Genomic DNA, 52,756 nt, shown 5'->3' with positions numbered 1-52,756 from the left:
CGCCCCCAGAAGCCTTCGTAATCCTGCTCGGCCTCGGCGGCCAGCGCCTGGTAGGCCGGCATGCCGGAAATGGTCGCGCGCTCGCGCGTGTCGGCCGGCGGCTCGAAGATGCGGCGCTCCTGAAGGATCGATACGAGGGCGGTCAAGATGGTCTCCATGGGAATCGTAGGGTGTGGCCTGACTGTCGAAACGCAACTTGCATGCCAATCGTGCGGGTATCGGGCCGGAGCGGTGTGTGTGCACGTTGCCGTGCGGCTCGGCGCATTCGATATGCACTACGGAGCATTGAGCGATCGGCCGCCCGGCGTTCCTGTCAGCCTGCGTGTTGCGTCGAAATGCAGCAGCGGGTGTTGCAGGCGTCAACACGGCGCACGATGCGCGGCATGCGCGCCGCGGCCCGGACGCCGTGCTAGGCGATGAACGACCGGAGCACGTCGAGCGCGTCGGACGCACGCAGGCGCGCGAGTGCCGACGCCTCGATCTGCCGCACGCGTTCCGCGGACAGGTTCAACTGGCGGCCGATGTCGCGCAGCGAGCAGCCTTCGTCCGAGTGCAGCCCGTAGCGCAGCCGCAGGACCATCGCCTCGCGTGGCGGCAGCCGGTCGATCGCGGCGGCGATCGTATTGCGCAACTGGGCGGCGCCGGCGGCCTCTTCGGGCGACGGCGACAGGTCCGGCGCGATGTCGGCGAACGTCATGTCGCCTTCTGGCGAGACCGGCAAGTCCGCCGACACCGGTTCCTTCACGATCGCCATCAGGTCGCGCACCTTGTCGACCGGCTCGCCCATGTGGACGGCCAGTTCGGCCGGCGTCGCGCTCGTGCCCGCGCGTTGCCGATGCTCGCGTGCGAGCCGCGTCAGCTTGTTCAGCGCGTCGACCGTATGCGTCGGCACGCGGATCGTGCGGCCGAGGTCGGCGAGCGCGTGCGTGATCGCCTGCCGGATCCACCAGGTCGCGTAGGTCGAGAACCGGAAGCCGCGCCGGTAGTCGTAGCGCTCGATGGCCTTCAACAGGCCGATGTTGCCTTCCTGGATCAGGTCGGCGAACGGCAGGCCGCGATCGGGATAGCGCTTCGCGATCGACACGACGAGCCGGAGGTTCGCGTCGAACAGTCCCGTCCTCGCCGGCTGCATCGCGCGTTCGATCGCACCGAGCCGTGCATCGAGCGACGCGGTCGCGGCGGGTGGCAGTTCCGACGCAAGAGCGCCGCGCACGATCGCGGCGCGTGCGTCGACGAACTCGGCCGCGCGCCGCGTCAGCGTCGGCCCGCTGGCCGGATGCGCGGCAATGCATGACGCGAGCCAGCCGGTGTGATCGTCGCCGGTCGACTGCGCGAACGACGGCGGGATGCCCACGTCGGCCAGCATCCGCGCCAGCCGGCCGCGCAGCGCGCGATGCCGGCGGGCGCGGCTGCGCAACGGTTCGCTCATCCGCTCGAGGGCGCGGGCGGACAGGCACAGCGTGCCGAGCAGCGCCGCGGCGTCGCGTACTTGCGCGCGATACGCGGCGGAAGCGGTGCCGCCGGACACCAGCGCCGCGCGCATGCCGTCCGCGAGTGCGTCGATGCGCGCGAGCCGCGCCACGACGGCGTCGCGCCAGGCCGAATCCTCCGGTGGCGTCGCGTTGTCGCGCGCGGGGTCGCTGGGGGAGGCGGGCGGGGCGTCCGCGTCGGCGTGATCGGCCGGTGGATCGTCGCGCGGGCCGTCGGCGAGAAAGATCACGTAGGTCGATGCGGCGGTCCGGCGTTCGGCGATCTCGGCGCGGACCGACACCAGCGCGTCGAGCGCATCGGGATCGCCGCACAACACCGCGACCGACGCCGCGCGGCCGCGCTCGATGCGCTGCGCGTACGCGAATTCCTCGTCGCGCGTGAGGAGCGGCGTCGTGCCCATCTCGCGCAGGTACAGCCGGACCGGGTCGGTCGTGCGCGGGGCGAGCAGGTCGGCCGCGGTGAGCGTGCCGGCACCGTCGACCCATGCACGCATGGGCGGCGCGGGCCGGAAGTAGCGGTCGAGCGTCCAGTCGCTCGCGGTGTCGGCGCTGTCGCACACCGCGATGCCGAGTTCGGCGAGCACCGCGGCGGCCGCATCGATGCCGCTGTCGCCCGCATCGTCGTCGGGCAGCGCGTCGATGATGTCGCCGCGCGTGACGAAGCCGCGTGCGAGCCCGGTCGAAATCAGCGCGGGGAGATGGGCGGCTGAGGATTGCGGCGCGTCGTCGTCGTGGCCGGCGACGGACGCCGACGCGTGCCGCGGTGCGGACCGCGCCGGCATCTCGTCGCGCGACGCGTCACGCGCGCCTGGCATACACGTTGCACCAGCCGTCCGCGGCAACCGACTTGCCGGCGAACATCGCACACGTGCCGGCGGCATCCGCCGCTTCGCCCTTGTAGAAGCGGCAGTTCGAGCAACGCTGGCCGGGCTGGTATTTCGGGAACTGCGCGGTATCGACGCTCGACGCGCGGGCGCGATAGCCGAGCGCCTTGGCCGCGGCGTCGTTCTCGTCGACGAGCGGCGGCGCTGCCAGCGCGGGGCGCGCCGCGGCCAGCGCCGCGCACAGTCCGATGGTCCGGACGATGAAGGTTCTGCGAGTCGTGGTGTGCATCACTGTCGTTTCCTGGTAAAGAAGAAATCGTGCAGGCGTGGGGCCCGGCATGCGCGGCCGGGCCGCAAGCCGGGTTACTGGCTGGCTTCCTTGTGCCCCGCGGGGCCGACGATGAGCGGCGCGGCCGATGCGCGCGCCGTATCGGCGGTCAGCTTGTCCTTGCTCGCGGCATAGCCGTTCGATGCGAGCAGGAACGCCATCAGGTCCGCATAGTCGTCGTCCTTCAGCTTGCCGGGCTGGTCCGCGGGCATGTTGGTCGCCATGTAGCCGAACACGCCGCCGATCGTCAGGTGCGAATGCGACAGTGGCGCGAACGACGGACCGCTCAGCGCGGGCGCGGTGTCGCCTTCGAGGTTGGCGCCGTGGCACTTGGCGCACGCATTGCCGTACAGCGTCTTGCCATGTTCGACCTGGGCCGCATCGAATGTCGGCGCGGCATCGCCGGTGTTCCCGGAAACCCGCATGAAGCCGCCGCCGGCCGGTACGCCGCGTGCGCGCAGCAGGCCGGCGCGCGACGGGCCGGCGGCCGCCATCGCCCCGTCGAGGAAGCGCGGTGTGGCGCGCGAATCGTGCGCTTCGAGCGCGCCGCCGGGCAGCGTCCACTTGCGGGTCAGCGCGGCGAGCCGGCCGTTGTTCTTCATCTGCGTGAGGGCCGCGTCGATACGCTGCTGCAGCGCGGCCGAGCGCGGCGCGAACGCAAACGTGAGCTGCCACTCCGCATACGGCGACGAGGTCGCGCCGATGCGGAACGCCTGTTTCGGATGCGCGGCCTGGTACGCGATGACCGCGGGATACCAGACGATCGCGCGATGCGCGCGGCCGCGTGCGACCGCGTCGACCGTTTGTTCGGACGTGTTCTCGAGATCGAAGCGCGCGTTCTTCTGCTGGACCGCGATCAGTTGCGCGGGGCTCGCGTAAGTGGCCGCGACGATTTCCCGGTCGGTCGTCGGCGTGCCGGCGTCGCGGCGCGTGACGCTCACGTAGCCCGAGCGCAGGTAGCCCTGCGAGAACAGCAGCTTCGTATCGGATGCGTCGGCGATGGCCGAACGCGGGAAGCCGGCGAGCACATCGCAATCGCGTTCAAGGATGCCGGCGAGCTCGTGCGCGGACACGCCGTCGTCGTCGCTGCCGCCCGCGTCGTGTGCGGAGAAGGTCGCGGCGATGCCGGCCGTGCGGAACACCTCGCGTGCGACGGCCTTGTCGAGCGCGGCCGTCGGCGTACCGGGCAGCGAGCAGACGCGCACTGGCGTCGCGGCCGTGGAGAGCGCCGGGGTCAGCGCCGTGCCTGCCGCGAGCGCACAGGCCGCGGCGAGGCGGGAAAGTCGGATGTTCATGATCGTTCGCCCGGTTGAAAAGGAGAAGGGGAGCGGCGCCCGCGCCGGCGGCGCGGGCGCAATGCGGGTGACCGGAACGCGATCAGCCGCGGTCGAGTGCGAACACGTACAGCGTGCCGCCGCGCGGCACGTCGTCCGCCGCCTTGGCCATCGGGCCGCCCCAGATCGGGTTCGCGCCGCCGTAGCCGGCGAGTACTGCTACGTACTCCTTGCCGTCGACTTCAAACACCGACGGCTGCGCGATGATCCCGCTCGCGAGCTTCGGGCTCTCCCACAGCACCTTGCCGGTCGACACGTCGAACGCGTACAGGTGACCGTCGAGCGAGCCGCTGAACGCGAGACCGCTCGCGGTCGTCGCGACGCCGCCGTTCCACGGCAGCTTGCTCCAGTGGCTCCACACCTTCTTGCCGGTGTTCACGTCGATCGCCTGCAGTTCGCCGTAGCCTTCGCTGCCGGGTTCGGGCTTGATCTCGAAGCCTTCGCCGAGATACGGCAGCCCTTCCATGTAGTTGACCGACTTGCCGGACAGGCTCATGCACGCATGCAGCGCCGGCACGATCGCGAGATGGCGCTCGGGGTCGTACGACACCGACCACCAGTTCTTGCCGCCGAGGAAGCTCGGGCACGTGTCGATCGTCGTGCCGACCTTCGGATACTTCGCGGGATCCTGGATCGGTGCGCCGTCTTCCGTGTAGCCGGTGACCGACGTCGCCTTCACGAACGGCTCCGCATAGATCAGCTTGCCGCTGTCGCGATCGATTGCGTGGAAGTAGCCGTTGCGGTCCGCGTGGATGATCGCGTCGTGTTCCTTGCCCTTGTACTTGATCGTCGCGAGCACCGGCGTGTTGACGCCGTCATAGTCCCAGGTGTCGTGCTTGGTGTACTGGTAGTGCCACTTGAGGTCGCCGTTCTTCGGATCCAGCGCGAGCAGCGAGTCGGAGTACAGATTGTCGCCCGGACGCAGGTCCGCGAGCCACGGCCCCGGGTTGCCGACGCCCCAGTACAGCGTGCGCGTCGCCGCGTCGTAGGTGCCGGTCAGCCAGGCCGGTGCGCCGCCGTGTGCCTGCATGCCGTCGGGCCAGGTATCGGCGTGCTTCTCGCCCTGGCCGGGGATCGTGAAGCGTTTCCACAGCAGCGAGCCGTCGTTCGGGCTGAGCGCCGCGATGAAGCCGCGCGCGCCGTATTCGCCGCCCGAGCTGCCGACCACGATCGCGCCGTCGAGCGCGAGCGGGGCGAGCGAGAACGCGTAGCCGAGCCCCGGTTCGAACATCTGCTTCTTCCACACGAGTGCGCCGGTCTGCGCATCGAGCGCGGCCACCTCGCCGCTCAGCATCGCGACGTAGACGTTCTTGCCGTACAGCGCGACGCCGCGGTTCACGACGTCGCAGCAGGCCGTCTTGAACGATTCCGCCCCGAGCTTCGGCTCGTATTTCCACAGCTGCGCGCCGGTGGCCGCGTCGAACGCGTACACGTTGTCCTTCGGCGTGGTCACGAACAGGTAGCGGCCGTTGACGATCGGCGTGGCCTCGAAACCCTGCTTCAGCTCGGCCGGAAACTTGTAGCTCCACGCCTGCGTGAGCTGCTTCACGTTCGACGCGTCGATCTGCTTGAGCGGCGAATGCGCCTGGCCGTTGTACGTGCGGTAGTAGGTGAGCCAGCCCGGATCGCGTTGCGCATCCGTGAGCCGCTGGTACGTGACGGCCGGATAGTCCGCGGCAGCGTCCACCAGGCCGGGATTCAAGGCGATCGCGGCCGCCGCCGCGATCCCGATCGTTGCCAGTCGGCTCGTCGAAGCCGAGAGTTTTTTCATGGTTGTCTCCTGAGTCATTGTGGTCGCACCGCGGCCAACACATGGCCGGGCCGGCAGGGTGGGGATCCGGGTCCAGTGCGCAGCCAGTCACGCAAATCGCATGCCATTGCGGCGCGCGCGTTGCCGCGCAAGGCGGAGCGGCGGATTGCGCGTGCCGGGGCGACGCGAGCGGCGCGGCGCGGGTGATCCGCGTGTGTTGCGTTCGGGGACAGCCGCGGCCGGAGTGTTGCGAAACATGACAGTGCCGTGCGCAGTCGGCGTATCGCGCACGCGATACGCGGCGCACGACGCATCGCGGCGGCCATATGCGAGTGCGTGCCTGTATGGATGAACGTGTGGCGGACGGAAGGCGATCGTCGACGACGGAGTGAATCGATCGCGCTGCTGCCCGATACGACAGACGCATGCGACGGACGGCGTGCCTTCGGCGGCGCGATCGATCCGAGCGGCGATCACGCACATGACGGCATGAACACCGTGCTGGTGATCCAAATTGACACAGGTGCAACAGGGGTGGCACGAACTGCAACAGATGTGCGGTCGCGTATCGATGCGTGGCGACTTCGATCGGCGGCCGGCCGGGCGTTGCACGCATCGGCATGCTTCTTGCCGTTCGAAGGGGCAACGTCTCCGCGCAGCGAGAAGCCGCCATGCCTGTCCTGATTTCGTCCGATGCCCGCCGCAGGTCCGACCGCCGCCGCGTGGTCGCGCTCGCGTACGGCATCGCGCCTGTCGGCCCGCATGCGGAGACGATCGAGATGTCGCACGCCGCGCGCACACGCGAACCGCTGCACGCCGTCGCGCTGGCGGTATTCGCCATCCATGCGGCCATCGTGGTCGCGCTGTGGCATGCACGGGTGCCCGATGTGCGTCTGACGCCGCCCCGTCCGCTATCCGTCGAAGTGGACACGAGCGAGTCCGCGCGGGTTGCCGAACACTACGTACAGCGCCGTACGGATGTCGCGACACCGATTCCGGCCGTGCATCGGCCTTCGCATTCGAACCGCGAAACGGCCATGCATCGAGAGATTCGGCCGGGTGTGACCACGCCTCGTCCGGTCGACCATGCAAGTCCTTCGCGCAAGCCCGCAGCCGCAGCCGCCGTGGCGCAACCGGACGGGGAAGGTCAGCGAACCGTGCCGGTACAGGAACCCGCACCGCCGGCCGCTGCACACGCATCGGCCGATACCGCGACGCTGCCCGCGCGTGCGACGCCGGTCACGCCATCGTCAACCGCACCCGAACCCGTCACCGCGCCGCGCCTCGCGGCGGCCTACCTGCGCAACCCCGCGCCCGATTACCCGGACGTCGCGCAGCGGCGCGGCTGGGAGGGCACCACGTTCCTGAACGTGCATGTGCTCGCGAACGGCCGGCCCGACCAAGTCCTGCTGTCGGCAAGCAGCGGACACGACGCGCTCGACGACGCGGCCGTCGCGGCGGTCACGGACTGGCGCTTCGTGCCGGCGAAACGCGGCACGGAATCGATCGACGGCTGGGTCAGGGTGCCGGTCGTGTTCAAACTCGGAAACCAGGGAATCCGTCATGGCTGATTACATTCACTACGCCGTCGTCGGTGCGTTCGCGCTCCTCGCGATGCTGTCGGCGCTCACCTGGACGCTGATCGTCGCCAAGGCGTTGCTGTACGCGCGCGTCGCGCTCGGCAACCGCCGCTTTGCCGCGCGCCGCGGCGATCGCGCGGCACTGTCGATGCCGACGGACGATGAGGCGGCCGCCAGCCTGAACGCGCGGCTGCAGCGCGCCGTATGTGTCGCGTTGCGCGACCTCGAGGCGCCCGAGCCGGGCGCACCGGCCACGCTGGTCGCGTGGGATCGCCGCGAGCTGCTCGAACGCACGCTGGCGCGCGCGATCCGGCGCGAGCAGCGGCCGCTCGAGCGCGGCCTCACCGCGCTCGCTTCGATCGCGAACGTCGCGCCGTTCGTCGGGCTGTTCGGCACCGTGTTCGGCATCGTCCACACGTTGCAGGCGATGACGGCGTCGCCCACGAACGGCATCGATGCGATCGCCGGGCCGATCGGCCAGGCGCTGGTCGCGACCGGCATCGGCATCGGCGTCGCGATTCCGGCGGTGCTGGCGTACAACCTGTTCCTGCGGCGTCTCAAGACCGTGACGGCCGGGCTCGACGAGTTCGGGCAGGACCTGATCGCGCTGGCCGAACAGCGGCGGTTCCGGATCGACGCGCCGGTGCATGCCGCGCTATCGGCGGCAAGCAATGCGGGCGGCGTGCGCCGGGCGGCCGTATGAAGACGGATGACCGTGAAGCCGACGCGGGCGAGCCGCTCGGCGAGATCAACGTGACGCCGCTCGTGGATGTCGTCCTCGTGTTGCTGGTGATTTTCATGGTCGCCGCGCCGCTGATGACGCACGCGATCCGCGTCGACCTGCCGAAGGCCGCCGCGCCGGCGCGCGACACGCGTGCATCGACCGTCATCGTGACCGTCGACGCGCACGGCGCGGTCCATGTCGACGGTGCACCCGCGACGCCGGGCGAGGTCGAAGCCGTGCTGGCACGCCGCGTTGCGCACGACCCGCGGACGAGCGTCAGCCTGCACGCGGACCGCAACGAATCGTTCGGTACCGTGGCCGGCGTCATCGCGTCGATCGGACGCGCGCGTGTCGCGCATGTCGCGATCGCGACGGCGGACGGCGATGCCGGGTCGGCGCCATGAAGCGATCGCCGTCAGCGGTGATGGCAGTCCATGAATCGCCATGTACAACGATATGACAGTGCCGAGACAAAAAAGAGGAGACCTGGGGATGAAGGAAACAGAAGGGGCGAGGCGCCGCTTCGTCGCCCGACGCGCGGGCGCCGCGCTGTGCGTCGGCGGCATGCTCGGCGGCTGGCTGACGCCGGCGTCGGCGCAGGGCGAACCGGCCGCCAACGTCGAGGCGCCGACGCTCGCACCGATCGTCGTCGTCGGCACGACGCCGCTGCTCGGGATCGGCACGCCGCTGTCGCGCGTGCCGGCCAACGTCCAGACGATTCGCGGCGAGGACATGGCGCGACAGCACGATAGCGTGTTGACGGATTACTTCGAGAAGAACGTGTCGAGCATCGACATCAGCGACGCACAGGGCAACCCGTACCAGACGGACGTGAACTACCGCGGCTTCACGGCGTCGCCGGTCGTCGGCACGCCGCAGGGGCTGTCGGTGTTCGTCGACGGCGTGCGCGTCAACGAGCCGTTCGGCGACGTCGTGAACTGGGATCTCATCCCGCAGGCGGCGATCGACACGATGCAGCTGATCCCCGGTTCGAATCCGACCTACGGGCTCAACACGCTGGGCGGCGCGCTCGCGATCACGACGAAGAACGGCAAGACGAGCCCGGGCGGCGCCGCGCAGGTATCGGTCGGCACGTGGGGGCGCAAGACCGCGCAGATCGAGCAGGGCGGACGCATCGGCAGCCACCTCGACTATTACGTGACGGGCAACGTAGCGAACGACAACGGCTGGGCCGATCACAACGGCAGCCGCGTGCGGCAGGGGTTCGGCAAGCTGCGCTACACGGACGCCGATACGACGCTGTCGATCTCGGCCGGCGGCGCGGACAATGCGCTGCAAGGCTCGCAGACGATTCCGCGCTCGTTTCTCGACAATCGTGCACAGGCCTATACCTATCCGGACCTGAATCGCAACAGCGCCGCATACGTCACCGTGTCGGGCGACCATTCGTTCAACGATCACGTGCAGCTCAGCGGCAGCGTCTATTACCGGCACTACCGCAACACCAACATCAGCAGCAACGTGAACGACGATTTCGGCAGCGTCGACGCCAGCGGCGCCCCCGACACCGTGCAGGCGACCAACGACCGCTCGGTGATCACGACCGACAGCTATGGCGCGAACCTGCAGCTGACGCTGCTCGGCAAGCTGGCCGGCATGGAGAATCAGTTCGTCGTGGGCGCGTCCGCCGACCTCGCGAACTCGACTTTCGATCAGTCGTCACAGGATGCGATGTTCACGGATACGCGCGCGACGATCGGTATCGGCGACTTCACGCAGAAGACGCGCGCGAAGACGCGCAACGCGAACTACGGCGTCTATTTCGACGACACGCTGGCGCTCACGCGGCAATGGTCGCTGACGCTGGCCGGGCGCTACAACGCGTCGCGGGCGGCGATCGAGGACGTGAGCGGCCAGCAGCCGTTGCTCACCGCGCGTCATAGGTTCTCGCGGTTCAACCCGGCCGTCGGCGTCACGTGGAATCCGGTACCGGGCTTCACCGCCTATGCGACGTACAACGAGGGGATGCGCTCGCCGACCGCGATCGAGCTCGCGTGCGCCGATCCGGCCGCACCGTGCTCGTTGCCGAACGACTTTCTCGCCGATCCGGCGCTGAAGCCGGTGATCGCGAAGACGATCGAGCTGGGCGCGCGCGGCCGGGTGGGCCACGCGACGACGTGGAGTGCGGCCGTCTACGACACGACGCTCGACGACGACATCCAGTTCATCAGCAGCAACGGCGGCGCGAGCACGCTCGGCTATTTCCAGAACGTCGGCAAGACGCGCCGGCAAGGCTTCGAACTCGCGGGCCATACACGGCTGGGGCTGGTCGGGATCGGCATCAGCTACAGCTATGTCGACGCCACTTATCGCTCGACATGGACCGAAAGCAGCGCGAGCAATTCGAGCGCCGATGCGCACGGCAACATCGTCGTCCACGCCGGCGACCGCATTCCCGGGATTCCGTCGAGCACCGTGAAACTGCGGCTCGACTATGCGGCGACGCCGAAATGGAACGTCGGCACCAACATCACGTATCGCAGCGGTGTGTTCGCGCGCGGCGACGAGAACAACCAGGACGTGAACGGCAAGGTGCCCGGCTATTTCCTGATCGACCTCGACACGACCTGGCAGGTCACGAAGCACCTGCAACTGTTCGCGTCGGTCACCAACCTGCTCGACAAGCGCGACGCGAGCTTCGGGATGATCGGCCGGAACTTCTTCAACGGTCCGAATCATTCGTTCGACGGTCTCAACCCCGTCAACGAGCAGTTCGTCGGGCCGGGCGCACCGCGCGGCGCGTGGATCGGTGCGCGCTATGCGTGGGACTGAGCGGGCGACCCTGCGGGCGGTGGCGCGTCTGCCGTGACGGTCAGCATCTCGCGCACCGCGCGCGCGACGCCACGTGCGAGCGCATCGTCGCTCGTGAGATGCCCGGCCGGCACGCGCTCGACGATGGCGGCCGGCACCGCGCGCGCGAGTCGATCCACGTTGTCGACCGGGCACACGCGGTCGCGCGTGCCGTGCACGGCATGCAGCGGCACGCCGGCTTGCGCGGCCTGTCGGGCCAGCGCCAGCAACCGGCGCTCGCCGAGCCAGCAATTGCGTTGCAGGTAGTGCGCCTGGATCCGGTATTTGTCGATCAGCCGGTCGACGGCCGGTTGTGTCGGCCGCATGCCGCGCGCCGGCCGACCGGTGAGGATCGCGTCTTCATACGCGGTCCACGCGAGCGCGACCGCGCGCTGCCGTGCCGCGCCGGCGCCCGGCTGGAGGCGCCGCGCGCAGCAGGCGATCAGGCGATCGGCGCGCGCGGTGCCGGCGGCGGCCGTCAGGCGCTGCCAGGCCCGCGGCGCCCGTGCGCGTGCGCCGACGAACAGGCCGCGCACTTCGCGCGACGACGTGAGGAACAAGCCGCGCAGCACGACGCCGGTGACGCGCGACGGATGCTGCCCCGCGTAGGCGAGCGCGAGCGCCGCGCCCCACGACCCGCCGACGACGCCCCAGCGTGCGATGCCGAGCTGTACACGCAGCGCGTCGAGATCGCCGATCAGCCGCATCGTGTTGTTGTGACGCAGGCCGCCGCGCGGCGTCGATGCGCCCGCGCCGCGCTGGTCGACCAGCACGACGCGCGTGCGCGTCAGGTCGAACAGGCGCAGCACCGCCGGCCGGCTGCCGCTGCCGGGTCCGCCGTGCAGCACGACGACGGGCTGGCCGAGCGGATTGCCGGCTTCCGTCCACGCGATCCGGCATGCGTCGCGGGACAGGGTGGACCGGGGGACGGAGGCGGAGCGGAGCAGTCGGTGCGTCATGTCGTCGAAGGTTTCGGGAGCGGGGTAACGGCCGGGAGCCGCGGAAATCACGAACGGACCGGGGCTTGATCCACGTCAAAGCCAGAATCGCGCCAGCGACCACGATCGGGATCGACCGGGGAGCGGCGGCGGGCGGAATCGCGATATCACGTCTGCGGTCGTCGTCGCACCGCAAGCAATCGACGATTTCTTGCATTCAGCTTTCGGTCGGCATCGGCGCAACGACGCCCGGCAATCGGTGCGAGCGTTGCCCGCAGCGTGGCCCGAAGTTTGCTTGATCCAGCACAAAGAGTCCGGCACCGACCGGAAGGATCCCCGGAGGAGACAATGCGCGATGACGTTCATCTGACGGCCAACGCACGGGCCACGCATGCGCCCGGCTGGCCGACGCCGACGATCCAGAAGTCCCATGAGCGGTCCGAGACGTTCGGCCTGCAGGCGTCGGCACGTCCCGACTACGACCTGCTGTCCGGCGCCGCGCTGGCGCTCAAGCGCGAGCAGAACCGCGTGCTGTGCGTGCATGCGATGCCCGTGATGGAGACGCTGCACGAGCAGATCGTCAATACGCAGAGCATGATCGTGCTGACCGATGCGGAAGGGTTGATCCTGCATTCGATCGGCGACGACGACTTCCTGCGGCGCGCGGAACGGGTCGCGCTGCGCCCGGGCGCGAACTGGGCGGAGAGCCGGCAGGGCACCAACGCGATCGGCACCGCGCTCGCGGAGCTGTGCCCGATGGTCGTCCACGGCGACCAGCACTTCCTGGCCGCGAACCATTTCCTGACCTGCTCGAGCGTGCCGATTCTCGATCCGTACGGCGACGCGATCGGCGTGCTCGACGTGACGGGCGACCACCGCAGCTATCACCAGCACACGATGGCGCTCGCGAAGATGTCGGTGCAGATGATCGAGAACCACCTGTTCACGACGACCTTCCAGGAGACGCTGCAGGTGTCGTTCCACGGCCGCCCCGAATTCCTCGGCACGTTGATGGAAGGGATCGTCGCGTTCACCGCGGACGGCCGCTTCCTGTCGGCCAACCGCAGCGCGCAGTTCCAGCTCGGGATGCCGCTCGCCGCGCTGCGTGCGCATACGCTCGCGTCGCTGTTCGACGTGACGAGCGCGCAGTTGATCGACCGGATGCGCGCGAGCACCGAGCCGCACGTGTCGCTGAACCTCGGCAACGGCGCGGTCGTCTGCGCGCGCGTGCAGTTCCGGCGCGCGTTGCGGGAGGAGGGCAGCCGGCCGGCCGACGTGCACGACGGCGCGGTGCCGGCCGCGCGGCCGAGCGCCGCGCAGAACGTGGCGTGCCTGTCGCGCCTCAGCTATCTCGACACCGGCGATCCGCAGGTCGCGGCGGTGATCGCGAAGGTCCGCAAGGTGATCGGCAAGGACATTCCGGTGCTGATCACCGGCGAGACCGGAACCGGCAAGGAACTGCTCGCGCAGGCGATCCACAACGACTCGCCGCGCCGCGACGGGCCGTTCGTCGCGGTCAACTGCGCGTCGATTCCGGAGACGCTGATCGAGTCGGAGCTGTTCGGCTATGAGGAGGGCGCGTTTACCGGTGCACGCCGCAAGGGCGCGACCGGCAAGCTGCTGCAGGCCAACGGCGGCACGCTGTTTCTCGACGAAATCGGCGACATGCCGTATCCGCTGCAGGTGCGGCTGCTGCGCGTGCTGCAGGAGCGCGTCGTCAATCCGCTCGGCTCGACGAAGGCGATCGGCGTCGATATCGCGATCATCTGCGCGACGCACCGCGACCTGCGCGACATGATCGCGCAGAACCGCTTTCGCGAGGACCTGTACTACCGGCTCAACGGCCTCGTCGTGCGCCTGCCGCCGCTGCGCGACCGCACGGACCTCGCGGTGGTCGTCCAGAAGATGCTGCAGCGGGAGACGCTGTCGGGGCCCGGGCGCCGGCCGTTGTGCGTCGCGCCCGACGTGATGGCGCTGTTCGAGCGCTGCGCGTGGCCGGGCAATTTCCGGCAGCTCGCGAACCTGCTGCGCACCGCGGCCGCGATGGTCGACGACGACTGCGAGATCCGCTGCGAGCATTTGCCGGACGATTTCTTCGACGACGTGCGGCGCGACGGCGGACCGGCCGCGCAGGGCGCCTGTGCGCCGCCGCCGCTCCCCTCGGAAGCGCCCGCGTTCGCGAGCGCGGCCGGCGATGCGCGGCTGCAGGACGTGGCCGCATCCGCGATCGCGGCCGCGCTCGCGCGTCACGGCGGCAACGTGTCGGCCGCCGCACGCGCGCTCGGCGTGTCGCGCAACACGATCTACCGCAAGATGCCGGCCGCCGGGCCGGATGCGCTGGAGCCGGACGAACGCTGACGGAAGCCGCGACTGTCACACGGGTGTGTCAGGTTGCAACACCCGGTGTTCAGGGATTCAACACGTGTTCAACCGACCGCGCATGCCGCGAGCCTTCTATGAAAGGCGCATGAAATATTGAAGAATTGAAATCGTAATAATCCCGGTGTCGTGACCAACCGGCGGCTGCCGCATGTCTTCGCACGCCGCCGCACGACGCAAATCCCGCCCCGGCACGCTCCTTGCTGAATGGGTATCGGCCGCTCGATCGACGCGGTTTTTTCGACTCACCTACTCAATCAGGAGACACATCATGCAATGGACCACCCCGGCTTATACCGACCTGCGTTTCGGCTTCGAAATCACGATGTACATCGCCAACCGCTGATCGACGCGCGCAGTGCCGCCCGTGTCGACGGACACGATGCGGGCGGCATCGGGAGCATACGCAGATGAAGATCAAGATACTCGGCTCGGGCGCCGGCGGCGGACTGCCGCAATGGAACTGCAACTGCGGCAACTGCCGTCGCGCGCGGGCCGGCACCGACGGCATCGTGCCACGCACGCAATCGTCGATCGCGGTCAGCGGCGACGGCGTCGACTGGGTGCTGGTGAACGCGTCGCCGGACATCCTCGCGCAGCTGCGCGCCGCCCCCGACCTGCAGCCGGCCCGCGCGATCCGCGACAGCGCGATCGCGGCCGTCGTGCTGTGCGACGCGCAGATCGATCACGTGACGGGCCTGCTGATGCTGCGCGAGCGCACGTCGCCGCTGCCGCTGTACGCGAGCGCGCCGGTGCTCGACGACCTGTCGACCGGGCTGCCGCTCGTACCGCTGCTCGGCCACTACTGCGGCGTCGATGTCCACCCGATCGCGCCGGGCGAGCCGTTCGCGATTCCGGGCGCCGGCGGCATTCGCTTCACCGCCGTGCCGGTCGACAGCAAGCCGCCGCCTTATTCGCCGCGCCGGGAGGCAAGCGTGCCGGGCGACAACATCGCACTCCTGATCGAGGACACGACGAGCGGCCGGCACGCGTTCTACGCGCCGGGGCTCGCCGATGTCGACGACGGCGTGCGCGCCGCGATGCGCGACGCCGATCTCGTGCTGGTGGACGGCACGTTCTGGACCGGCACGGAGATGATCGACCTCGGCCTGTCGTCGAAGCACGCGGTCGACATGGGGCACCTCGCGCAGCGCGGCGACGCGGCGCGGCCGGGGATGATCGACCGGCTACGGCTGCTGCCGGCGCATACGCGCAAGGTCCTCACGCACATCAACAACACGAATCCGATTCTCGACCCGGGTTCCGCGCAACGTGCGCAGTTGCACGAGCACGGCATCGAGGTCGCCCACGACGGCATGCAATTCGAGGTTTGACATGAACGCACCGATTCCCGCCGCGGCGCTGCACGCGACGCCCTGGAGTGCGCAGGAGTTCGAGGCGCGCCTGCGCGCGCTCGAATCGCGCTACCACATCCACCATCCGTTCAACCGGCGCCTGAATAGCGGCGCGTGCTCGCCGGCGCAGATCCGCGGCTGGGTCGCGAACCGCTTCTACTACCAGGTCAGCATTCCGCTGAAGGACGCGGCGATCCTGTCCAATTGCCCGGACCGCGACACGCGCCGGCTGTGGGTCGAGCGGATTCTCGACCACGACGGTCACGGCGATCAGGAAGGCGGGATCGAGGCCTGGGCGCGGCTCGGCGAGGCGGTCGGCATCGAGCGTGCGGAACTGTGGTCGCTCGCGCACGTGCTGCCGGGCGTGCGGTTCGCGGTCGATGCGTACGTCAATTTCGCGCGGCACGCGCCGTGGCAGGAAGCCGTGTGCTCGTCGCTGACCGAGATGTTCGCGCCGCAGATTCACCGCGACCGGCTCGCGGGCTGGCCGACCCACTATCCGTGGATCGAGGCGGACGGGCTGCAGTATTTCCGCAGCCGCGTGCCCCTCGCGCAGCGTGACGTCGAACACGGGCTCGCGGTGACGCTGCGCCATTTCACGACACCGGACGCGCAACGGCGCGCGCTCGACATCCTGTCGTTCAAGCTGGATGTGCTGTGGTCGATTCTCGATGCGATTGAAAAGGCCTACCCAGCATGAATACCAACGACGCCGTCAGCGGCGTGCCGCTGCGCCCCGCGCTGAGGGGCATGTACCGCCTGCAATGGGAGTCCGCGCAGGATGCGTACGTCCTCCTGTATCCGGAAGGCATGGTCAAACTCAACCCGAGCGCGGGCGAGATCCTCGCGCGCTGCGACGGCACGCGCGAGCTCGACGACATCATCGACGAGCTCGAGCGGCTGTTCAGCACGTCGGACCTCGCGTCGGACGTCTACCGCTTCCTCGATCATGCGCGCCTGCGCGGCTGGCTCGACTGACATGGACATGACCGCTCCTCCGAACCGGCCGTCCGCGCCGCTGTGGCTGCTCGCCGAGCTCACGTACCGGTGCCCGCTGCACTGCGCGTTCTGCTACAACCCCGTCGACTTCGCGACGCACGGCGCGGAGCTCGATACCGATGCATGGCGCACGGTGATCGGCGACGCGCGCGCGCTCGGCGCCGCGCAGATCGGCTTTTCCGGCGGCGAGCCGCTGCAGCGCGACGATCTGGAAGTGCTGGTCGAGCATGCGCGGTCGCTGGGTTTCTATACCAACCTGATCACGTCGGGCGTGGGCCTGAATGCCGCGCGCATCGACCGGCTCAAGGCGGCCGGGCTCGATCATATCCAGCTGTCGCTGCAGGATTCGACGCGCGAGCTGAACGATTTCCTGACCAGCACGCGCACCTTCGACCTCAAGCGCAACGTCGGAAGGCTGGTCAAGTCGCACGGCTATCCGATGGTGCTGAATTGCGTGCTGCACCGATACAACCTGCCGCACGTCGGCCAGATCATCGAGATGGCGCTCGACCTCGGCGCGGATTTTCTCGAGCTTGCCAATACGCAGTACTACGGCTGGGCGATGCTGAATCGCGACCAGCTGATGCCGACTGCCGAACAGCTGCGCGAAGCCGAGGAAACGGTGAACCGCTACCGGAAGCTCGTCGGCGAACGCTGCAAGATCCTGTTCGTCGTGCCCGACTACTTCGAGCAGCGGCCGAAGGCCTGCATGAACGGCTGGGGCTCGGTGTTCCTCGGCGTCGCACCGGACGGCACCGCGCTGCCGTGCCATGCCGCGCGCGGGTTGCCCGGCCTCGCGCTGCCGAACGTGCGCGACCAGTCGCTGAAGGAGATCTGGTACGACAGCGACGCGTTCAACGCGTTTCGCGGCGACGGCTGGATGCGCGATCCGTGCCGCACCTGCGACGAGCGTCATACGGATCATGGCGGATGCCGCTGCCAGGCGTACATGCTGGCAGGCGACCCGGCGCAGGCCGATCCGGTCTGCGCGAAGTCCGAGCATCACGGCCGGGTCGAACAGGCCGTGCAGTTCGCGCGGCGGGCCGGGCGGCAGGACGAGCGTCCGCTGATCTTTCGGAGTGCGGCCAATTCGGTCGGGCGTTGAGCGGGACGGGATGCGTGATCGGCGTGGATCATTTTCTCGACCTTTTCGCCGATTGTCGCGTGGCCTGCTCGAGCAACGCCGCGAATGCCGCCTCGTCCGCGCGCAGCCCCCTCGGCGTGGTGGGCACTTCCAGCGCCGCCAGCACCCCGGCCTCGAACGTGTCGAGCACCACCGGATGGATGTAGCAGCGCCGGCACACGGCCGGCGTGTTGCGCAAGATATCGGCGACGGCCCGCACCGTTTCGACGATCCGCTTGCGCGCGTGCGTGACGCCCTGATGCGGGATGCGCCTCAACAGCGCGAGCGCCTGCACGCTGCCGGCCCACGTCCGGTAGTCCTTCGCGGTGAACTCCGCGCCCGCCGCGTCGCGCAGATAGTCGTTCACGTCGGACGAGCCGACCGAATGGCGCGCGCCGTCGTCGTCCACATACTGGAACAGCTCATGCCCCGGCAGCTCCGCGCAGCGCCGCACGATCCGGCCGACGCGCGGATCCTCGACGGTCACGTCGTGTTCGATGCCGCTCTTGCCCCTGAAGCGCAGGCGCACCTGTCCCGGGCGGATCGTCACGTGGCGCTTGCGCAGCGTCGTCAGCCCGTACGACGCGTTCTCGCGCGCGTACTCGGCATTGCCGATGCGCGCGAGCGTCGTGTCGAGCAGCCGGACGATCGTCGCGACGATCTTGTCGCGCGGCATCCCGGGCAGTGCCAGATCGCGCGCGACCCGCTTGCGGATGCGCGGCAGCGCGCGGGCGAATGCCGCCATCCGCGCGTACTTGTTCGCGTCGCGCGTCTCGCGCCATAGCGGGTGATAGCGGTACTGCTTGCGCCCGCGCGCATCGCGGCCCGTCGCCTGAAGATGGCCGCGCGGATCCATGCAGATCCAGACGTCGGTGTACGCGGGGGGAATCGCGAGCGCGTTGATGCGGGCGATTTCGTCGGCATCGCGGATTCGCGCGCCGTCCTGCGCGTAGTACGCGAAGCCGTTGCGCAGGCGCCGGCGCGTGTAGCCGGGGCGCCGGTCGTCGACGTGGCGCAGCGGCGGGGCTGAACGCGCGACGGCCGCTGCGATGACTTCAGCGCCGCCGCGGGACGTGCGTTTCTTCAAGGTGCGATGCGCCAGTCGACCGGAGCATCCGCGCACGGCGTTCTGCGCGTTGTGCGCGCTGTGCGTTTACGCAAGGTGGGCATCGTCGTGCTCCTGGTTGGCAAGCCGCCGCGACGAGCGAGCGGTCCTGCCGGCGGGGCCAGCAAGATTCGTGCGCCGGTGCCGGCCCGCCATCGGACGGCCCGCTACCCGCTTAGGTGTTTATACGTATGCCGATCCGGATATCGGTTCAATCCAAGATTTCATTGGAAGGTTATCGGACTTGTTCCTAGACTGATCCGGGGCGCACAATCCGGGTCGGCCGCACGCGCCGGCCGGCACCGCCCCGAACCGCGCCCGCGCCACGCAGAACCACAACAGCGCAGCATGGCACCGCGCCAGGCCGGCGCCGCGGCATACAACGACACCATCGGAGACGGACCATGACATTCATCAGGAAGCTGGCGGCTGGCGCGATCGTCGCGGCGGCGACGGTGCTGGCCACCGGCGCACACGCGCAGCAAAAGCCGATCACGCTCGGGTTCTCGCAGGTCGGCGCGGAGAGCGCGTGGCGCACCGCGAACACCGTGTCGGTGAAGGGCGCGGCGAAGGACGCCGGCATCAACCTGAAATTCTCGGACGCGCAGCAGAAGCAGGAGAACCAGATCCGCGCGATCCGCTCGTTCATCGCACAGAAGGTCGACGTGATCGCGTTCTCGCCGGTCGTCGAGTCGGGCTGGGAGCCGGTGCTGACCGAGGCGAAGGCGGCCCACATTCCGGTGATCCTGACCGATCGCGGCGTCGACGTGAAGGATCCGTCGCTGTACGTGACGATGATCGGCTCCGACTTCCTCGAGGAAGGGCGGCGCGCCGGCCACTGGATGGAGGAGCACTACAAGAACGATGCGGGCCCGATCAACATCGTCGAGCTGCAGGGCACGGTCGGTTCCGCGCCGGCCAACGATCGCCGCGCGGGCCTGCTGGAAGTGATCAAGAACAATCCGAAGTTCAAGGTGATCGCGTCGCAAAGCGGCGACTTCACGCTCGCCGGCGGCAAGCAGGTGATGGAAGCGTTCGCGAAGACCTACGGCAAGCAGATCAACGTCGTCTACGCGCACAACGACGACATGGCGCTCGGCGCGATCCAGGCGATGGAGGAGGCCGGCATCAAGCCCGGCAAGGACGTGAGCGTCGTGTCGTTCGACGCGACCAAGGGCGGCTTCCAGGCGATGGTCGCCGGCAAGATCAACGTCGACGTCGAATGCAGTCCGCTGCTCGGCCCGCAGCTGATGACCGCGGTGAAGGACGTCGTCGCCGGCAAGCAACTGCCGAAGCGCATCGTCACGAACGAGACGGTGTTCCCGATGAGCGTCGCGGCGCAGGTGCTGCCGACCCGCAAGTACTGAGCACCCCCCAAGCCTGTCGCTTCGCGACAGGCCCCCCGAGGGGGGCAATCCCCCAAGGGGACTTCGTTCCGGGTGGAAAACCTGGGGCGGCCCGGCGTTTTCCTGAGCGTCCCGACGGACGCGGGCGGCGGCGCGGCTGCCGCCGCCCGGCAACTGCTTCGAACTGAGGGCGATCCATGACGAATCCGCCGGTGATCGAGATGATCGGCATCGACAAGGCGTTTCCGGGCGTGAACGCGCTGCAGCGCGTGAACTTCCGGCTGTTTCCGGGCGAGATCCACGCGCTGATGGGCCAGAACGGCGCGGGCAAGTCGACGCTGATCAACGTGCTCACCGGCGTGCATGCGCACGACGCGGGCGAGATTCACGTCGGCGGCACGCCGGTGCGCTTCGCCGCGCCGCGCGAGGCCGAGTCGGCCGGGATCCAGACGCTGTACCAGGAAGTGAACCTGTGCGCGAACCTGTCGGTCGCCGAGAACATCTTCGCGGGCCGGCAGCCGATGCGGCGCGGCGCGATCGACTGGAAGACGATCCATGCGCGTGCGCGCGACGCGCTCGCCGAGCTCGCCCTGTCGCTCGACGTCACGCGCTCGCTCGACGCGTATCCGATCGCGGTGCAGCAGATGGTCGCGATCGCGCGGGCCGTGTCGGTCGACGCACGCGTGCTGATCCTCGACGAACCGACGTCGAGCCTCGACGACGGCGAGGTCGCGCGGCTCTTCGACGTGCTGCGCCGGCTGAAGGCGTCGGGCATCGCGATCCTGTTCGTCACGCACTTTCTCGAACAGACCTATGCGGTGTCCGACCGGATCACCGTGATGCGCAACGGCGAGCGCGAGGGCGAGTACCTCGCGCGCGATCTCCCGGTCGACAGCCTGGTCGCGAAGATGACCGGCCGCGAACCGATGTCCGGCACGCTGCAGGCCGGGGCGGCTGCCGTGCAGCGCGATGCCGATGCGGCCGCGCCGTTCCTGTCGATGCAGCAGGTGGGCCGGCGCGGGATGATGAGCCCGCTCGACCTCGACGTGCGGCCCGGTGAAATCGTCGGGCTGGCCGGGCTGCTCGGCTCCGGGCGCACGGAAACCGCGCGGCTGGCATTTGCCGCGGAGCGGACCGACACCGGCGCGATCGAGATCGACGGCGCGCCCAAGCGGCTTGCATCGCCGCACGACGCGGTCCGTCACGGGATCGCGTACTGCCCGGAGGATCGCAAGAAGGAGGGGATCGTCGCCGCGCTGTCGATTCGCGAGAACATCGTCCTCGCGCTGCAGGCGCGGCGCGGCTGGTGGCGGCTGATCAGCCGGGCGCGCCAGCGCGAGCTCGCCGAGACTTACATCGCGCGGCTCGGCATCAAGGCGCGCGACGCGGAGCAGCCGATCGGGCTGCTGTCGGGCGGCAACCAGCAGAAGGTGCTGCTCGCGCGCTGGCTCGCGACGGAGCCGAAGCTGCTGATCCTCGACGAGCCGACGCGCGGCATCGACGTCGCCGCGAAATTCGACATCATGGAGCGTGTGCTCGCGCTGTGCGCGCAGGGGCTCGCGATCCTGTTCATCTCGTCCGAAATCAGCGAAGTGGTGCGCGTGAGCCACCGGATCGCGGTGTTGCGCGATCGGCGCAAGGTCGCCGAGCTGAGCGGCGACGACGCATCGGAGGAACACGTGTACCAACTGATCGCGGGAGGCCGGTCATGACGCGGCTCCGTGCATTGCTTCGTCATCCGCTCGTGTGGCCGGTGCTGACGCTCGCGCTGCTGTTCGCGATCGACGTCGCGCACCGGCCGGGCTTCCTGTCGGTCTCGCTGCTCGACGGCCACCTGTTCGGCGCGCCGATCGACATCGCGAACCGCGCGGCGCCGCTCGTGATCGTGTCGCTCGGCATGACGCTCGTGATCGCGACGCGCGGGATCGACATCTCGGTGGGCGCGATCGTCGCGATCGCGGGCGCGGCCGCGGCGATCGTGCTCGACGGCGATCCGTCGCGGCTCGGCACGGCGCTGGCCGCCGCGCTCGGCGTCGGGGTGCTCGCCGGTGCATGGAACGGCGTGCTCGTCGCGTTCGTCGGGATGCAGCCGATCATCGCGACGCTGATCCTGATGGTCGCCGGACGCGGCATCGCGCAGTTGCTGACCGGCGGGCAGATCATCCCGATCGGCGCGCCCGGCTACCTGGCGATCGGCGGCGGCTATCTCGCGGCCGTGCCGTGCTCGGTCTGGATCGCGATCGCGACGATCGCGGCGACCGCGCTGCTGGTGAATCGCACCGCGCTCGGCCTGTTCATCCGGGCGATCGGCGTGAACCCGGTCGCGACGCGGCTCGTCGGGTTGCGCGCGGGGGCGGTCGTGTTCGGCGTGTATCTGTGCTGCGGCGTGATGTCGGCGCTCGCGGGCATCCTGGCCAGCTCGAACGTGCGCAGCGCCGACGGCAACAACGCGGGGCTGCTGCTCGAGCTCGACGCGATCCTCGCGGTGACGCTCGGCGGCACGTCGCTGCTCGGCGGCCGCTTCAGCCTCGCCGGCTCCGTGCTCGGCGCGCTGATCATCCAGACGCTCACCTACACGACCTATTCGATCGGCGTGCCGCCGGAGGCGACGCTCGTCGTGAAGGCACTCGTCGTGATCGTCGTGACGCTGATCCAGTCGGACGCGGCGCGCGCGCTGGTGCTCCGGCATGCGTCGCGGCTGCTGCCTTCCGCGCGTTCGCGCGCCACCACCGGAGCGACGCCCCGATGAACCGATTCCTCGCACGGCTCGCCGACCCGCGCACGCTGCCGATCGTCGTGACGATCGTGCTGTTCGCCGCGCTGTTCGGCTTTGGGTCCGTGATGTACACAGGCTTCTTCTCGATGCAGGTGCTGACCGGGCTGCTCGTCGACAACGCGTTCCTGCTGATCGTCGCGATCGGGATGACGTTCGTGATCGTGGCGGGCGGCATCGACCTGTCGGTCGGCTCGGTCGTTGCGCTGACAACGATCTTCTGCGCGGTCGGCGCCGAACGGCTGCACTGGCCCGTCTGGGCGATCGTGCCGCTCGTGCTCGTGTTCGGCGCGCTGTACGGCGCGGCGATGGGCGCGCTGATCCATTACTTCCGGCTGCAGCCGTTCATCGTCACGCTGGCCGGGATGTTTCTCGCGCGCGGCGCGTGCTTCCTGATCACGACGCAGTCGATCACGATCAACGAGGCGACGTTCCATGCGCTCGCGGGTATCAGCGTGCCGGTCGGCGGCGGGACGCTGAGCGCGGGTGCGCTGATCGCGCTCGTGACGCTGGCCGCGGCGATCTACGTCGCGCATTTCACGCGCTTCGGCCGCAACGTCTATGCGATCGGCGGCAACGAGCGCTCGGCGCTGCTGATGGGGCTGCCGGTCGCGCGCACGAAGGTCGGCGTGTATGCGCTGAGCGGTTTCTGCTCGGCGCTCGGCGGCGTGGTGTTCACGCTGTACGTGCTGTCCGGCTATGGGCTGCAGGCGCAGGGGATGGAGCTCGACGCGATCGCCGCGACCGTGATCGGCGGCACGCTGCTCACAGGAGGCGTGGGGTACGTGATCGGGTCGGTGTTCGGCGTCGGCATTCTCGGCACGATCCAGGTACTGATCACGTTCGACGGCACGCTGAGCTCGTGGTGGACGCGGATCGTGATCGGCGCGCTGCTGTGCGTGTTCTGCCTGCTGCAGCGGGTCATCGAGCGGCATGCGGCGCGGCGGCGCAGCGGCGGCACCGGGCTCGACCCGAAACGGCGGACGCAGGAAGCCGAGCCGGCCAGGACGGCTGCGCCGGGAGACGATGCGGCGCTGGGGTCGACGATGCGGAGGCTGTTGAGTCCCCGGCGTTCGGCGTGATGTCGCCGGGTGGAGATCCCGCTGCGGAAGTAAGCCGTCGCGACCGGGTTGCCGCAGGCGCGGCCGTCGAAACCGGACGGACGGCTCGCTTGCGGCAGCGGCGCCGTCCGGGGGCCGCGGTTCGTCGACGAAGGTGACGCGTCACGCGGTGCGTGTGCGGTGCCGCCGTCGTCGCAGCGACGACGCTGCCGCGCGGCGGCTTGCGTTCGACACGCGGGCCATCAACCGCTCCGGGCAGCGGATCAGTGCCGGATCACGCAGACGGACACGATCTCGTATCCGGGGTCGGCATGCGTGTTTGCCGCTTTTTCCGCTTCCTCATACGAACCAAAGGACGTGGCATCTTCAATTGCCGGTGCCATGCCGATGTCGCCGTCCTCGGCGGTGCAGAGGAACTGCTCACCGGTCTTCACGACGTAGATGGACATCATGATTCCCTCCATGGTTTGCAGGGGGAAATTCCAGTCTAGCAGGCAAGAAGGGGTGCGCGGGAACGGAATGTGTGCACAATATCCGCATGCAAACCCCAGACCTTGAATGCCTCGTCACCGTCGCCATGCCCTTCGGAAAATACAAGGGTCGACTCATTGCCGACCTGCCCGGGCCCTACCTCAACTGGCTGGCCCGCGAAGGGTTCCCGCGCGGCGAACTCGGCCGACAACTTGCGCTGATGCACGAGATCGACCATAACGGTCTGAGAGGCTTGCTGGAGCCGCTGCGCAAACGCGGATAGCGCCAACCGGCCCCCATTGGCGCGGCGTGCCATTCTGTTGCGTTTCGACGTGGCCGCCCGTCGCGTTGCCGAATCGCTCGCGCAGGCGCGGGTGACGCGGGGCGCCGTTTCGGGACGCACGGCGTCACGTCATCGGGGAGCGACGCTTCCCGAACATCCGTTCACGCAAGTTTGAAGGGAGAACACCATGAAATTTTCCCGTCGTCGTTTTATCGTAGCCACCACCGTTCTCGCCTCCGCGCTCGCCATGGGACGTCGCGCGGCGGCTGCGGATGCCGGTGTCGTGCAGGAATCCGATGCAAACGCCCAGGCCCTCGGCTACAAGACGGATGCCAGCCGGGTCGACCACGCGAAGTTCCCGAAATTCCAGGCGGGCGAGACCTGTGCGAACTGCCAGTTCTTCCAGGGCAAGACCGGCGCCGCGATGGCGCCGTGCGCTGTTTTCGGCGGCAAGCAGGTCAGTGCGAAAGGCTGGTGCAGCGCCTATGCGAAAAAGGCGTAGCGAGCAGGGGCGGCGTGGCGGTCGTGTGCGCTCAGGTTCAGGTTCCGTGACGGCCGCGCCGAGTCCGACCGCGACTGGAATCATCGGCCGCCAATCCGTTGACGATGCCGATCGACCCCACGCTCGTCCGACCTCCGCGGCGCGTGCACGTTGAACCCGGCTGGCTCGAACGTGCCGCCGGCAAGGCGAGGTTTGAAGCCGATTGCTGCGGTGCAAAAAGCAGGTCGAAGTGGAAATTTTATTGATAGAAACGGAATGGATCGAGCGATTGATCGACGAGTTATTTGCAGAATAAATGACAAGTAAAAGGATCCTGGGCGAGGTGAGTCCGTCGATACCTTGAGCGAATCGGACTGCGTAAATTTTATGGGGGAATGCTGAAGTTATCGATTCGTCAGGATCGATTTACCCTCATCATCCGATTCGAGCAGGGCTCGTGCAGACGCCGTGCGTACCAGGTTTTCAAAAGGCTTGGGACGGACCCAACAGACTTGGCGCTGCCGGAAAAATCATTGCGTGAGGACGAAGCAATCGATCCACACTCCGTTTGTGGCATTCAGACACGGTATTCACGTATTGATAGGCGATCGAGTGTCGGCCGAATTGATGGCTGCTCGCTGCGACTAATGCCACGCGCAGGAGGGCGTTTTTTCGTGTCGCATGTTATATCCGACAAATTATCGGATATGGGTATCAAAAAGCTAACGAAAAAGTCGGCAGAAATTCGAAAGAATACACCCGCCAGATAGTCGCCAGACGATGCGCATGTCGTGTGAATCAGCTTCTCGATAATTTGCATTCCATAGCAAATAGAGTGGCGACGCCAGAGCAGGGCTTGCCCGATGATGGGGTTCGTTGCCATCCGATGCGAACGCTTCTGTCTTCGACAGGCCGACATCTTCGGTACATGTGTCGACGACCAGCCAGCTGGCCGCGTCAGGGCACTTCAGTAGACCGATTCGTGCCTGCGTCCCGTGCCGGACAAGGTGTGGTGCACGCAAGCCTCTCGCGGGCGGCGGCGGGTCCGCCTCAACGCGTCATGTGCTTGCTCCGGCCGATGAAGCTGTCTATACAACGTCCGTCGCGTAGCTTGTCCCGGCGCGCAAAAAGGGGGGAGTTTTGACGATGTGTGGCGTGGGAGCCGCACTCAACGTCGTGTCTGATATGACGGTCTATTACTACCGCAACGCCGACAAATATTGATCTGACGAAAGGTCGTGTCCCTATGAACACGTTATTCTGAATCGTGCACAGGATAGAAAAAACCAGGAACACACGCAAACGTTAAACCAAAATTTCCAGCTATTCTTATATCACGTTCATATATTTAGCTGTTTGCAAGCGGGTATTCCATGCAGCAGACTGTACTGCACATCCTGTCCGGATCGGCTCTGGTTGTCGGCCTCCGGAGCCACGAGCGGCACCGTTCGTCGTTGTATTCGAATGTAATCGGTTTTATGAGGGAATTGAACATGCGGCCTGTTCCGACAGGGTGCACCTATTTGGTCTGCGATTTTTGCCATATATTACAAAAACATTACGTCAATGATCTGGATCAAATGCTGTTTGGTTTTGTATGGCCGCAACACATCTTTTTCTTGATTCCCAACAAATAATTAGTACCACATCACCGTCTTGACTGATTCCGTCAACAATGAGGCGAGATCGGACACTGATGGGACGGCCGCAGATTTAGCCGCATATGATGCGCTGCAGAAAATGCAAAAAATTGTTAAGGGCCGACATGATGCTAACAGTGCCGAATGTAACGACAACGGGGTTGAGAGTGAGCGGTGATCGGGGAAGAAACATCGGTCGTCGGCGCGACAGCGTAATCATCCTGTTGCTCGATGGGTTTTCGATTATGCAAATGGGCCGACTGGCCGCGGTATTCGAACTTGCAAATCAGCTTGAGCACGTCGATGCCGCGTTTGCCGATCGTTACGAATTACGGCTCTACTCCAATCACGGTGGTGCGGTTCGCTCGTCGTCGGGCGTACAGATCTGGACGGAAGCGCCGCGTCTGCTCGATGCGAGCAGTGTCCAGGCGATGTTCGTGCTGGGTGGACAGGGGCGGGTGAGCGGCCTCGACGATCCCTTCATCGGCTGGCTGCAGCATACTCACCAGCGCGCACGCGTGGTCAAGGGCGACAGCGGCGGCGTTGAACTGCTGACCGGGATTCGTCTGAACCAGAAAGGTCCGGAAGCGGTGCCGCACGCAATGCAAGCGACGCTGGCCGATTGCGATGGGGCTGACTCGGCACCGTCCGGCGACGACGAAGGCATGTTCGCCGCCGCATTGTCGATCGTCGCGCGCGACGCAGGTTACGAAATCGCGCAGGAGATCGTTGCATGCATGATGCCCGGCGCGAACCGGAAGTTTGCGAGCGTTCTGTTCGGCGTGCAGGAAGCGCGAGCCAGTGAATTGATTCGTGCGGCGGCTCATCAACTCAGGAGCAATAGCGCGAACCGCATCTCGATAGCCAATGCCGCGCAGGCAGCGGCAATGAGCGAGCGGAATTTCCTGCGGCGCTTCAAGAACGAAATTGGCGTGACGCCGACCGAGTTCGTGCTGCGCGTGCGGCTCGAAAAGGCATGCTCCATGCTGGTCGAGACGGACTTGCCCGCCGACAAAGTCGCGCGGCGCGTTGGCCTTGGCAGCGGGGATCGGCTGGCCAAGCTGTTTCGCCAGCATCTCTCGATGTCCCCGACGGAGTATCGCGCGGCCGCTCGCGACCGAATGTTCGCGTCGACGGAAGGCTCGGACTGGCGGAACGGGACGTCGTCCCGATGAAATAGTCGCCCGGACGACGACCGGCGATGAGTGGCCGGTTTTAGTCCGGGCGCGGCGCATGTCCGATTTCAGACAGCCTCGTCGAAGTAGGTCCGGGTATTAGGATGAACCGTCTGGTCGGCGATGATTTCGTCGATGGTCGCCCACCGGTATGCGGTGTGCTGCGCATTCGGCAGCGACACAAGGTCGAACTTGCCGCGGAGCTTGTATCCCATCACGACATAATGCGTCGAGATGTCTGGCGCACCGCCAAAGTTGTCTTCATAGAGGTGGTCATAGATGCCGAGAAGTTCGGCATCGGCCCGTTCCAGACCGCTGCATCCGAGTTCGTCTTGCACGATGCGATTGAACGCATCATCGAGACGTTCATTCTTCCGGATTCGGCCACCCGGCACGAACCAGAAACCCTGCGCGGGACGATTGACACGGTGACCGAGCAGGTAGGCGCCGTTGCCGTTCGAGATGATCAGGTCGATCGCAACGAGCGGGGTTGCGTCGACGACGCGCAAGAAGGTGTCCAGCGGAAGCATGGCTCATCGGCTCCAGGAAATCTGCGAAGTGCACGGGCATCGTTCCGCACTCGAATGCAACCCGGCTACCGTAATGACGTGCCGGCTTTGCCGATGTTCGAACGGCGGATGTCCGTATGCATGCATCGCATGATGACCGCCCGAGGTCGCGCTCGTCGGCCAAAACACCGAAGCAATCCGCCAATCGCGCAAAGCCGATGGGGCGCGATGGTGCAATGTTCATCGAGAAGTGCGTGCGCGCGCATCGATACATTTTCATTCGGCCATGATCGTGGTCGGAGCCGCCATCTTGCTTCGCAACAATTGATTCGCAGTTAGTCTATCGTCTGGCCTTTCGAGGAGACGAGTTCACCCCGGAATTCTCCTCGGAATTTCGCCTGCGCGCCATCTGGCGCGCAGGCCTTTTTATTCATCACGGGTCGAACTCAACGTGCTGCGATTGTCGGTCGCCGTCGTTCGAATCGTGGAACCACAAGACGAAGCGTGTCGCCCGGCATCGCGAATCGTAAAGTAGTGCGAACAGTATCGCGAGACATACGTTCATCGTTCGAGAAGCCATGCGGACTGCCTTGGGCCCATCGCGCGTCTCGCTTCATCGCCTGAAAACAACCTGAAATCGTCCCGGCGTCGTCGCGTGTGTTGCTTTCGTGACGCGCGCGGGCCACGCGCGTTAGCGGTCGAAAACATACGGTAACCGGTTGGCGGAATCGGCGGAATGATTGTCATGTCGGGCATGCTGCATTGCAATACGCTAGCGGCATCGTAACGCGCATGGTTCGCTGCGCGAGATCTTGCCGATAACGGAGCATGGCCGATATGAACGTCGCTCTCATGATTGTCTCCAGGATCTGTTTCGTGTGGGTTCTGGTCTACCTCGTCTTCAGCACCGCGTCGGGACTTTGGGCCGGCGCGCGACATGGTCAAGGGCTATTGCTGCTTGAATTCCAGTCGCGTCGAGCTCGTGGCTCGCGTGAAGTCGCGCGAGCGCGAATCCTGAAAAGAATGGCACTGTCCGTGGTGTTTGCGCTTCCAGCAGGCATTGCGTCGCTCGTTGCGAGTGCGGTCATGTCGTAGACGATCGCATTCGCAGACAGGGTGCCGGGGGCTTGAATCCGGACCACTGTCGAAGCACGCGAGAAACCAAGGGCAAACGGCCGCTGCATCGCAGCGTTAGCGCGTTTCCATGAGCGCCGGAATGGCGGATCCAGGCTAGTCGGCTTCGCACGACGCCCTGTGGCTGCCTGTGGCCGAATACGCCGCATCGACGCTGGCCTGACAAGCGTCGGTGACCATTGGAACATGTCTCGATCCTGTAATCGTTATATGGTCTCCGCCGCATACCACTCGCTCGCAGCGTGACCGCTGCGTTTCCTCTTCCGTCGTCGTCCATTTCGCTGCAAGAGGCTAGTCGGAAACCGCCAGGATTTGGCCGATCAGGGAAATCCCGCAGGCTAATCCGACGACTGTTTGTTCGATTCGGCCAGCTTTTAAACGCCACTCGACGCCCTCGGTATGATGCGTCGCAATGGAGTCGAAAGGTCGAACAAGGACGGCAAAAAAGTTGATTGGACTAAATGTCCGTGAGCACGCTATGACGCACATGGTTGTCGATCATTCGAATGATGGAGCGGCAGCAGATGTTGGAGGGAAGCGGTCACGCAGGAATCGGAGTATCGGCGTTGTCATCTTCGATGGATTTTCATTGTTCGCGGCTGGAGCGGTGTTCGAGGTGTTCGAAGTGGCAAACGAACTCTATGCGCCGCGAGCGACCGGGCTTCCGCTCTACGACATTCGGTTCTATTCGTCGAAGGGCGGAAACATCGTCTGGTCGTCGGCCATCAGCGTGCGGACATCGGTATGCGACACGCGATCGGCGAATGCATTCGACGCGTTGTTCGTCGCAGGCGGAGAAGGTGCGCGGCGCGCCGCGCGTGACGCCCGAATGATCGACTGGTTGCGGATCGTGCTGCCGAAGACGGGCATGGTCGAGTCGATCGGTGAAGGCAGGATGTTGATCGATGCAGCACGAATGGGTTCGCATGCGACCGACGTGGTGCACGAGGTGCGAGACGGCTACGAGCCGGCGAGAGCCGCATTGGCGATCGTCGAGCGCGACCTGGGCGGTGATGCCGTGCGCGGGATCGCGGCGCGGCTCGCACTGAATGACGCGCTCGATCCGGCCGAGCAGGATGGTGACGCACGTAATGGCGTACCCGCCGACCGGATTCGGGCGGCGCAGATTTGGTTGCGAAAGAACTGTGAGCGAGCGATATCCGTCAGCGATGCAGTGCGTGTTGCAGCCATGAGTGAACGGAACTTCCTGCGTCATTTCAAGCAGGAAATCGGCATGACGCCGTCGGAATTCCTGCTGCAGGTTCGCCTGGAGCGCACGGTGCAGCTGTTGATGGAAACCGATTTGCCGATCGGCACGATCGCACGGCGATGCGGGTGGGGAAATGGTGATCGCCTGGCCAAGATTTTCCGGCGACACCTCGACGTGACGCCTTCGGAATACCGGTCCCGTGCACGCTCGAGCGAGACGGAACAGGAATTGTAGGTTCGGTCGGCCTGGAGAAGGACAGTGCGCATTCTTGTGGTTTTGCAAAACGAATTCATTGCCTGAGAGAATAGGAGTGCAGAACATGTCGTCGTCCATCGATGTAGTGAAAGGCGAAGCAGCGCAGGTCGGGTCGGACCGCGACATTCCAGCCGACGTGAAATTCCGCGTCGCGCCGGTCGTTCTCGCAGGCGGATCGGGATCGCGCCTGTGGCCCATGTCGCGCGAGCAGTATCCGAAGCAGCTGATCGGCGTACTGGGTGCGGATTCCTTGCTGCAGGCAACCGTGCAGCGCATGACGGGTTTTTCGATCGAAGAAGGTGGCGTATCGGCGCCCATCGTCGTGTGCGGCGAAGAGCACCGGTTCGTCACGGCGGAGCAGCTTCGGGCCAGCGGACTCGATGCCCGCATCATCGTCGAACCGACCCGGCGGGATACCGCGCCCGCGCTGACCCTTGCGGCTGCAGCTGCCTGTGCGGACGGGCAAGACGCGATCGTCGTCGCGATGCCGGCCGATCACGCTATTGCCGATACGGTCGCGTTTCATCGCGCGATCGAACTGGCGGTGGACCATGCGCGGCGCGGCGCGATCGCGACGCTTGGCGTGCCGCCGACTCGGCCTGATTCAGGTTTCGGTTACATCAAGATCGGCGAGGCGCTTGGCGGCGGCGCGCACCGGATCGAGCGGTTCGTCGAGAAGCCGGCTGCCGAACTCGCGGCACAGTACGTCGAGGCGGGTTCGTACTGGTGGAACAGCGGCATTTTCGTCGTGCGCGCGAGCGTCTGGCTCGATACGTTGCGCGCGCTTCAGCCTGACATGCACGCGGCCTGCATGACGGCACATGTGCAAGGCACCCACGACGGCCCGTTCTTCCGCCCGCATGACGATGCCTTTCGTCAGTCGCCGTCGGATTCGATCGATTACGCGGTGATGGAGCGGCTCGCGTCGGACGCGAGCACGGTGGACGGCGTGGTCGTGCCGCTCGATGCGGGCTGGTCCGATCTGGGCTCGTGGGATGCGGTCTGGGAAGCGCTCGACAAGGATGCGGATGGCAACGTCGGGCGCGGCAAGGTCGTGTTCGAAGGTGCGACATCGAGCTTCGTGCATTCGGAAGGGCGACTCGTCGCATGCGTGGGCATGACCAATGCCATCGTCGTCGAGACCGCCGACGCGGTGCTCGTGGCCGACCGCTCGCGCGTGCAGGACGTGAAGGGCCTGGTCAACCGGATCCGCGCGCAGCAGGCGCCGGAAGCCGACACGCACCGGAAGGTGCGACGCCCGTGGGGCTACTACGACTCGATCGACCACGGTGATCGCTTCCAGGTCAAACGCATCGTCGTGCATCCGGGTGGTCGCTTGTCGCTCCAGCTGCACCACCACCGCGCGGAGCACTGGATCGTCGTGCGCGGGACCGCACTCGTCACGCGGGGCGACGAGCAATTCATGCTCGGCGAAAACCAGTCGACCTTCATTCCGCTTGGCGTCACGCACCGGCTCGAGAACCCGGGCAAGTTGCCGCTCGAGCTCATCGAAGTGCAGTCGGGATCGTATCTCGGCGAGGACGACATCGTGCGGTTCGACGATACGTACGGGCGAGCGTGATGTTCCGGATCGCTTGTGATCGCTGGCGTCAGACGGGAGATTGAAATGTTCGGTCTACAAGGAATGATGGCTCGGCTCGTGGATATCGCATTGATCGTCGCCGGCTCGCTGCTTGCGTCGCACTTTCGATACCAGGCGGTTTCAGTAGGGCACGTCGACAGCGCGCTCGTCACATTCGCGATTGCGTTCACGCTGGTGCTGTTTCCGGTGTTCGGCGTGTACGAATCGTGGCGTGGCCGGTCGATGTTGAGGCTGAGCGGGAAGATCTCGCTCGCGTGGCTCGTCGTTCAGGCATGCGGCATCGTGTTGATGTTCTCGCTTCATCGCTCGGATGTGGTTTCCAGGCTGTGGTTCGTGTACTGGACGGCGATGACGGGTGGTGCGCTGATCGCATCGCGAATCGGCACGCACCTTTTTCTGCGCAGTGTTCGGTATGCAGGCATCAACTTGCGAAGTGTTGCGGTGGTCGGGCATGCACAGCACTGCCAGCAGGTAGTTCGGAACATCGAGGAGTCGCCGGCCAGCGGCTTTCGTCCGGCAGCCATATTCGATGTACGCCCGATCATCGCAAGTGCTTCGAATCGCGTGCCGGTATTCACGGAGCTCGATGAGTTCGCGCAGTTTGTTCGTGAGAACGGTGTCCGGGAAATCTGGCTTGCGCTGCCTTTGTCGGAGGAAGCGACCGTTCTGCGGTTCGTCAATGCGTTCGGCGACGATCTCGTGAATATCCGCTTTATTCCCGATGTGCGCAGCGTCGCGCTGTTCGACGGCGCGATGATCGACCTCATCGGTGCGCCAGCGATCAATCTCGTTGCGTCGCCTATGCCGCGCCATGCGATGTGGCAGAAGGAAGTGTTCGATCGCCTGTTCGCGGCAGTTGCGCTGGTGGCGCTGTTGCCGCTGATGGTGGTGATCGCCATCGCGGTGAAGTTGTCGTCGCGCGGGCCCGTGTTCTTCAAGCAATACCGCAAGGGTGCCGACGGACGCAAGTTCCAGATTCTCAAGTTCCGCACGATGCGCGTGCACGCCGAGCAGGCAGGCGTGGTTACGCAGGCGACGAAGAGCGACTCGCGCATCACACGGGTCGGACGTTTTCTCAGGCGGACCAGCCTCGACGAGTTGCCGCAGTTTCTTAACGTGCTGCGCGGCGAGATGTCGGTGGTCGGGCCGCGGCCTCATGCGATCGAGCACGATCGGCTTTATCAGAAAGTCGTCGATGGGTATATCCATCGTTATCGGATCAAGCCGGGTATTACTGGATGGGCCCAGGTGAACGGGTACCGCGGCGAAACCGATCGGCTCGAGAAGATGCAGAAGCGGGTCGAGTACGACCTCTATTACCTGCGGAACTGGTCGTTTGCGCTGGATATGCGGATCGTGCTGGCGACGGTGGCGAAGGGGTTGGTTAATGCGAACGCTTATTGAGCGGGTTTCGACGTCGTGATTTGTTGCATCTCTAAACATAAACCGGGGAAGACGAGATGAGGTGTATTTGGGATCGGCGCGATAGCAGGGCGGCCGCGTTCGGCCGTCATGGCGCGCGAATCGTGATCGGTGCAACGATGAGCGCTGTGCTTTCGGCGTGCGCCGTTGCACCGGGTATGCGCATGTCGTCGCAAGCAACATTGCCAGTGACTGGCGGCGACGAAAGCGCCTCCCAACAGGAACTTCATATTCCGATTACTGATATCAACATGGCGTTGATTCAGGAGATGCGCGAGGAGGGGCGGCGGACTGGCGAAACGCAGCTTAACGATCTGATAGGAAAACCGGAACCGTACACGCTCGGCGTGGGTGACGTGTTGCAGATCACTGTCTGGGATCACCCTGAACTTGCCGCTGCGCAGGGTGGGCAAACGTCGACGAACTCGCGGCCGTACGACCCGGTTCAGGGCTTTGTCATCGACGACAACGGCAACGTGCAGGTGCCGTATGCCGGCAACGTTCATGTGGTTGGCATGCGCATCGAACAAGCGCAACGTACTGTCCTGGCCGCACTGCAGCGGGTTTTTGTGAAGCCGCAGGTCACGGTGCGCGTCTCCTCGTTCCGTGCGAAGCAGATTTATGTCGACGGAGAAGTCCATACACCAGGCGTTGTGCCGGTCAATGATGTCCCGATGACGTTGAACGAGGCGATCAACCGAGCGGGTGGGTTCAGCCCCACGGCGGATCAGAGCCGGGTGGTTGTCGTGCGAAATGGTACGTCGTACCGGATCGATCTCACGCGGATGCTGGACCACAACGTGAATCCATCGAGAATTTTGCTGAGAAGCGGGGATCTGCTACGTATCGTTTCGCGCGAAGACAACGGTGTTTTCGTGATGGGCGAGGTCAACAAGCCAATTACGGCATTGCCGTTGAAGAACGGGCGACTCACGCTGAGCGATGCACTCTCGCAGGCTGGCAGTGTGAATAGCGCCAGTGCGGATGCAGCTCAGATGTACGTGATTCGCGGAGCATCGGAAGCAAAGCCTCAGGTTTTTCATCTCAATGCTCGTTCACCCGTCTCGATGGTACTAGCGAACCAGTTCGAGCTGCAGCCGAAGGATGTCGTGTATGTCGATGGCAACGCACTGGTGCGTGTCAGCCGTGTATTGAGCCTGCTGCTGCCCGCAATCAATGCAGGTCTGACTGGCGCGGTGTTGGCGAAATGATCAATAGCATCCTCGTCGTGTGCGAAGGGAACATCTGTCGAAGCCCGATGGCGCAGGCGCTGTTGGCTCGGGCATTGCCGTCGGCGCGAGTTAGATCAGCCGGATGTTCGGCGCTTGCAGGACGGCGCGCAGATCCACTGGCCGTTGAGCTGATGGCTGAACGCGGTATTGACCTCGGCGAACACATTGCCGTCGATCTTAATCTACAACACATGCGTTCGGCGGATCTAATTCTCACGATGACCCAGAGCCAGCGAAGAAGAATCGAAGCCGGCTATCCGTTTTCGAAGGGTCGAGTGTTTCGTATAGGTGAGTTTGAAAAGATCGATGTTATCGATCCGTACAGGCGAGGACGATCAGCTTTCGAATTGGCTCTGACTCAAATTGACCTGAGTATGAAGCGTTGGGTTGACAAAATGAATCGGATCAAGAGTTGACTATGGAATCCGTAAATAAATCTAGAATGTTCGATATGCAGGAAAGTGACGACGTTCACTTGTCCGACTATGTCGCTGTCGTCGCCGAGAACTGGAAACTCATTGCTGTGATCGCTGCGTTCGTGCTTTTACTTGGCACGGTCTACGCATTCGTCACGAAGCCGGCATATCGCGCGGATGTGATGATTCAGGTCGAAGATAGTGCGAACTCGGCGCAGAACGCCTTGGGCGATCTAGCCTCGATCTTCGACACGAAGCAGACCGCTGACGCAGAAATCGAACTGATTCGTTCACGCCTCGTGATCGGTCACACGGTGGACACGCTACATCTCGACATTTCGGCACAGCCACGTTACTTCCCAGTGATGGGTGCAATGCTGGCGCGCCTAGCCGGAAACAAGAAATTGGCTGCACCATGGTTCGGAATGACACGCTTCGCATGGGGTGGCGAGAAGATCGAAGTCACCCGTTTCGAGGTGCCGAAGGAACGCTATGACGCACAGTTTAAGCTGGTCGCCAGTGGCGGCAGTACCTATGAATTAATCAACCCGGAGGGCGATGTCGTCCTGAAGGGGACGGTCGGCCAGACGGCACGGGGCATGGATCGGTATGGCCAGGTGGAATTGACAGTCGCGCGCATTCTCGCCCGACCGGATACGGAATTCGTGCTCGGTCGCGCATCGACGCAAGCGACGATCAAGCGGCTACAAGAAGATCTTGTCATTGCGGAAAAAACCAAGCAATCGGGTGTGATCGGTGCGTCGCTGGATGGCACCGATAGTGCGCGGACGGCTGAGATTCTGAATACTATCGCGTCCACGTATGTGCAACAGAACATCGACCGGAAATCGGCCGAGGCAGAGCACACGCTTGCGTTCCTTGATCAACAATTGCCGCAGTTGCGCAAGAAGCTCGATCAATCCGAGGATAGATACAACGCGTTCCGCAACCAGAAGGGCACCGTCGATCTAACCGAAGAGAGTCGCCTATTGCTTCAACAAATCGTTGAGGGCAAGACCAAGCTCGCCGATTTGGAGCAGCAACGGGTCGAAATGGCGCAACGCTTCACGGGCGAGCACCCGGCCGTCGCTGCCTTGACAGCACAGATTGCGGCCCTCAACGCACAGCAGGATCGGTTAAACAAACGTGTGCTGACGTTGCCGGATACCGAGCAATCTGCATTGCGCTTGTTGCGCGATGTGCGTGTGAACACCGAGCTCTACACGAACTTGCTCGACAACGCACAGCAGTTGCGCATCATCAAGGCTGGTCAGGTCGGCAACGTTCGCGTCGTCGACTTTGCTGTAGCGGCCGACTATCCGGTAAAGCCGAATCGACCGATCGTCATCACGCTGGCTGGACTGCTAGGACTAGTCCTCGGCATGGTGACTGCGTTTGCTAAACATGCATTGTTCGGCGGGGTGAAGCACAGCAACGAGATCGAGAAAGCTATCGACTTACCGGTCTATGCAACGATTCCGCGCAGCCAAGCGCAAATCAATCTCCAGCAAGCAATGGATCGCGGCTTGCCCGGTCCTCATATATTGGCGTCGCACGAAACGGAAGACTTGGCTATCGAAGGCATTCGGAGTCTGCGAACAGCACTGCAGTTCGCATTGTTAGATGCTTCCAATAACGTGATCGTCATCACCGGCCCGCGTCCCGAAGTCGGAAAATCATTTGTTTCGGTGAACTTGGCGGCCGTGCTCGCGAGCGGCGGAACACGAGTATTACTGATCGATGCGGATATGCGGCGCGGTAACGTCCACTCGTATCTCGGGGTATCCAAGCAGCCCGGGCTATCAGACGTAATTACGGGATTTAATCTTGAAGATGCAATCCAGCGTGATGTCGTCACAGGTGTGGACCTACTCCCGAAGGGATCATTGCCGCCAAATCCGGCAGAACTGTTGCTGAATGGTCGGTTCAAGGCACTGCTCGACGAAGTATCCCAGCGCTACGATCTGGTCATTGTCGATACCCCGCCAGTGCTCGCGGTGACCGACTCGACCGTGATCGGCCGCCACGCCGGTGCCACGCTGCTTGTGGTAAGGCACGGCCAGCACCCCCGCGCGGAACTCATCGAATGCGCAAACCGTTTGCGCGGTGGTGGCGTGACGCTGAAGGGAGCATTGTTGACCGACGTGCCGCGACATCGATTCGGTTATGGAAGTTACTACTCCGGTTATTACGGATACGAAAGCGTTTCAGAGTGAATGAACGACATTACAGACTGAGTATGAGACATCGACACATGCGGCACGGCCAATTTGGAGTATCCAATCATGAATCGTAAAGTTGCATTGATTACCGGTGTGACGGGGCAGGACGGATCTTACCTCGCGGAGCTGTTGCTGAACAAAGGCTACGTAGTGCATGGCATTAAACGCCGCGCCTCATTGTTCAATACCGACCGGATCGACCATCTCTATCAAGACCCGCATGTGTCCGACCGGCGTTTCGTGCTGCACCATGGTGACCTGACCGATTCGACAAGTCTCGTGCGTATTATCCAGCGCGTACAGCCTGACGAGATTTATAACCTCGCCGCCCAGAGCCATGTGGCCGTTTCGTTCGAGGAGCCGGAATATACGGCGAATGCGGACGGTATCGGGGCACTGCGAATCCTTGAAGCGATTCGGATTCTCGGACTCGAGAAGAAGACGCGTTTTTACCAGGCCTCCACGTCGGAGCTTTACGGCCTCGTGCAGGAGATTCCTCAGAAGGAGACGACACCGTTCTACCCGCGTAGTCCGTATGCGGTAGCAAAGCTTTATGCGTACTGGATCACCGTGAACTATCGCGAAGCATACGGGATATATGCATGTAACGGTATTCTGTTTAATCACGAATCACCGGTTCGCGGCGAGACATTCGTCACGCGAAAGATCACGCGCGCGATTGCACGAATTGCCACGGGCCTACAGGAATGTCTCTATCTCGGCAACCTTTCGGCGCTGCGCGATTGGGGGCATGCACGCGACTACGTGGAAATGCAGTGGCTGATGCTGCAACAGGAAGTGGCCGAAGACTTCGTAATTGCAACTGGCATACAGTACAGCGTTCGTGATTTTGTGCAGCGTGCTGCGGTCGAATTGGGTATTACTGTGCGGTTTGAAGGTTCTGGAGTCGATGAGATTGGTATTGTTGAAAAAGTCGAAGGTGCGGAAGCGAAGGTGAAACCCGGGGCCGTAATTGTACGGGTCGATCCGCGTTATTTTCGCCCGACCGAAGTTGAGACGTTGCTCGGAGATCCTACGAGGGCACACGAGAAGCTACGCTGGAAGCCGGCAACCTCATTTGAATCACTAGTCAGTGAAATGGTGCGATCGGACTATCAGGCGGCCAAACGTGATGCCTTAGTGACACTCGCCGGCTTCAAGACGTTCGAATACAACGAGTGAATGCCTCAAGCTACAGTAGACAATTAGGAGCGCGAAAATGAAGATCTTTGTTGCGGGGCACATGGGCATGGCTGGATCAGCAATAGTCCGAGCGCTGAAAAATGTGGCGACTGTCGAGCTAGTTACTCGCCGGCGCGGCGAACTGGACTTGACTCGCCAGGCGGCCGTCGAGGATTTCTTCCGCGATAATACGATTGATCTTGTCATTCTTGCGGCGGCCAGGGTCGGCGGTATTCTGGCGAATGACACATACCCTGCTGACTTCCTGTATGAAAACCTGATGATCGAGGCCAACGTAATATCTGCCGCACATTCAGCAGGTGTACAGCGACTCATTTTTCTCGGCTCGTCGTGTATATATCCACGAGCATGTCCTCAGCCGATCGTGGAGGACTACCTCCTAACGGGAGAACTGGAAAAAACTAACGATGCATACGCGATCGCGAAAATTGCGGGGGTCAAGCTCTGCGAATCCTATAACAGGCAGTTCGGGCGAAGCTACGTTTCGTTGATGCCTACGAATCTTTATGGCCCGAACGATAACTATGATTTAAAAACCAGCCATGTTCTTCCCGCACTACTGAGAAAGGCACATGAGGCTAAAATTAGGTCCTCACCGGCCTTCCGTGTATGGGGAACTGGAAAAGTCCGCCGCGAATTTTTGCACGTTGATGATCTTGCTCGTGCGGTGAACTTCGTTATCGAGAAGAATGTCCTGTCTGGTATCTATAACGTCGGATGCGGTGAAGATATAACAATTCGTGAATTGGCCGATTTGGTATCTGAGGCAGTAGGATTCGAAGGAGCGATCGAATTCGATACGGACAAACCAGACGGGACTCAGCAGAAGCTTCTTGATATCAGAAAAATTAGAGAGTTGGGGTGGGAGCCAAAGATCGGCCTCACGCAAGGTCTCGAAATGACGTACCAGGATTTCCTTATGTCCGGTGCAGGGTAGCCCTCATTGAGCGTTAATCCGGGTTATTGGTCGGAAGATTCGCTCGTCTGATCATGCGTGAAACTGATAATATCGTCGACGAGAAATGGAAGGCACAATAACTCGATCCGGGATACTCCGCTATTTTTTCAATACCTCGTGGCTCCTTGTCGAACAGCTTCTGCGTCTCGGCTCGGGGATCTTCGTCGGAGCCTATGTTGCAAGATATCTGGGACCTGGTCAATTCGGCTTCTTGAGTTACGTATTGGCCATCGTGTCGGTCCTCTCCGTATTTGCAAAATTGGGCATTGACAACATAGCGGTGAGAAATCTAGTGAGCCATCGCGCCGAGGAGTCGGCGTATCTCGGCTCGATGTTCTGGATGAAGTGCTTGGCGGGCATATTTTGCCTGTCTGTTGTTCTGCTAGTACTTCCTTTTTGCTCGGAGCAGTGTCATGTCACATCTTCGGTAGCCATCCTGTCGGTGGGCCTGATTTTTCAGGCATTCGAAGTGATGGACTTTTATTTTCAGTCGATTGTGCAGGCCAGGTATGTCGTAGTTTGCAAAGTAGTTCAAATAATTATTTCATCCGGCATAAAAATAACTCTGATTTTGATTGGCGCAAAACTGGACTGGTTTGTTTATGTAACCTTGGTCGACCAGGTCACACTCGGCATTGCATATTGGATTATGGCAAGGCATGTCGGAAAGACCAGATTGTTCGGTTCTGGATCGGTGCGCATGGCACTATCAATGTTGAGGCAATCCTGGCCACTGGCTATATCTGGATTGGGTATTGTTGCATACATGCGGCTAGATCAGATTATGCTTCAATCGATGCTCGGCGACGCCGCCGTCGGTCAGTATTCGGCTGCCCTAAGGCTTTCGGAGGCCACGTATGTCATTCCGACGATCATCTGTTCATCGTTGTATCCAGCATTAATAAAATCAAAATCAGAAAATCCCGCTGTCTATAAAATCAGAACGGCATTGCTTTTCGAGGTCTTGGTTCTAATTGCATACGGGCTTGCAATTCCTTCGATTTTCTTTTCCGGGTTCGTTCTGCATCTCCTGTTTGGTTCAAGTTATTCGTCAAGTGGGCGTATTCTCTCAGTGCACATCTGGACGAGTGTCTTCGTTTTTCTCGGTGTCGCGGGTGGGCGATGGATGGTAGCAGCCGGAATATATAGGTTGACAATGTACAGAGTGTTCACAGGCGTGGCATGTAACGCGCTGCTCAATTTAATGCTAATACCGCGCCTTGGAATTCTTGGTGCTGCCATAGCGTCGTTGATTTCGCAGGCTCTTACGTCTGTAGCGATGAACGCAATCCACCAGAGCACCAGAGAGTGCTTTTATTTGCAGCTAAGGGCGATTTTTATGCCGGGCTACGAACTGGTAAGAACATTTCGCAATGCGGGTCGCGGTGGATCAAGCAGCTTAATGAACAGGTAATTAAAATGACAATTGATCATCGATGGAACGAACTTGGCTCGACTCTGAAGAAACTCTGCGCTACCGGGAATATAAGGTATACGCCGAATGTGGGGAATGCGGGCGACGGATTGATTGCTAGTGCCGCATTGAAATTGTTTGGAGATCTCGGGATTCGTAGAAATCTTGAAATCGGCGGAAATGTCCAGAAAGGTGACGTTTTCATTTATGGAGGCGGTGGAGGATTGCTGCCTTTATATACCCCCGCCCGGGTGGCAGTTGAGAAAGCGCTAAGGGTAGGTGTTTCGGCATTTGTTTTACTACCCCATACGGTTCGCGGCCATGAAGATTTGTTTGCACGAATGGACGACCGGTTTCACATTTTTTGCCGAGAAAAGATTAGTTTTTCCTATCTTCAAGAAATTAGATGCAAAGCAAATGTCTATTTGTCACATGATCTCGCGCTCTCGTTGGTTCCAAATACAAATCCGTACGACATTGACGGGATATGGTCTGCATTGAGTATGGGAAGCCGACCACGCAAACTGTATGCATATCTTAAATGGTGCCGCCGTATAGAGCGTATCAGGCCTGAATCAGATGGAATTTTACGGCTGATGAGAACGGACGTTGAATCTCAATTTGAACAGCACGAACGTATGTCTATCGATCTCTCTGCAATGCACAGTTCGACGTATGAGATTCCGGCCGAGGCCGATTTGGTGACAAAAGGTTTCTTCCGTGTACTGTCACGCGCCGATCATGTTATTAGCGATCGATTGCACGTCTGTATTGGAGCGACATTGCTAGGGAAGAAAGTAACAATGTTAGATAACTCATATGGAAAGAATAGTTCGATTTATGAGCATTCACTAAAGGATTTATTTAAAAATGTGACATTGGCCTAAAAATAAGGCTAACTTTCGAAGTGAGTGAAGCCACGATATATGGATAATTGCATGATATGGTCAATTATCGTTTGTTCTTTTAACGGTGAATTCCGCATCGCAGAAGCGCTGAAAAGTATGTTTTCTGCTATTTCTGATTATAATCCAGATCAATGCGAGATAATTCTGGTCGATAATCGATCGACTGATAGGACGGCGGCGATTGCAACTTCGATTTCGCAATCGTTTCCGCGCATATCGTTTTCAATAATAAAAGAACCAATTCCAGGGTTGATATATGCTCGGGTCGCCGGAATGCGGGCAGCTCGAGGGAAGTATGTTTCCTATCTCGACGATGATAATCATCCAGATCTAGACTATCTCGAGACTGCGGAGAGAGTTTTTTCGCTGAATACCGATGTCGGAATTTTTGGTTGCTCGACGAGACTGCCGACAAACGTAGTATTCCCGCTTGACTTGGATGTATATCAAAGATCTTACGCCGTCGGCGCACTTCCGTTCAGCACTGGGATCCTGCCTCGGGGAAATGCAGTTTGGGGCGCCGGTATGGCAATAAGAAGAGCTGCGTTGGTGGATATCTTGAAATCAGAATATCAACCGTTACTGACCGGAAGATCCGGCGGTATGCAACTTGCCGGTGACGACTCCGAGCTCGCCTATGCGATTGAGCTAAGAGGTTGGCGGGTTTGGTATGAACGTAAGGCGCTTGTGGTTCATGCCATTGATACAAAGCGGATGACTGTAGAAAATCTACGGAGAATGTACGAAGGCTTCGGCGCAAGCGCACTGTTTCTGGAGATTTACCGGTCGGCGATTCGTCAGGGTACGCCGCCCTCATTTTTTGTAATAACAAGAGCCTTGGCAAAAAATGTCGTGTCCGATGTTATATCGATCGCGAAAAGTTTGGGATATGTCGTAACTCGCCAGCGCCCGAGGTGGGAACTCGCTTTGACGCTTGCATATACGAGAGCCAAATGGACGGCATACGGATCCAGTCCGGAAAGGAGGCGGCAGCAGTTGAGGAATATTTATTATTTGCTGAGAAGTTGAGCGGGATATAAATTAGAGCGTAGGAGGTGTTGGCTGAGGATTTTTGATTTCTAAATATATCATGGAAAAGCTAATTCTTATACTCATATGCTTCATTCCTTTTTATACGATAGGTTATTTTCTTAATGGTACATATATAAATGTAACTTATTTGCTTCTGCTCGGTGTCGCGTTTTTGGGGGGGCTGAAATTTCTTCTAAAGCGAGGTTTCTTTTCGGCATTTCCATTGAAATCGTACGCTTTTTTAGTAACGTTTTTCATCTCGGTTGCTTTCGGTTTGGTGCTGAACCCATTTGGACCTCAGTCGATGGTAAAGGGGGTAATTCAGTTCTTCGGTATTTTGACTGCGCTAACCGTTAGCGCCGTTATTTCATCGGAGATTGCAAATCACCCGCGTTTGCTATTTCGGGTGCTTACAGTGGCGCGCCATACTTTTGTCATTTTCTCAGTGGTCGCGCTTCTTCAATTTATTCTTTGGAACCTAACCCGATCCAATGAATTCCTTTCGTTTGATTTGCTTAATGTGATGGAAGGGGGGCAGATTTGGCGTGGAGGTGGAATGATTGGACCATTATACCGCGCAAACTCATGGGCATCCGAACCGGCACACTTCAGCAGATATTTGGGCTTTATGCTGAGTTTCGCATTGGTTCGAATGGGGTTGCTTGGGCGGCGCTATAAGCTTGCTTTGGTCAGGGTGTTTCCACTTTGGGCTGCGCTTGTCATATTCACCGCATACTTTACCGCAATATCTGTTCTAGGGTTGGTTCAATTCGCTATTACAGTCGTGCTGCTGATCGTAGTGGTGCGCGGGGTGCGGATTAGAACAGCCATAAGCGGAACTATTGTATTGATTACTTCCGTTTTTGCGTTGGTGACCACTGCGGTGATCGCGGGGCCCGCGTTTAAGGACAAACTTGCAACCGTAGCGTTGGTGTGGAATTCTGACGAGAATGTGGGGAACAAGGTTGAAACGGAGCAAATTAGCGCATTGGCGGTGAATTCGAATCTGGTAGTGGCTATGGCGAACGTCAAGCAGGACCCGGTGCTCGGAGGAGGCATGGGTTCTCACGCGTTCGCCTATGAGAAGTTTGCTCCTGGCTACGTGTTTTCTACGCCGATTTTGTATCGACTAAATGCTGATGACGCGGCTGGATTAGCCGCTCGGTTGATCTCTGAAACGGGCATTGTCGGTTTAGTTGGTTTTATAGGATTTTTTATCACCGTTGCATGGTCTGCAAGAAGGGCTGCTTTCATACGTTTAAAGCTCGAAAAAGCAGAGACTCTGTTCTTGTGCCGATTGTGCTTTGTTGTTTCGTTTCTCAGTGTATTTGCAATGTATCTATTTCGGGCAGGTCAATATTTCGACCCGCTATTATATTCATTGTTGGGTGTCGTTGCCTCTATTAGAAGGCCTAGAATAATATAAATGTATAAATATTAATTTATTGAGTTTCGTAGTTGGGTTATGAGGAGTTAAAGAATGGGAAATAACATAATCGTGACGGTGGTGATCGCGACATTCAATTGCGAAAGCACCATAAGGAACGCAATCGAGAGTGTTGTTACTCAATCGGCAAATGAAATAGAATTGGTAATTGTGGATGGAAATTCAACCGATCAAACTATAAGTATCATAGAAGAATACAGTGACCACATCTCAGCATTTGTATCTGAGAATGACAACGGAATATATGATGCGTGGAATAAGGGCGTGCGGCTAGGTTCCGGAAGCTGGTTCAGCTTTATCGGCGCGGACGATGTGCTGTATCCTGATGCGATGCAGAATTATATTGATTATGTCAACTCGAGCTGCCCGAAAGATGCATTGGTAGTGTCGTCAAGAGTTAATTTGGTAACCGCGTCTGGTAACAGTAGGACTATTGGAGAGGCCTGGAATTGGGCGAAATTCAGAAGAATTATGAATATCGCGCATGTTGGGGCGCTTCATAAGCGTCAGTTGTTCGACCATTACGGATTGTTTGATAGTTCCTATCGAATATGTGGCGATTATGAGTTATTGCTGAGGCCTCGCGGTGATCTAAACGCATCCTACATGCCGGAAATAACTGCGATTGTGTCGGATGGAGGAACTAGTAGAGCCGCTGGAGGTCGCATTTTCGACGAAACATTCAAGGCCAAGGTTACGGCCGGTGGGAGAAGTTCTGTGAATGCGTATTTTGAAAAAAAAATCGCGCATGCTAAATGGGCTTTGAAGAACATAGTGCGTGGAAGTAACCGGAAATGATCCCGGAGTCTTCGGTAGATTTTTATAATATTTTCTGAAACTTTACCAACCTTTGCTGAACTTGAGATGAGTGATTCAACTATTCTTGTTAATATGATCAGCTTGTTCCAAGGCGGTCCGAAGACGGTCGGTTTTGGCGTGATAGCTGGTCTCGATGTTAATTCCATACCAAAACGCCACTTCATATTTATCTTGCCAAGGGGGGTGGGGTTTGAGGGGTTTATTCGCGACAAGCATTCGACGGAAAATATAGAATATATATTTGTTGGATATCCTACGAAGCGCTTTCGATTTATTGTTAAGTTATTCATTGATCACGTATACACTCCATACGTATTTTATCGAAAAAAATCCAGCCTGCTTTTCATGACAGCAAATTTTGCCAGTTTCCTAGTTCCGGGAAGAAGGCAGATTGTGCTTCAACATAATCCTTTCTACCTTGAGGAGAGATCGGAATTTATGGAGATTAGTTGGAGGAGTGCATTAAGGCTAAAACTCGAGAAAGCGCTATTTCGTGCTACGACGCTGAAAGGCGCTAGATATATTGTTCAGCTCGACTGTATCAAGAAAAGGCTTGCTTCGAGGTTTCGAGTTAAAAATACTAATATCAAAGTTGTGACCATGGTGCCGCTACCGTCATCAATTGAGACAGATGAAGTCGAGCAGACCAAGTCTCATATACTGTCGTACATTGAGGCAGAGGGCGGGACATTGAATCTTTTTTTCCCCGCTAGGCTACACCCAAACAAGAATCATGAGATTTTGCTACCGCTTGCTGAGCATTTTAAAAAACAGGGCCTCGAGATAAGATTCTTCGTTACTTTGGAGCAGGATTGCTCTTTTTTAAAAAAAGTAAAAGAACGTGGTCTTGATGGGGGAATCAAAAATCTCGGCTACGTCAATCACACAGTTGTTGGTGAGGTTTACTCACTCTTTGATGGCATGTTTTTTCCAACATACTCGGAAAGTTATGGCCTTCCTTATGTCGAGGCGATGAAGGCAGGAGTTCCAATTATAACTGCAGATTACGACTTCTCGAGAGAGGTGTGTGGTGATGCTGCTATTTATTTCAAGCAGAACGATTTGAATTCTGCAATCGGTTGTATCGAAAGATTGTGTGATCCTTCGGTAAGGGAGTTGCTGATCTCAGAAGCCGTTAGCCGTGGAGAAAAATTTTCTCATGATTGGGTGAAAGTGGTTCAATCTATTTTTGAAAAAGGCGATCAATGAGAATAATGTTAAATGCCCTCATTCTTGGGGAAAGGCCAACGGGCTATACTACGGTTATTCGGGAATATTTGACTGCGTTTAGTAAACGGTATCGTACGGAGCGGACCAATATAATTATTTATGTTTTGATTCAAAAATGTGCAGTTAGAAATATTGATCCGATGGGGAGTCTGGCTGCAGAGGGGATGGTAAAATTTATCACGATCTGTAATCTTAAGACTAGCGTGCGGGTTGTATTTGAGCAGTTTGCTGTAAACTATCACGCTTTGCGCTTGAAATGTGATTGCATCCATAGTCCCGCGACGCTCGGAATTGTGTTCCCGGTGCGACCGCAGTTATTGTTTTTCCACGCGTCAACGACGTTCATGCTCCCGAGGAAAATGCATGGCCGCGGTTGGCTTGCGACGAAAATGTCGAACTGGATAATTAAATGTTCAGCGAATTCTGCACGCGAGGTTGCCGTAACAACTTACACCACTGGCCGAGAGCTGCAAGAATTCCTGGGACGGGCGATTCCTTTTACCACGATCGGCAATGGGGTTCAAAATCTTAGGTTGAGTAACGGCGATGTTGGTGTTAGAGATGAGATCAAGCAGATTCCCAAGGTAAAGTTCCTACTGTACGTATCGAGTTTCTATCGTCTGAAAAATCAACGAATCTTGATTGAGGCAGCGGCCGAATTACCTGGGTATCGAGTGGTATTGGCAGGTGGGCCTGCGCAACCCGATTATTATTCGGAATGTGAGAAACTGGTGAGGGATGCGGGAGGGGATGTAAAGATAGTGTCGTCTGTAAATAATGAAGAGTTAGCTTATCTTTATAGAAACTGCGATATATACGTCTGTCCGTCGCAGTTCGAGGGATTTGCATTGACTCCGCTGGAAGCTCTTCAGTTCAATAAACCGATATTGCTAGCGGAAACCGACGTTCTGCGGGAAGTTTACGGGCAAGGATTCAGGTATTTTGATCAAAATTCAGTGGAATCACTGGTTTCGTGTGTGAATTCGGTGAGTGAACAATATAGAAAATTTTGCGAGAATAATGGAATATTGAAGCAATACGACTGGGGCGAATTTGCAAAAAAGAATTTCGATTTGTATAGGAAAATTTTGTCTTGAAGATCGCATTATATAGCGAAAATTTCGTTTCATATTAGATACTTGATTGAGTTGAATGTTTGATTTCCAATAGAGTGGCGTGGAAGTATCAACTTTCACCATGGGTTCCGATATATTGATCTTGTGGTCTTCTGATCAATTTGATTTTTCGGAGTTCCGATTGTGGTGTTCGTTCCAAGCGCTCGGGTGGTGTGGCCGAATTGATTATTCGGTGAGGCTGACAACATGGGCATCTCAATGTTGGTGAGTTGCTTCTCTAGTGGGGTTGGCGGATATGTCGGAGAAAGAGAGGATGGTCGCATCTGAGAGTCCTCTTCTCCTGCGACGGGTTTATCGTATAAGTCGCCGGGTAGTGATGAAGATCCGAGCAGTCTTAGCTCGTTGGCATCGCCTGGAACGGTGTTGGGATATCGTTTTGATCGAGAATTTGCCGACCGATTGGTGTTTCGACGCACATTTCTAGCTTGGGAGAGATTTCTTGAACTTCGCATTTCACTGAACGAGGATGTCGATCGCTCACGATCGGCACTTGCAGTCACCGGAAGTGCGGTGAATATAGTTAGCAATGCGATCATCACATGTTTTTTCATGGTCAAGTCTGCCTGTGCGTTCAAATTGATCAGGTAGTGTAGTTTACTACATAAAAGATCCGGGGCATATAGGATTGCTTGGAGAGGTAGAATTTTTACAACGAATATTGGTTAAATTTCGAGTTGATGAATTGCTATGAGTAAATATATCGTCACGTTAAAAAGAATATTCCCAATATCGAATTATTATTTGCTGTCAAGGAGATCGTTCTCTTTCAGGGTGCTGATTGTTTTTATCGTGGCGTTGTTCGGCGGAGGGAGGGTTCTGAGGTCGGAGGGAAATGATAAGGTTGCAGTTTTTCACGACGCACCCGATCGTGTAAGGAAAATAGAGATTGACGTGTCTTCTCCCTATTCGCAATCTGGTGGAAACGATATCGAAATTATTCAAAGCTATCTATCCGGCGCTTCGTGGGAAGCGCCTATCCCGAGTTACACATGGGATAAACTAAAAGCGATTGGGGTGAAAAGTGTGCGACTCATTAATGTTGAAAATCCCAATGCGATCTCGATCGATGCCAGTGGAAGCGTGTCTGGAATTAATTTCGAATCGTTGGGTTTGAGTTTGGCGGATTGCAGAAGGTATGATTTGAATCCGCATATTGTTGTTGGTCAGAGGTTGCAGAAAAGTACGGCTTTTCGTACGCCCGATGGCTTGCTTTATGGAATTTCAAATGCTGACGCGTATGGGAAATATGCATACTCGTTAATTAAATTTGTCGCTGTTGATCGAGGATTTAACAGGGCCATTTTCGAAGTGTCGAATGAACCTGATACGAATGGTGCGCCGTGGTTAATGGCTGGAAAGCAGTCAGCTGGATCTGAGTTAATGTATCGAGCTTATTTTGAGCTATATGAGATTTGGGCAAGGGCGGCGGAAAAATTTAGACTCGATTTTCCGGATACTCATATTAAGATTGGTGGGCCAGCAATTACACCATATACATTAGTGAGAGATCGATTGGACTGGGCTGGGGCATTTGTCGGGGATGTCGCGTCAAAGAAAATACCACTTGATTTTTTTTCATTTCATGTTTATGGGGATCAAGACGCTTTAAGCGGGTCGCTGAAATTTGGGCCGTATCCTTCTTTCGCAGAACGAGTTTCGCATTACAGAAAGATATTAAAAAGAAACGGGCTTGAGCACGTGCCACTGGCGGTTACGGAATGGGGGCCAAGTGCCTCAACAGATGAAACTGCGCATGGAATTGTAAACGGTAATGAGATCGGGGCTGCCTGGTCAGCAAGATTTGTCCAGGATATGCTGGACAATCGCATATCAAGTGCGATGCTTTTGATTTTGAGGGATCATGAGTTTAAAGGCGGGGGGGGTGACAATTGGGGGTGGCCTGCCTTTTTGCTTGCGGATGGTGTTACTCCGAAGCCGGTCTATAACTTCGCGTTGATGCTGAAAAGAATGGCGCCTGTCCGGGTGGAAGTCGTTGGGTCAGATAATGTCGTGCCGGTGTTGGCGAGCAAAGATAATTCAAAAATTACTGCGATTTTGGCAAACGGGGATTGGAGTGATTCCCTATCAAAGGACAGGGCTAGTGTGCAAACTATGAGTATAGTACTTGAAAACATTCCTTTTAAGGCGAGGCGAATAAAAATCGAAAGATATCTGATTGATGGAAGGCATTCCAATGCGTTTTTTTCGAGGAAAAACTTTGGGCGCGTGGGTCCGGGAACTGGCGAGCTTGAGCGTATTGATGAAAGTGTTGTCCCGATCTCTGGCGGGTCGGCGGTGCTGCCCAGCGTAGCAGTATTACCGTCGGCTGTTTTTTTTTACGAAATGACGCCAATAAATTAACTCATCGATTTAAGGCGGGGGCCGTGTGGCAAAGCGCATGAGCTGGACGTTGTGGTGAACGTTGAAGCAAAGTGCAGTGTGACCTGCCTGATTTCTTCGGACTATTTCAATCTTGGAGAACGGCCTGGGTTGCGTCAATTGGACAATAACGCTGCTTGAGCTCGTGGGCCGCCAGGTACGCCAAACTTGGATGCGGCCGCACGGCGTTGTAATGACGCGGCCACTGTTCGATCTCGACCGTCGCTTCGGCGCGCGTCCGAAACCATTCCAGGCTCAGGCACTCGTCGCGGAATTCTCCATTGAAGCTCTCGTCCGCACCATTTTGCCAAGGCTTGCCGGAATCGCTGAGCACCATTTCCAGCCCGCTATCCGCTGCCCACTTCAGGATATCGCGTGACACGAACTCCGGACCATTGTCTGAACGAAGGTAGCGTGGCGCACCGTGAACGCTGACCAGCTTCGACAGAATCTCGATGACCCGCACGGAGCGGATCGATCCCGCAACATCGATGGTCAGGTACTCATGCGTGTGTTCATCGATCACCGTCAGACACTTCAGTTGCTGACTGTTCGCGCATGCGTCGAATACGAAGTCATACACCCAGACATGTCGTACTGCTATCGCCGGCTGGGGCCGCGGGCGACGGACCGACACACGTCTACGCGGACGCTTGCGAGGCACCCGCAGCCCTGCAAGACGCCAAAGCCGCCATGCGCGATCCGCGCTCATCGGACGGCCTTGTCGCTCCAGAAAGATCTGAATTCGCCGGTACCCATAACGTGGATACTGCGCCGACAGAATGCTCATCGCCGCCAGCACCGGCGCATCCGCACTGCGAGCTTCGATTCGTCATGTAGCGCCGATCGCGCCACCAACGTCAGCGCACACGCACGTCTGTCCGACAGGCCTCGTGCTTTCGCGTAAGTTGATCCGCTTTAGGAATCTTGGACCGATCTGAGAGCGAGGTTTGCGGAAAAATTCGCCCTGAGCCTGGAGGTAGTTTGTAATGAAACGGAAGCGCTTTTCGATCGAACAGCTTGTGGCGGTGCTGAAGCAATCCGAGCTAGGCGTTCCGGTGGCCGATGTAATCCGGCCGGCCGGTATTTCGGAACAGACCTTCTATCGGTGGAAGAAGCAATATGCCGGGATGCAGTCGGATCAGGTGCGCAAACTTAAGCAATTGCAGGAAGAGAACGCGTGGCCGAAGAAGCTGGCCGCCGAACTGAGCCTGGACAGGGCCATTCTGCAAGACGTTGCATCAAAAAAGTGGCCAGGGCCGCGCTGAGAAGAGACGTGATGGATTACATGGTGAGCTACTACGGATTGACGATGAGGCGGGCCTGTCGGCTCGTGAAGCAGCCGCGCAGTGTTTAGTACTACAGTAGTATCAAGGATCCACGTCCGGAGCTGCGGCCCCGTATGCGCGAGATCGCCTATGCGTGTGTGCTACGGGTATCGATGTCTTCATGTACTGCCACGCCGGGAAGGCTTGCGGTTGGGCCGGAACCAGGCGTACCGGCTGTATTGCGAAGAGCAGCTGCAGTTACGCTCGAAGTTGCCGAAGCGACGAAAGATGGTGGTGACGCGGGTGGCGAAGATCGTGCCGGCAAAACCAAACGACGCTCGGAGTATGGATTTTTCTATGGTCCACCCGCAAACCGCAAGCGCAGACTGGTGGCGATAGACGACTCGCGTTTATCTATCCGGCCTATAGCGATCCGAACGAATCCGGATCTGGCCTGCATGATGAGGTCGCACGCTTCCGTCCCAATTAGTGGCGCGGCATGATGTCTGCCGGAAGTCCAGACGGGTTTGGGGAAGCGACGGATGGTTGTTTGCGCCATGCTGATTGGCTACGCGAGCTGCGGTAAAACATTGCGTCAAGGGTAACGATCGGTCTGGTATGCCTCAGGCGTGATGGTGCAGGTTAAACTCCGCGCCGCTTCGCATGACAGCCCATGCAATGCGGACTAGTTTGTTTGCCAGAGCGCAGACCGCAATGTGCGCATGCCGGCGTTCGGCCAGTTGGATTAGCCAGTGCTGGATTGGATCGTCGGGATGCTTGTCTTTCCATACCCATAGCGCGCGGGCGCCCTGCACGAACAAGCGGCGTAGATAACTGTTTCCCCCTCTTTGTAATACCGAGCAAACGTGGCTTGCCGCCGGTCGTATGCTGTTGTGGCACCAGCCCTACCCAGTCGGCCCTGAACAATTCACTTTTCCTTGCGGATGAGTTCATGCCGCCGACAGCGCAGCGGTTGTGACGCTGAGCAA

General features: G+C 60.6%; 42 protein-coding genes and 3 pseudogenes. 35 read left to right on the top strand and 10 right to left on the bottom strand.

The genetic code is table 11. The features are described from left to right. Nucleotides 1–409: 409 nt before the first annotated feature. The 4 genes from DIE06_RS32730 to DIE06_RS32715 form a co-directional block, all read right to left on the bottom strand. Complete coding sequence (locus tag DIE06_RS32730; RefSeq protein WP_124664985.1) at nt 410–2,272, bottom strand: sigma-70 family RNA polymerase sigma factor; 1,863 nt, start codon at nt 2,270–2,272, stop codon at nt 410–412. A 16-nt stretch (nt 2,273–2,288) separates the two neighbouring features. After that, entirely contained in the window at nt 2,289–2,603 is a 315-nt protein-coding gene (locus DIE06_RS32725; RefSeq protein WP_124664981.1) for a high-potential iron-sulfur protein, read from the bottom strand. 74 nt (nt 2,604–2,677) lie between these two features. Continuing rightward, nucleotides 2,678–3,937, bottom strand: a complete 1,260-nt coding sequence (locus DIE06_RS32720; RefSeq protein WP_124664980.1) for a c-type cytochrome — start codon at nt 3,935–3,937, stop codon at nt 2,678–2,680. 82 nt (nt 3,938–4,019) lie between these two features. After that, on the bottom strand, nt 4,020–5,747 hold the full coding sequence (locus DIE06_RS32715) for a methanol/ethanol family PQQ-dependent dehydrogenase (RefSeq protein ID WP_124664979.1): 1,728 nt from the start codon (nt 5,745–5,747) through the stop codon (nt 4,020–4,022). A gap of 650 nt (nt 5,748–6,397) precedes the next feature. Between DIE06_RS32715 and DIE06_RS39265 the strand changes: the two genes are divergently transcribed. From DIE06_RS39265 to DIE06_RS32695, 4 genes are all read left to right on the top strand, one after another. Beyond that, nucleotides 6,398–7,297 (top strand): energy transducer TonB, encoded by a 900-nt coding sequence (locus tag DIE06_RS39265; RefSeq protein WP_260433851.1) that lies wholly within the window; start codon nt 6,398–6,400, stop codon nt 7,295–7,297. Then, complete coding sequence (locus tag DIE06_RS32705; RefSeq protein ID WP_124664978.1) at nt 7,290–8,009, top strand: MotA/TolQ/ExbB proton channel family protein; 720 nt, start codon at nt 7,290–7,292, stop codon at nt 8,007–8,009. The genes DIE06_RS39265 and DIE06_RS32705 overlap by 8 nt, the downstream gene beginning before the upstream one ends. Further along, nucleotides 8,006–8,434 (top strand): biopolymer transporter ExbD, encoded by a 429-nt coding sequence (locus DIE06_RS32700; RefSeq protein ID WP_124664977.1) that lies wholly within the window; start codon nt 8,006–8,008, stop codon nt 8,432–8,434. Before DIE06_RS32705 ends, DIE06_RS32700 begins: the two co-directional genes overlap by 4 nt. Nucleotides 8,435–8,522: 88 nt before the next feature. Further along, nucleotides 8,523–10,823: a TonB-dependent receptor gene (locus DIE06_RS32695; protein WP_124664976.1), complete on the top strand. Its 2,301-nt coding sequence runs from the start codon at nt 8,523–8,525 to the stop codon at nt 10,821–10,823. Here DIE06_RS32695 and DIE06_RS32690 read toward each other — a convergent pair. Then, nucleotides 10,808–11,800 (bottom strand): alpha/beta fold hydrolase, encoded by a 993-nt coding sequence (locus DIE06_RS32690; protein WP_124664975.1) that lies wholly within the window; start codon nt 11,798–11,800, stop codon nt 10,808–10,810. The two genes, DIE06_RS32695 and DIE06_RS32690, sit on opposite strands and share 16 nt — an antisense overlap. A gap of 327 nt (nt 11,801–12,127) precedes the next feature. Here DIE06_RS32690 and DIE06_RS32685 point away from each other — a divergent pair, with 327 nt between their 5' ends. From DIE06_RS32685 to pqqE, 6 genes are all read left to right on the top strand, one after another. After that, nucleotides 12,128–14,137 (top strand): sigma-54-dependent Fis family transcriptional regulator, encoded by a 2,010-nt coding sequence (locus DIE06_RS32685; RefSeq protein ID WP_124664974.1) that lies wholly within the window; start codon nt 12,128–12,130, stop codon nt 14,135–14,137. Nucleotides 14,138–14,429: 292 nt separating this feature from the next. After that, on the top strand, nt 14,430–14,504 hold the full coding sequence (gene pqqA / locus DIE06_RS32680; protein WP_006410019.1) for a pyrroloquinoline quinone precursor peptide PqqA: 75 nt from the start codon (nt 14,430–14,432) through the stop codon (nt 14,502–14,504). Nucleotides 14,505–14,568: 64 nt separating this feature from the next. Further along, nucleotides 14,569–15,492: a pyrroloquinoline quinone biosynthesis protein PqqB gene (gene pqqB / locus DIE06_RS32675; RefSeq protein WP_124664973.1), complete on the top strand. Its 924-nt coding sequence runs from the start codon at nt 14,569–14,571 to the stop codon at nt 15,490–15,492. Nucleotide 15,493: 1 nt separating this feature from the next. Beyond that, nucleotides 15,494–16,213 carry a pyrroloquinoline-quinone synthase PqqC gene (gene pqqC / locus DIE06_RS32670; protein WP_124664972.1) on the top strand — a complete coding sequence of 240 codons (720 nt, stop codon included), beginning with the start codon at nt 15,494–15,496 and terminating at the stop codon, nt 16,211–16,213. Further along, nucleotides 16,210–16,491: a pyrroloquinoline quinone biosynthesis peptide chaperone PqqD gene (gene pqqD, locus DIE06_RS32665; RefSeq protein WP_124664971.1), complete on the top strand. Its 282-nt coding sequence runs from the start codon at nt 16,210–16,212 to the stop codon at nt 16,489–16,491. Before pqqC ends, pqqD begins: the two co-directional genes overlap by 4 nt. Nucleotide 16,492: 1 nt before the next feature. After that, a complete protein-coding gene (pqqE, locus tag DIE06_RS32660; protein WP_124664970.1) occupies nt 16,493–17,617 on the top strand; it encodes a pyrroloquinoline quinone biosynthesis protein PqqE in 1,125 nt (374 codons plus the stop codon). Between the two features lie 28 nt (nt 17,618–17,645). Here the strand turns inward: pqqE and DIE06_RS32655 are convergent, their stop codons facing one another. Then, nucleotides 17,646–18,722 (bottom strand): DNA topoisomerase IB, encoded by a 1,077-nt coding sequence (locus tag DIE06_RS32655; protein ID WP_409364529.1) that lies wholly within the window; start codon nt 18,720–18,722, stop codon nt 17,646–17,648. 422 nt (nt 18,723–19,144) lie between these two features. On the opposite strand from DIE06_RS32655, the gene DIE06_RS32650 reads away from it, so the two are divergent. From DIE06_RS32650 to yjfF, 4 genes are all read left to right on the top strand, one after another. After that, a complete protein-coding gene (locus tag DIE06_RS32650) occupies nt 19,145–20,107 on the top strand; it encodes an ABC transporter substrate-binding protein (protein WP_124664969.1) in 963 nt (320 codons plus the stop codon). A 176-nt stretch (nt 20,108–20,283) separates the two neighbouring features. Continuing rightward, nucleotides 20,284–21,798, top strand: coding sequence for a sugar ABC transporter ATP-binding protein (locus tag DIE06_RS32645; protein WP_124664968.1), 1,515 nt, complete (start codon nt 20,284–20,286; stop codon nt 21,796–21,798). Beyond that, nucleotides 21,795–22,835 (top strand): ABC transporter permease, encoded by a 1,041-nt coding sequence (locus tag DIE06_RS32640; protein ID WP_124664967.1) that lies wholly within the window; start codon nt 21,795–21,797, stop codon nt 22,833–22,835. Before DIE06_RS32645 ends, DIE06_RS32640 begins: the two co-directional genes overlap by 4 nt. Further along, nucleotides 22,832–23,941 (top strand): galactofuranose ABC transporter, permease protein YjfF, encoded by a 1,110-nt coding sequence (gene yjfF, locus DIE06_RS32635; RefSeq protein WP_124664966.1) that lies wholly within the window; start codon nt 22,832–22,834, stop codon nt 23,939–23,941. The genes DIE06_RS32640 and yjfF overlap by 4 nt, the downstream gene beginning before the upstream one ends. 242 nt (nt 23,942–24,183) lie before the next feature. Here the strand turns inward: yjfF and DIE06_RS32630 are convergent, their stop codons facing one another. Further along, the gene (locus DIE06_RS32630; protein WP_124664965.1) at nt 24,184–24,372 is read right to left on the bottom strand and encodes a hypothetical protein; all 189 of its coding nucleotides are present in this window, start codon (nt 24,370–24,372) and stop codon (nt 24,184–24,186) included. A gap of 86 nt (nt 24,373–24,458) precedes the next feature. On the opposite strand from DIE06_RS32630, the gene DIE06_RS32625 reads away from it, so the two are divergent. The 3 genes from DIE06_RS32625 (at nt 24,459) to DIE06_RS32615 (ending at nt 27,970) form a co-directional block, all read left to right on the top strand. After that, entirely contained in the window at nt 24,459–24,674 is a 216-nt protein-coding gene (locus DIE06_RS32625; RefSeq protein WP_124664964.1) for a DUF3820 family protein, read from the top strand. A gap of 187 nt (nt 24,675–24,861) precedes the next feature. After that, entirely contained in the window at nt 24,862–25,176 is a 315-nt protein-coding gene (locus tag DIE06_RS32620; RefSeq protein ID WP_124664963.1) for a high-potential iron-sulfur protein, read from the top strand. 1,870 nt (nt 25,177–27,046) lie between these two features. Next, nucleotides 27,047–27,970, top strand: a complete 924-nt coding sequence (locus DIE06_RS32615) for a helix-turn-helix domain-containing protein (protein WP_260433850.1) — start codon at nt 27,047–27,049, stop codon at nt 27,968–27,970. A 68-nt stretch (nt 27,971–28,038) separates the two neighbouring features. On the opposite strand, the gene DIE06_RS32610 is transcribed toward DIE06_RS32615, so the two are convergent. Beyond that, complete coding sequence (locus DIE06_RS32610) at nt 28,039–28,500, bottom strand: GDP-mannose mannosyl hydrolase (protein WP_124664961.1); 462 nt, start codon at nt 28,498–28,500, stop codon at nt 28,039–28,041. Nucleotides 28,501–29,307: 807 nt separating this feature from the next. On the opposite strand from DIE06_RS32610, the gene DIE06_RS32605 reads away from it, so the two are divergent. From DIE06_RS32605 to DIE06_RS32525, 17 genes are all read left to right on the top strand, one after another. After that, nucleotides 29,308–29,574, top strand: coding sequence for a hypothetical protein (locus DIE06_RS32605; protein WP_124664960.1), 267 nt, complete (start codon nt 29,308–29,310; stop codon nt 29,572–29,574). Between the two features lie 517 nt (nt 29,575–30,091). Next, nucleotides 30,092–31,057, top strand: coding sequence for a GlxA family transcriptional regulator (locus DIE06_RS32600; RefSeq protein WP_124664959.1), 966 nt, complete (start codon nt 30,092–30,094; stop codon nt 31,055–31,057). A gap of 85 nt (nt 31,058–31,142) precedes the next feature. Next, nucleotides 31,143–32,660: a mannose-1-phosphate guanylyltransferase/mannose-6-phosphate isomerase gene (locus DIE06_RS32595; RefSeq protein WP_260433849.1), complete on the top strand. Its 1,518-nt coding sequence runs from the start codon at nt 31,143–31,145 to the stop codon at nt 32,658–32,660. 45 nt (nt 32,661–32,705) lie between these two features. Further along, on the top strand, nt 32,706–34,085 hold the full coding sequence (locus tag DIE06_RS32590; protein WP_124664958.1) for an undecaprenyl-phosphate glucose phosphotransferase: 1,380 nt from the start codon (nt 32,706–32,708) through the stop codon (nt 34,083–34,085). A gap of 137 nt (nt 34,086–34,222) precedes the next feature. Continuing rightward, nucleotides 34,223–35,314, top strand: coding sequence for a polysaccharide biosynthesis/export family protein (locus DIE06_RS32585; protein WP_260433848.1), 1,092 nt, complete (start codon nt 34,223–34,225; stop codon nt 35,312–35,314). Further along, nucleotides 35,311–35,751 (top strand): low molecular weight protein-tyrosine-phosphatase, encoded by a 441-nt coding sequence (locus DIE06_RS32580; RefSeq protein WP_124664956.1) that lies wholly within the window; start codon nt 35,311–35,313, stop codon nt 35,749–35,751. Before DIE06_RS32585 ends, DIE06_RS32580 begins: the two co-directional genes overlap by 4 nt. A 2-nt stretch (nt 35,752–35,753) precedes the next feature. Further along, on the top strand, nt 35,754–37,967 hold the full coding sequence (locus DIE06_RS32575; RefSeq protein ID WP_124664955.1) for a polysaccharide biosynthesis tyrosine autokinase: 2,214 nt from the start codon (nt 35,754–35,756) through the stop codon (nt 37,965–37,967). A gap of 69 nt (nt 37,968–38,036) precedes the next feature. Then, the gene (gene gmd, locus DIE06_RS32570) at nt 38,037–39,155 is read left to right on the top strand and encodes a GDP-mannose 4,6-dehydratase (protein WP_124664954.1); all 1,119 of its coding nucleotides are present in this window, start codon (nt 38,037–38,039) and stop codon (nt 39,153–39,155) included. Between the two features lie 37 nt (nt 39,156–39,192). After that, entirely contained in the window at nt 39,193–40,113 is a 921-nt protein-coding gene (locus DIE06_RS32565; RefSeq protein WP_124664953.1) for a GDP-L-fucose synthase, read from the top strand. Nucleotides 40,114–40,198: 85 nt separating this feature from the next. After that, nucleotides 40,199–41,548, top strand: coding sequence for a flippase (locus tag DIE06_RS32560; protein WP_124664952.1), 1,350 nt, complete (start codon nt 40,199–40,201; stop codon nt 41,546–41,548). Nucleotides 41,549–41,553: 5 nt separating this feature from the next. Continuing rightward, nucleotides 41,554–42,435, top strand: a complete 882-nt coding sequence (locus tag DIE06_RS32555; RefSeq protein ID WP_124664951.1) for a polysaccharide pyruvyl transferase family protein — start codon at nt 41,554–41,556, stop codon at nt 42,433–42,435. A 51-nt stretch (nt 42,436–42,486) separates the two neighbouring features. Beyond that, entirely contained in the window at nt 42,487–43,485 is a 999-nt protein-coding gene (locus DIE06_RS32550) for a glycosyltransferase family 2 protein (protein ID WP_185733531.1), read from the top strand. 61 nt (nt 43,486–43,546) lie between these two features. Further along, complete coding sequence (locus DIE06_RS32545) at nt 43,547–44,914, top strand: hypothetical protein (RefSeq protein WP_124664949.1); 1,368 nt, start codon at nt 43,547–43,549, stop codon at nt 44,912–44,914. 54 nt (nt 44,915–44,968) lie between these two features. Further along, entirely contained in the window at nt 44,969–45,733 is a 765-nt protein-coding gene (locus DIE06_RS32540; protein WP_124664948.1) for a glycosyltransferase family 2 protein, read from the top strand. A gap of 66 nt (nt 45,734–45,799) precedes the next feature. Further along, nucleotides 45,800–46,963, top strand: coding sequence for a glycosyltransferase (locus tag DIE06_RS32535; protein WP_124664947.1), 1,164 nt, complete (start codon nt 45,800–45,802; stop codon nt 46,961–46,963). A gap of 5 nt (nt 46,964–46,968) precedes the next feature. Continuing rightward, nucleotides 46,969–48,081: a glycosyltransferase gene (locus DIE06_RS32530; protein WP_185733530.1), complete on the top strand. Its 1,113-nt coding sequence runs from the start codon at nt 46,969–46,971 to the stop codon at nt 48,079–48,081. A 726-nt stretch (nt 48,082–48,807) separates the two neighbouring features. Next, the gene (locus DIE06_RS32525; RefSeq protein WP_124664945.1) at nt 48,808–50,481 is read left to right on the top strand and encodes a GH39 family glycosyl hydrolase; all 1,674 of its coding nucleotides are present in this window, start codon (nt 48,808–48,810) and stop codon (nt 50,479–50,481) included. Nucleotides 50,482–50,587: 106 nt separating this feature from the next. On the opposite strand, the pseudogene DIE06_RS32520 reads toward DIE06_RS32525, so the two are convergent. Continuing rightward, nucleotides 50,588–51,408: pseudogene (locus DIE06_RS32520) on the bottom strand (IS3 family transposase); the annotation flags it as partial. A gap of 80 nt (nt 51,409–51,488) precedes the next feature. On the opposite strand from DIE06_RS32520, the pseudogene DIE06_RS39260 reads away from it, so the two are divergent. Further along, nucleotides 51,489–52,121: pseudogene (locus DIE06_RS39260) on the top strand (transposase); the annotation flags it as partial. A gap of 269 nt (nt 52,122–52,390) precedes the next feature. Here the strand turns inward: DIE06_RS39260 and DIE06_RS39650 are convergent. After that, nucleotides 52,391–52,676 (bottom strand): annotated as a pseudogene (locus DIE06_RS39650) (transposase); the annotation flags it as partial. Between the last annotated feature and the right edge of the window lie 80 nt (nt 52,677–52,756).

The sequence above is a fragment of the Burkholderia sp. Bp8998 genome (assembly GCF_003854235.1).
In the GTDB taxonomy this organism is placed as follows: domain Bacteria; phylum Pseudomonadota; class Gammaproteobacteria; order Burkholderiales; family Burkholderiaceae; genus Burkholderia.
Note: the sequence above shows the minus strand (reverse complement) of the source record. Positions and strands in the feature narration are given on the sequence as shown.

Bases quoted from the DNA above. Each gene is read 5' to 3' on its own strand.
- DIE06_RS32565 (WP_124664953.1), top strand. From the start codon at position 39,193: ATGAAGATCTTTGTTGCGGGGCACATGGGCATGGCTGGATCAGCAATA.
- DIE06_RS32725 (WP_124664981.1), bottom strand. From the start codon at position 2,603: ATGCACACCACGACTCGCAGAACCTTCATCGTCCGGACCATCGGACTG.
- DIE06_RS32645 (WP_124664968.1), top strand. From the start codon at position 20,284: ATGACGAATCCGCCGGTGATCGAGATGATCGGCATCGACAAGGCGTTT.
- DIE06_RS32595 (WP_260433849.1), top strand. From the start codon at position 31,143: ATGTCGTCGTCCATCGATGTAGTGAAAGGCGAAGCAGCGCAGGTCGGG.
- DIE06_RS32545 (WP_124664949.1), top strand. From the start codon at position 43,547: ATGGAAAAGCTAATTCTTATACTCATATGCTTCATTCCTTTTTATACG.
- DIE06_RS32715 (WP_124664979.1), bottom strand. From the start codon at position 5,747: ATGAAAAAACTCTCGGCTTCGACGAGCCGACTGGCAACGATCGGGATC.
- DIE06_RS32585 (WP_260433848.1), top strand. From the start codon at position 34,223: ATGAGCGCTGTGCTTTCGGCGTGCGCCGTTGCACCGGGTATGCGCATG.
- DIE06_RS32575 (WP_124664955.1), top strand. From the start codon at position 35,754: ATGGAATCCGTAAATAAATCTAGAATGTTCGATATGCAGGAAAGTGAC.
- DIE06_RS32535 (WP_124664947.1), top strand. From the start codon at position 45,800: ATGAGTGATTCAACTATTCTTGTTAATATGATCAGCTTGTTCCAAGGC.
- DIE06_RS32640 (WP_124664967.1), top strand. From the start codon at position 21,795: ATGACGCGGCTCCGTGCATTGCTTCGTCATCCGCTCGTGTGGCCGGTG.
- DIE06_RS32685 (WP_124664974.1), top strand. From the start codon at position 12,128: ATGCGCGATGACGTTCATCTGACGGCCAACGCACGGGCCACGCATGCG.
- DIE06_RS32600 (WP_124664959.1), top strand. From the start codon at position 30,092: ATGACGCACATGGTTGTCGATCATTCGAATGATGGAGCGGCAGCAGAT.
- gmd (WP_124664954.1), top strand. From the start codon at position 38,037: ATGAATCGTAAAGTTGCATTGATTACCGGTGTGACGGGGCAGGACGGA.
- DIE06_RS32590 (WP_124664958.1), top strand. From the start codon at position 32,706: ATGTTCGGTCTACAAGGAATGATGGCTCGGCTCGTGGATATCGCATTG.
- DIE06_RS32690 (WP_124664975.1), bottom strand. From the start codon at position 11,800: ATGACGCACCGACTGCTCCGCTCCGCCTCCGTCCCCCGGTCCACCCTG.
- DIE06_RS39265 (WP_260433851.1), top strand. From the start codon at position 6,398: ATGCCTGTCCTGATTTCGTCCGATGCCCGCCGCAGGTCCGACCGCCGC.
- DIE06_RS32625 (WP_124664964.1), top strand. From the start codon at position 24,459: ATGCAAACCCCAGACCTTGAATGCCTCGTCACCGTCGCCATGCCCTTC.
- DIE06_RS32695 (WP_124664976.1), top strand. From the start codon at position 8,523: ATGAAGGAAACAGAAGGGGCGAGGCGCCGCTTCGTCGCCCGACGCGCG.
- DIE06_RS32605 (WP_124664960.1), top strand. From the start codon at position 29,308: ATGGCCGATATGAACGTCGCTCTCATGATTGTCTCCAGGATCTGTTTC.
- pqqE (WP_124664970.1), top strand. From the start codon at position 16,493: ATGGACATGACCGCTCCTCCGAACCGGCCGTCCGCGCCGCTGTGGCTG.
- DIE06_RS32630 (WP_124664965.1), bottom strand. From the start codon at position 24,372: ATGATGTCCATCTACGTCGTGAAGACCGGTGAGCAGTTCCTCTGCACC.
- pqqC (WP_124664972.1), top strand. From the start codon at position 15,494: ATGAACGCACCGATTCCCGCCGCGGCGCTGCACGCGACGCCCTGGAGT.
- DIE06_RS32615 (WP_260433850.1), top strand. From the start codon at position 27,047: ATGGGCCGACTGGCCGCGGTATTCGAACTTGCAAATCAGCTTGAGCAC.
- DIE06_RS32650 (WP_124664969.1), top strand. From the start codon at position 19,145: ATGACATTCATCAGGAAGCTGGCGGCTGGCGCGATCGTCGCGGCGGCG.
- pqqB (WP_124664973.1), top strand. From the start codon at position 14,569: ATGAAGATCAAGATACTCGGCTCGGGCGCCGGCGGCGGACTGCCGCAA.
- DIE06_RS32700 (WP_124664977.1), top strand. From the start codon at position 8,006: ATGAAGACGGATGACCGTGAAGCCGACGCGGGCGAGCCGCTCGGCGAG.
- DIE06_RS32720 (WP_124664980.1), bottom strand. From the start codon at position 3,937: ATGAACATCCGACTTTCCCGCCTCGCCGCGGCCTGTGCGCTCGCGGCA.
- DIE06_RS32560 (WP_124664952.1), top strand. From the start codon at position 40,199: ATGGAAGGCACAATAACTCGATCCGGGATACTCCGCTATTTTTTCAAT.
- DIE06_RS32580 (WP_124664956.1), top strand. From the start codon at position 35,311: ATGATCAATAGCATCCTCGTCGTGTGCGAAGGGAACATCTGTCGAAGC.
- DIE06_RS32525 (WP_124664945.1), top strand. From the start codon at position 48,808: ATGAGTAAATATATCGTCACGTTAAAAAGAATATTCCCAATATCGAAT.
- DIE06_RS32610 (WP_124664961.1), bottom strand. From the start codon at position 28,500: ATGCTTCCGCTGGACACCTTCTTGCGCGTCGTCGACGCAACCCCGCTC.
- DIE06_RS32555 (WP_124664951.1), top strand. From the start codon at position 41,554: ATGACAATTGATCATCGATGGAACGAACTTGGCTCGACTCTGAAGAAA.
- DIE06_RS32730 (WP_124664985.1), bottom strand. From the start codon at position 2,272: ATGCCGGCGCGGTCCGCACCGCGGCACGCGTCGGCGTCCGTCGCCGGC.
- yjfF (WP_124664966.1), top strand. From the start codon at position 22,832: ATGAACCGATTCCTCGCACGGCTCGCCGACCCGCGCACGCTGCCGATC.
- DIE06_RS32705 (WP_124664978.1), top strand. From the start codon at position 7,290: ATGGCTGATTACATTCACTACGCCGTCGTCGGTGCGTTCGCGCTCCTC.
- pqqD (WP_124664971.1), top strand. From the start codon at position 16,210: ATGAATACCAACGACGCCGTCAGCGGCGTGCCGCTGCGCCCCGCGCTG.
- DIE06_RS32620 (WP_124664963.1), top strand. From the start codon at position 24,862: ATGAAATTTTCCCGTCGTCGTTTTATCGTAGCCACCACCGTTCTCGCC.
- DIE06_RS32550 (WP_185733531.1), top strand. From the start codon at position 42,487: ATGATATGGTCAATTATCGTTTGTTCTTTTAACGGTGAATTCCGCATC.
- DIE06_RS32530 (WP_185733530.1), top strand. From the start codon at position 46,969: ATGTTAAATGCCCTCATTCTTGGGGAAAGGCCAACGGGCTATACTACG.
- DIE06_RS32540 (WP_124664948.1), top strand. From the start codon at position 44,969: ATGGGAAATAACATAATCGTGACGGTGGTGATCGCGACATTCAATTGC.